Source organism: Kocuria salsicia (genome assembly GCF_007681555.1).
Lineage (GTDB): Bacteria > Actinomycetota > Actinomycetes > Actinomycetales > Micrococcaceae > Kocuria > Kocuria salsicia.
On the sequence record NZ_VELE01000005.1, the window covers coordinates 1 to 57,671 of the forward strand.

Annotated in this window: 48 protein-coding genes and 2 tRNA genes (1 of these 50 running past the window's edge); 24 read left to right on the top strand and 26 right to left on the bottom strand. The window is 66.9% G+C overall.

All coding sequences use genetic code 11. The annotated features are described in order from the left end of the window. Nucleotides 1-38 precede the first annotated feature (38 nt). Both FS770_RS08635 and FS770_RS08640 read right to left on the bottom strand, forming a co-directional pair. Complete coding sequence (locus tag FS770_RS08635; protein WP_145011190.1) at nucleotides 39-4,190, bottom strand: Eco57I restriction-modification methylase domain-containing protein; 4,152 nt, start codon at nucleotides 4,188-4,190, stop codon at nucleotides 39-41. A 2-nt stretch (nucleotides 4,191-4,192) separates the two neighbouring features. Then, a complete protein-coding gene (locus tag FS770_RS08640; RefSeq protein WP_145011194.1) occupies nucleotides 4,193-7,066 on the bottom strand; it encodes a helicase-related protein in 2,874 nt (957 codons plus the stop codon). 171 nt (nucleotides 7,067-7,237) lie between these two features. On the opposite strand from FS770_RS08640, the gene FS770_RS08645 reads away from it, so the two are divergent. Then, nucleotides 7,238-9,037 (top strand): DUF262 domain-containing protein, encoded by a 1,800-nt coding sequence (locus tag FS770_RS08645; protein ID WP_145011197.1) that lies wholly within the window; start codon nucleotides 7,238-7,240, stop codon nucleotides 9,035-9,037. A gap of 150 nt (nucleotides 9,038-9,187) precedes the next feature. Here the strand turns inward: FS770_RS08645 and FS770_RS08650 are convergent, their stop codons facing one another. Next, complete coding sequence (locus tag FS770_RS08650; protein WP_222126504.1) at nucleotides 9,188-10,480, bottom strand: MFS transporter; 1,293 nt, start codon at nucleotides 10,478-10,480, stop codon at nucleotides 9,188-9,190. Between the two features lie 175 nt (nucleotides 10,481-10,655). On the opposite strand from FS770_RS08650, the gene FS770_RS08655 reads away from it, so the two are divergent. Then, nucleotides 10,656-11,129, top strand: a complete 474-nt coding sequence (locus tag FS770_RS08655; RefSeq protein WP_098055728.1) for a MarR family winged helix-turn-helix transcriptional regulator — start codon at nucleotides 10,656-10,658, stop codon at nucleotides 11,127-11,129. A 24-nt stretch (nucleotides 11,130-11,153) separates the two neighbouring features. Here FS770_RS08655 and FS770_RS08660 read toward each other — a convergent pair whose 3' ends face one another. Next, nucleotides 11,154-11,885: a helix-turn-helix domain-containing protein gene (locus tag FS770_RS08660; RefSeq protein WP_244944838.1), complete on the bottom strand. Its 732-nt coding sequence runs from the start codon at nucleotides 11,883-11,885 to the stop codon at nucleotides 11,154-11,156. 86 nt (nucleotides 11,886-11,971) lie between these two features. Here FS770_RS08660 and FS770_RS14095 point away from each other — a divergent pair, with 86 nt between their 5' ends. Both FS770_RS14095 and FS770_RS08665 read left to right on the top strand, forming a co-directional pair. Beyond that, nucleotides 11,972-12,265 (top strand): hypothetical protein, encoded by a 294-nt coding sequence (locus FS770_RS14095; protein WP_244944839.1) that lies wholly within the window; start codon nucleotides 11,972-11,974, stop codon nucleotides 12,263-12,265. A gap of 76 nt (nucleotides 12,266-12,341) precedes the next feature. After that, a complete protein-coding gene (locus FS770_RS08665) occupies nucleotides 12,342-13,190 on the top strand; it encodes an alpha/beta fold hydrolase (RefSeq protein ID WP_145011200.1) in 849 nt (282 codons plus the stop codon). Nucleotides 13,191-13,218: 28 nt separating this feature from the next. Here FS770_RS08665 and recQ read toward each other — a convergent pair whose 3' ends face one another. Further along, nucleotides 13,219-15,069 carry a DNA helicase RecQ gene (gene recQ, locus FS770_RS08670; protein ID WP_145011203.1) on the bottom strand — a complete coding sequence of 617 codons (1,851 nt, stop codon included), beginning with the start codon at nucleotides 15,067-15,069 and terminating at the stop codon, nucleotides 13,219-13,221. 70 nt (nucleotides 15,070-15,139) lie between these two features. Beyond that, a complete protein-coding gene (locus FS770_RS08675) occupies nucleotides 15,140-16,282 on the bottom strand; it encodes a Fic family protein (protein WP_144941559.1) in 1,143 nt (380 codons plus the stop codon). Between the two features lie 526 nt (nucleotides 16,283-16,808). Here FS770_RS08675 and FS770_RS08680 point away from each other — a divergent pair. Then, nucleotides 16,809-17,312 carry an FBP domain-containing protein gene (locus FS770_RS08680; RefSeq protein WP_145011206.1) on the top strand — a complete coding sequence of 168 codons (504 nt, stop codon included), beginning with the start codon at nucleotides 16,809-16,811 and terminating at the stop codon, nucleotides 17,310-17,312. An 88-nt stretch (nucleotides 17,313-17,400) separates the two neighbouring features. Here the strand turns inward: FS770_RS08680 and FS770_RS08685 are convergent, their stop codons facing one another. The 11 genes from FS770_RS08685 to FS770_RS08735 form a co-directional block, all read right to left on the bottom strand. Next, nucleotides 17,401-18,750, bottom strand: a complete 1,350-nt coding sequence (locus FS770_RS08685) for a threonine/serine exporter family protein (RefSeq protein ID WP_186366738.1) — start codon at nucleotides 18,748-18,750, stop codon at nucleotides 17,401-17,403. Nucleotides 18,751-18,875: 125 nt separating this feature from the next. Continuing rightward, the gene (gene dnaB, locus FS770_RS08690; protein ID WP_055085005.1) at nucleotides 18,876-20,183 is read right to left on the bottom strand and encodes a replicative DNA helicase; all 1,308 of its coding nucleotides are present in this window, start codon (nucleotides 20,181-20,183) and stop codon (nucleotides 18,876-18,878) included. Nucleotides 20,184-20,536: 353 nt separating this feature from the next. Beyond that, nucleotides 20,537-20,842: a hypothetical protein gene (locus tag FS770_RS08695; RefSeq protein ID WP_055085003.1), complete on the bottom strand. Its 306-nt coding sequence runs from the start codon at nucleotides 20,840-20,842 to the stop codon at nucleotides 20,537-20,539. A gap of 206 nt (nucleotides 20,843-21,048) precedes the next feature. Next, on the bottom strand, nucleotides 21,049-21,498 hold the full coding sequence (rplI, locus tag FS770_RS08700; RefSeq protein ID WP_055084976.1) for a 50S ribosomal protein L9: 450 nt from the start codon (nucleotides 21,496-21,498) through the stop codon (nucleotides 21,049-21,051). 20 nt (nucleotides 21,499-21,518) lie between these two features. Then, nucleotides 21,519-21,755 carry a 30S ribosomal protein S18 gene (gene rpsR, locus FS770_RS08705; protein WP_055084974.1) on the bottom strand — a complete coding sequence of 79 codons (237 nt, stop codon included), beginning with the start codon at nucleotides 21,753-21,755 and terminating at the stop codon, nucleotides 21,519-21,521. Nucleotides 21,756-21,821: 66 nt separating this feature from the next. Further along, nucleotides 21,822-22,457 (bottom strand): single-stranded DNA-binding protein, encoded by a 636-nt coding sequence (locus tag FS770_RS08710; RefSeq protein ID WP_094393259.1) that lies wholly within the window; start codon nucleotides 22,455-22,457, stop codon nucleotides 21,822-21,824. A gap of 127 nt (nucleotides 22,458-22,584) precedes the next feature. Further along, nucleotides 22,585-22,890, bottom strand: a complete 306-nt coding sequence (gene rpsF / locus FS770_RS08715) for a 30S ribosomal protein S6 (RefSeq protein ID WP_055084970.1) — start codon at nucleotides 22,888-22,890, stop codon at nucleotides 22,585-22,587. 129 nt (nucleotides 22,891-23,019) lie between these two features. After that, nucleotides 23,020-23,439, bottom strand: coding sequence for a TM2 domain-containing protein (locus FS770_RS08720; protein WP_144941554.1), 420 nt, complete (start codon nucleotides 23,437-23,439; stop codon nucleotides 23,020-23,022). Nucleotides 23,440-23,504: 65 nt separating this feature from the next. Further along, the gene (locus FS770_RS08725) at nucleotides 23,505-24,647 is read right to left on the bottom strand and encodes a hypothetical protein (protein ID WP_145011213.1); all 1,143 of its coding nucleotides are present in this window, start codon (nucleotides 24,645-24,647) and stop codon (nucleotides 23,505-23,507) included. An 11-nt stretch (nucleotides 24,648-24,658) separates the two neighbouring features. Then, nucleotides 24,659-25,912, bottom strand: coding sequence for a glycosyltransferase 87 family protein (locus FS770_RS08730; protein WP_094393256.1), 1,254 nt, complete (start codon nucleotides 25,910-25,912; stop codon nucleotides 24,659-24,661). Nucleotides 25,913-26,037: 125 nt separating this feature from the next. Further along, nucleotides 26,038-27,462 (bottom strand): CCA tRNA nucleotidyltransferase, encoded by a 1,425-nt coding sequence (locus tag FS770_RS08735; RefSeq protein WP_244944840.1) that lies wholly within the window; start codon nucleotides 27,460-27,462, stop codon nucleotides 26,038-26,040. Between the two features lie 244 nt (nucleotides 27,463-27,706). On the opposite strand from FS770_RS08735, the gene FS770_RS08740 reads away from it, so the two are divergent. From FS770_RS08740 to FS770_RS08765, 6 genes are all read left to right on the top strand, one after another. Beyond that, nucleotides 27,707-28,207: an NUDIX domain-containing protein gene (locus tag FS770_RS08740; RefSeq protein WP_055086106.1), complete on the top strand. Its 501-nt coding sequence runs from the start codon at nucleotides 27,707-27,709 to the stop codon at nucleotides 28,205-28,207. Between the two features lie 66 nt (nucleotides 28,208-28,273). Further along, on the top strand, nucleotides 28,274-29,929 hold the full coding sequence (gene murJ / locus FS770_RS08745; RefSeq protein ID WP_145011216.1) for a murein biosynthesis integral membrane protein MurJ: 1,656 nt from the start codon (nucleotides 28,274-28,276) through the stop codon (nucleotides 29,927-29,929). Between the two features lie 66 nt (nucleotides 29,930-29,995). Further along, complete coding sequence (locus tag FS770_RS08750) at nucleotides 29,996-31,630, top strand: hypothetical protein (RefSeq protein ID WP_145011219.1); 1,635 nt, start codon at nucleotides 29,996-29,998, stop codon at nucleotides 31,628-31,630. A gap of 252 nt (nucleotides 31,631-31,882) precedes the next feature. Then, on the top strand, nucleotides 31,883-32,896 hold the full coding sequence (trxB, locus tag FS770_RS08755) for a thioredoxin-disulfide reductase (protein ID WP_145011299.1): 1,014 nt from the start codon (nucleotides 31,883-31,885) through the stop codon (nucleotides 32,894-32,896). After that, nucleotides 32,896-33,288, top strand: a complete 393-nt coding sequence (gene trxA / locus FS770_RS08760) for a thioredoxin (protein ID WP_222126506.1) — start codon at nucleotides 32,896-32,898, stop codon at nucleotides 33,286-33,288. The genes trxB and trxA overlap by 1 nt, the downstream gene beginning before the upstream one ends. Nucleotides 33,289-33,441: 153 nt before the next feature. After that, entirely contained in the window at nucleotides 33,442-34,824 is a 1,383-nt protein-coding gene (locus FS770_RS08765) for a peptidoglycan-binding protein (RefSeq protein WP_145011223.1), read from the top strand. Nucleotides 34,825-34,938: 114 nt separating this feature from the next. Here FS770_RS08765 and FS770_RS14100 read toward each other — a convergent pair whose 3' ends face one another. From FS770_RS14100 to rpmH, 8 genes are all read right to left on the bottom strand, one after another. Continuing rightward, nucleotides 34,939-36,237 carry a ParB/RepB/Spo0J family partition protein gene (locus tag FS770_RS14100; RefSeq protein WP_244944842.1) on the bottom strand — a complete coding sequence of 433 codons (1,299 nt, stop codon included), beginning with the start codon at nucleotides 36,235-36,237 and terminating at the stop codon, nucleotides 34,939-34,941. Nucleotides 36,238-37,196: 959 nt separating this feature from the next. Then, nucleotides 37,197-38,051: a ParA family protein gene (locus tag FS770_RS08775; RefSeq protein ID WP_414672753.1), complete on the bottom strand. Its 855-nt coding sequence runs from the start codon at nucleotides 38,049-38,051 to the stop codon at nucleotides 37,197-37,199. A 265-nt stretch (nucleotides 38,052-38,316) separates the two neighbouring features. Continuing rightward, nucleotides 38,317-39,051, bottom strand: a complete 735-nt coding sequence (gene rsmG / locus FS770_RS08780) for a 16S rRNA (guanine(527)-N(7))-methyltransferase RsmG (protein ID WP_145011226.1) — start codon at nucleotides 39,049-39,051, stop codon at nucleotides 38,317-38,319. Further along, a complete protein-coding gene (locus FS770_RS08785; RefSeq protein ID WP_144941542.1) occupies nucleotides 39,048-39,590 on the bottom strand; it encodes a Jag family protein in 543 nt (180 codons plus the stop codon). The genes rsmG and FS770_RS08785 overlap by 4 nt, the downstream gene beginning before the upstream one ends. 14 nt (nucleotides 39,591-39,604) lie before the next feature. Beyond that, the gene (gene yidC, locus FS770_RS08790; protein WP_144941540.1) at nucleotides 39,605-40,588 is read right to left on the bottom strand and encodes a membrane protein insertase YidC; all 984 of its coding nucleotides are present in this window, start codon (nucleotides 40,586-40,588) and stop codon (nucleotides 39,605-39,607) included. Beyond that, nucleotides 40,585-41,019, bottom strand: a complete 435-nt coding sequence (gene yidD, locus FS770_RS08795; RefSeq protein ID WP_244944844.1) for a membrane protein insertion efficiency factor YidD — start codon at nucleotides 41,017-41,019, stop codon at nucleotides 40,585-40,587. The genes yidC and yidD overlap by 4 nt, the downstream gene beginning before the upstream one ends. Nucleotides 41,020-41,086: 67 nt before the next feature. Beyond that, complete coding sequence (rnpA, locus tag FS770_RS08800; RefSeq protein ID WP_144941538.1) at nucleotides 41,087-41,428, bottom strand: ribonuclease P protein component; 342 nt, start codon at nucleotides 41,426-41,428, stop codon at nucleotides 41,087-41,089. 28 nt (nucleotides 41,429-41,456) lie between these two features. Beyond that, a complete protein-coding gene (gene rpmH / locus FS770_RS08805; protein ID WP_012399425.1) occupies nucleotides 41,457-41,594 on the bottom strand; it encodes a 50S ribosomal protein L34 in 138 nt (45 codons plus the stop codon). 467 nt (nucleotides 41,595-42,061) lie between these two features. On the opposite strand from rpmH, the gene dnaA reads away from it, so the two are divergent. The 11 genes from dnaA to FS770_RS08855 all read left to right on the top strand — a co-directional run bounded on the left by dnaA (nucleotide 42,062) and on the right by FS770_RS08855 (nucleotide 55,081). Next, on the top strand, nucleotides 42,062-43,702 hold the full coding sequence (gene dnaA / locus FS770_RS08810; protein ID WP_144941536.1) for a chromosomal replication initiator protein DnaA: 1,641 nt from the start codon (nucleotides 42,062-42,064) through the stop codon (nucleotides 43,700-43,702). Nucleotides 43,703-44,298: 596 nt separating this feature from the next. Then, nucleotides 44,299-45,423, top strand: coding sequence for a DNA polymerase III subunit beta (dnaN, locus tag FS770_RS08815; protein WP_055086126.1), 1,125 nt, complete (start codon nucleotides 44,299-44,301; stop codon nucleotides 45,421-45,423). 4 nt (nucleotides 45,424-45,427) lie between these two features. Next, a complete protein-coding gene (recF, locus tag FS770_RS08820; RefSeq protein WP_144941532.1) occupies nucleotides 45,428-46,741 on the top strand; it encodes a DNA replication/repair protein RecF in 1,314 nt (437 codons plus the stop codon). Further along, nucleotides 46,734-47,327, top strand: a complete 594-nt coding sequence (locus tag FS770_RS08825) for a DciA family protein (protein WP_144941530.1) — start codon at nucleotides 46,734-46,736, stop codon at nucleotides 47,325-47,327. The genes recF and FS770_RS08825 overlap by 8 nt, the downstream gene beginning before the upstream one ends. 361 nt (nucleotides 47,328-47,688) lie before the next feature. After that, a complete protein-coding gene (gene gyrB / locus FS770_RS08830) occupies nucleotides 47,689-49,755 on the top strand; it encodes a DNA topoisomerase (ATP-hydrolyzing) subunit B (RefSeq protein ID WP_145011229.1) in 2,067 nt (688 codons plus the stop codon). Nucleotides 49,756-49,848: 93 nt separating this feature from the next. After that, nucleotides 49,849-52,620 (top strand): DNA gyrase subunit A, encoded by a 2,772-nt coding sequence (gene gyrA / locus FS770_RS08835; protein WP_055086132.1) that lies wholly within the window; start codon nucleotides 49,849-49,851, stop codon nucleotides 52,618-52,620. Further along, nucleotides 52,617-53,129: a DUF3566 domain-containing protein gene (locus FS770_RS08840; protein ID WP_055086134.1), complete on the top strand. Its 513-nt coding sequence runs from the start codon at nucleotides 52,617-52,619 to the stop codon at nucleotides 53,127-53,129. The genes gyrA and FS770_RS08840 overlap by 4 nt, the downstream gene beginning before the upstream one ends. A 102-nt stretch (nucleotides 53,130-53,231) precedes the next feature. Further along, nucleotides 53,232-53,305: transfer RNA gene (locus FS770_RS08845), tRNA-Ile, on the top strand. A gap of 51 nt (nucleotides 53,306-53,356) precedes the next feature. Beyond that, nucleotides 53,357-53,479, top strand: a complete 123-nt coding sequence (locus tag FS770_RS14220; protein WP_256385958.1) for a hypothetical protein — start codon at nucleotides 53,357-53,359, stop codon at nucleotides 53,477-53,479. Nucleotides 53,480-53,531: 52 nt separating this feature from the next. Beyond that, a tRNA-Ala gene (locus tag FS770_RS08850) sits at nucleotides 53,532-53,604 on the top strand. Nucleotides 53,605-53,785: 181 nt separating this feature from the next. Then, nucleotides 53,786-55,081, top strand: coding sequence for an Nramp family divalent metal transporter (locus FS770_RS08855; RefSeq protein ID WP_144941528.1), 1,296 nt, complete (start codon nucleotides 53,786-53,788; stop codon nucleotides 55,079-55,081). Between the two features lie 223 nt (nucleotides 55,082-55,304). On the opposite strand, the gene FS770_RS08860 is transcribed toward FS770_RS08855, so the two are convergent. Then, nucleotides 55,305-56,219, bottom strand: coding sequence for a hypothetical protein (locus tag FS770_RS08860; RefSeq protein ID WP_145011232.1), 915 nt, complete (start codon nucleotides 56,217-56,219; stop codon nucleotides 55,305-55,307). Nucleotides 56,220-56,380: 161 nt separating this feature from the next. Between FS770_RS08860 and FS770_RS08865 the strand changes: the two genes are divergently transcribed. Further along, nucleotides 56,381-56,935, top strand: coding sequence for a peptidylprolyl isomerase (locus FS770_RS08865; protein ID WP_174233399.1), 555 nt, complete (start codon nucleotides 56,381-56,383; stop codon nucleotides 56,933-56,935). Nucleotides 56,936-57,062: 127 nt separating this feature from the next. Then, nucleotides 57,063-57,671, top strand: partial view of a rhomboid family intramembrane serine protease gene (locus FS770_RS14105; protein ID WP_244944845.1) — the 5' portion only. 288 nt of this gene lie beyond the right edge of the window; only the first 609 of its 897 coding nucleotides appear in the window; the start codon lies at nucleotides 57,063-57,065; its stop codon lies off the right edge, out of view.

Sequence of the window (57,671 nt, forward strand, 5' to 3'; positions counted from 1 at the left end):
CCAGATCGCTCCTGGAGACCGGCGGGTTCAGGCCGCGACTACACCCTGGATCCTGAAGAGCCCGCAGAGGTCGATCGCACCCAAAAATCCGAGATGAGCGAACTCATGCTCGCCGCACACAAAGGTAAATTTACTGAACAGCCATCAAACACGCTGGCACCGAAGACAGTATGCACAGAGGCCACCCCGGGCGGGTAGATAGCCGGGATAAGGGTTCGCTCGTTGGGTTTGGCCATAGATCGCCACATTACCCGATAGAAATGCCTTGCTGGCACGGCTTGCGCTGCTTCAGATGAAGAAGGTCTTTCAACGCTCCAGGTGCCGTAAGCGCTATCGTAACGCCGAGGGGACGCCCCTCCTTTCATGTATTCACGATTCGGCTTGAATTCCGTTACAGGCAGGGCGTCCCTGGCCAGTAATTCGAGATCTACACGGCTATAATCACGATTCCCGCGCATGGTCTTATTTCGGGAAGCAGAGAAAGGGTTACCTACATGAAAGTATGGCCCTTGAAGGATTACCTCATCCCACGAATTGACGCGGCCCCAGCGGGATTCGAATAGCCCATCCCGTGCACCATTGGTTTGATTGATTCCATCACTGAACTGAAGGTTCAACTTGCCTAATGTGGGCACCCCGGTAAGTCGGCGCAAGGTTGTTGCTGTTGAACGATTCACCGCGAAGGCCATTCTGGTTTCCTCCACGGCTGTTTCAGATGCCCCACCCTCAAGCAGCGCATGCCAGCCCATTAAGGTATCTCGATCCACTCGTTGAATACGACTTGCGTGAGGTCTAAGATCCCTTCCCGCCTCATTACTCATACCCGGCTCAGGGCCATCTCCATTGTGGAATTCCGAACCAGATGCAGTCAGCGGGTGATACAGACCATAACTATACGCAAAATTGGGCTCCCGTTCATTTCCATAGACGCATACTGAATATTCTTTTTTGGAGTCGATATCGAAAAGTTTTTCTCCATTGATGAATATCCAATTTTTCCGAAGCCGCCTGTATGTCATACGACGCAGGCTCCCACCCTTGGCGTCCAGCAAGTGCGTCGGAGGGTGGATTAACGCGATTGAGCTGCCACTTACACCATGGCGCCATGCCTGTGCCATGAAAGCGCGGTAAAGATCTGGGCGCATTCCCTGCAGTTCGGGATACTCGCTCGAAGCCCCGAAGTACTCCGCCAACGCAGTCATTTCGGTTGAACTGGAAAGCACTATATTTTTTGCGCCAGACAGTTGCAATGTCTGCTCATGACGGGTCCGCTTAGCTTTTTCATCGGCCCCATCTGTGAGCACCCACCAGGGATCACTTTCTCCCAGCAGTGTTGTCATATCTATATCTGGCCGCACCCACGGCGGGTTCCCCACCTGGAAGTCGAACCCACCCCGCGAGAACACCGCCGCGAAGTCCAGCTCCCAGTGGAAGAACCGCTGCTCCTTGGCAATCCGCTGAGCCTCACGTAACCACGGAGTCTCCGAGAGCAGACTGTCTATATTCATGGCCCTGTCGGCGGGGAACATGGTCTCAATGTTTTGGAGCGTTTCCCATTCAGTTTCGCTCCTACCGAAGTACTCCGCTTGCTGGTTGGACTTGACGGTGAATTTTGAGCCCGTGATTTTTCGAATGCTCGTAAGCCATTCCTCGAACGTGGGCGGCTCCGGAGCATCTTCACGCAGCGTGACGGGCCAGAACCACAGGGAGCACCACGCATCCATGATGAGCCGCAGCCGGCGGTACGCGGAGTTCGGATCCTCCAGCCACGCCTCGATCTCCTCGCGCGTGACCGAGCCCCCGGGCTCCACGTCCGCTCCCCACACGTCGATGGACCGGCGGGACTGGTGCTCCGCCTCCACCATGCGGCGTTTGGCGAGCTGCCAGAGTTCGTCAATGCGCTCCGTGAGGGAGGTGAGCTCCTTGATCTCCGTCTTCGTGGGTTTGCGGTGCACCCGCTTGGCCCATTCCCGCAGCGCCTTGGCCTGCTCGGGGGCGAGCTTCTTGATCTCCTTGTTGGAACCCGCCGCCCCCCAGCCCTCGGCGGGCAAGAGGAAGTGGAAGATCCCCGTGGTCGAATCCACGGTGCGATCCAGGGGGACGTGACGCGGCGTCGTCGTCATTCGGACCTTGGGGGTGGCCTTGGTGACCACCGAGGTGTCGTACACCGAGTGCCGCGCGCCCACCAGCGAGTTGCCGGAGCGCAGGCGCAGCCCAAACCACGGTGCCTTCAAGCCCCGGGACATGGTGTCCAACCACAGGGACACCTCCGCGAGCTCCACCGCGGTGGGGTTGAGGTCCACGCCGTAGACGTTGTGCAGCGCAATGTAGGCCTTCACGCGCTGCAGCTCGCGCGGATAGTCCTCGGGGTCGATCTTCTGGTCGAGCTCCGCCTGCCGCCGCTCCAAGTAAGCAGCGGCCAGCTGACCCACCGCCTCGATGGCGAACGCGCCTGAACCCAGCGCCGGCTCGCAGACCGAAAGACCCAGAATGTCCTGGGCGGAGAGGTCCTCCGTGAGCAGCTCCTCCAGGCCCTGCTGCACCGTGAACTCCGTGAGCACCTTGGGCGAGTAGTAGGACGCCGACTGCTGCCGCTGCCGCCCCGAGAGCCGGAACACGAACTCTCCGAAGTGATAGGTGCGGGGGAACTCCCGGCCCAGATCATCCTCCGTCATGACCACGTGCTCGCGCAGCTCCTCGTCCACGCGATCCTCGGGCACCACCCACGAACCATCCGCCGGGTTGCCGCGCTTGGCCACTTCCACCAGGGTCTCGCTGGCAAACGAACCCGTGTAGCTCATGAGGGACTCGTACACCGCGCCCAGCTGGTTGATGCCCAGGGCCACGTAGCTGATGAACCCACGGTCCTTCCCGCGGCGCTCCTTGGTGAGCAGCAGGTTCTGCAGCACCCGCTGCAGGGCCTTGTTGCCCAGCTGCACCTCGTCAATGAGATGGGTGCGGGACGGCCGGAACAGGTCCGAGCGCAGCGCCTCAAAGGTGAGGCCTTCGCGCGCGGCGTGCGCGGCGGCCTCGTGCTCCGGCACTGCATCGGGGCTGTGGCCGTTCTCCACGAGGTCGAACAGCACCTTGAGTGAAGCGTAGAAGTGCGTGCCCTGCTCGGAGCGGGACGTGAGCTGCTTGAGGGTGAGCTCGCGCAACCGGTCGATGGAATAGCCGGCCTCGTACTCGGGATCACCCGTGGGCACCACACCCAATTCCGGGCTGGCCTCCGCGTACAGCAGGAACAGAATCCGGTAGAGGTACCGCAGGGACTGCACAGCGAGCACCTGGGCCTGGTCATCCCGCAGCGGCGCCAGCCCCTGCTCCTTGCGGCGGGACACCACCTCATTGGCGATGATCTCAATGGACTCCCGCACGCCCTCCCGCAGGTCCTTGGACACGCCCACGGCATTGCGCACGGACTCCTCGCGGCGCTCATCCCACCGGATGATCCCGTTCGCATCCGGGGTCACGGAGGCAGCGGACAAGCACGCGAGCATGCGCTGGATCTCGCCGCCGGACTTGGTGTCACCGCGCTCCGCAATCGTCTGGACGTCCACCGCGAGGTACCGGCCCTGCGGCCATCCGTCCTCGCTGGTGAGCACCACGGTGCGCCCGGCCAGCACCAGCATGTACCGCGGCGGCTGATCCTCGGACACCAGCGCGGACAGTAGCTCGCTCACGCCGGAAATCGGGTCCCCGGATTCCTCGTCCAGTGTGGCGTCCTCGGTGAGCAGCCCCTGATGCTTGGATAGCAGCTCCTCGGCGGTCTCCGCGGCGAGCGCATCAATCACCACCACGTTCGGCTCCGTGGTCCCCATGGCCGAATACCACCGCACGGCACCGGCACCGCGGTGGGGAGCGGCGTCGTAATCCAGAACGTCCCGCAGCATGGCCGCCGATGCCGCCGAGGCGCGTCCCAGCGCATCCCGCCGCTGCTGCGCACTGGCGTTCTCGGGCAGCTCCGCGGCCGCCGCATGCAGGGCAATCAGCTCGGACAGTACCCGCTGGCGCGAGGAGGTGAAGCGCTCCAGCGGGCTGCGGAAGGACTCGTTGTCCTCCGCCTCCTGTTTCCACTCCTTGACAAGTTTCTTGGTCTCCGCGAGGAACGTGCGGGAATTCTCATCCGCCGTGAAGTAGAACTCGCTGATCCAATCGTTGACCACCACCAGGGCATCGCTGGACGGCATGATCACTTCCCTCCCTTGGGCACAACCACCAGCAACGGGCGCACATAGGTGCGGTCCGGCAGCATCTCCTGCGCCAGCCGGCGCTCACCCTCCACCGCGGAACGGGTTTGCTTGAACAACTGGGTCTGCGCGGCCACGCCCTCCGCGGTGCGCTCCCACGCGTCCATGCGCTCTACCCACGCATCCACGCGCTCCTTCGCCTGCTGGTGGGCGGCTACGGAGACCCCCTGCTCCATGAAGTCGCGGGCAGCGGTGACCGCCAGCGGGATCAGGGGTTCGTACTGCTCGGGCTCCTGCACCGGCACACCCACCATGTCTGGGGTGAGGCCCAGGTCCGCAAAGAGCTCGGCGGGGGAAGCGCTGGGCTGCACCATCGGGTAATTCCCCAGGAACTGCACCCTCATATACGAGACCGCAATGTTCTGGCCGCGACGGTTGGTCACGATCCCCTGCATCACCACGGTGGGCTGCTGGGCCGCGCCGTGCACCGCGAAGATCTCGTCCCGGCCCAGGTGGGCCAAAGAACGATCTGCGGCCCAGTCCAGGACCGGGTGCAGCGGGGAGAGGTAGTGGGTGTCCGGCCACGAGGTGCCCTTGGCGTCGTTGCGCGCAGCACTCAATCGCTCTTCCGCCGTGGACTTATCCGGGGTCAAGCGAATGCGGTCCAGCACCCCGCGCTCCTCTAAGTAGGACTGCGGCAGGGCCAGCAGGCGTTGGCGGAGGTCCGGGCTCGGCTCGAACGTGAGAGCCTGCAGATGGCCCGCGTTGTTGCGCTCAATGGTGAGGCCCACTCCGCCCTGGTCCCGGGTCCGGTCCGGTTCGGCGTACAGCTCTGCGAGCCCCTCCCGGAGGTAGTCCACGTCCGAGGCGAACAGCCCGGAGCTTTGCGCAGCATCCTGTGTCTTGTTCTCCGCCTCGCCCGTGTCCCCTTCGGTACCCGAGTTCATCATGAGGTCGATCCAGAAACCCTCATCCTGTTCGGCTGCCTGCTCCGGGGCGGGGACCACGGCGTCGAACTCCTTGGCGCCGCGCAGCACCTCGGTGATGGCCTTCTCCTCGGCGTCACCCGAGTACGCGCCCATGAGCGACGCCGCATCCCCCAGCTTCTCGTGGGCCTCCCGCTCCCGCTCCATCAAGCGGGTGAGCACGTGAATGTCACCGGAGAACTCCCCCGCGCCCTCCAGGTCCAACAGCAGCGTGGTGATCTGCGGTGAATGCAGCTGCCCATAGCGGTCAATACGGCCATTGCGCTGCTCAATGCGGATCAGGGACCACGGGATGTCGTAGTGAATCAGCTCGTGGCACTGCAGGTGGAGGTTCACACCCTCCGAAGCCACGTCCCCGGTGACCAACACACGAATGGGGCTCGAGGCCTGCTTGAAGGACTCCACGAGTTCTTGTTGCTCCACGTCCGTGAGACCGCCATGCAGCACGCGCACCTGGTTCGGCTTGAGCTTCAGGTCCCGCGTCAGGTGCTCTCGCAGCCACTCCAGGGTGGGGACCCGCTCTGCAAAGACCACAGCGCGTTCGGTGGACCGCGGGCCCACGTTCTTACTCTTCAGCTGCGCCACAAGTTCGCGGTACTTACCGGAACGGGGTGTGGAGCCGTCCTCAGGCAGGCACGCCGCATTGAGGTCCCGCAATCGCAGCAGCGCTTCCTCTTCCGCGCCGGCAGCGGCATTGCCCTCGATCGAGCGCAGGCGCGCGTCGATCGTGGCCTGCAGAGCCACCGGGGAGGACAGGAACGCCTTGGCCAGGGTCCACGGGAACAACCGTGACCCCTTGCCGGTGACCGGGGCACTTCCCTGCGGGTGAATCCAGGTGGCGGAGAGCTCTTTCCCCACCGCGAACTCTTCCGGGCTGGGCTCCACCGCCAGGTTCTGCGGTTCTTTGCGCTCGGCCCAGCGATCACCCACCTCGTTCTTCACGGCCTCCGAATAGCGGTGGCGGCGAATCATGAGGTTACTCACCGCGGCCTTGCTGATATCTCCTTGGGCGCTCACGCTCGTGGGCTCCAACAGCGTGAGGAGCTGGGCGAAGGACGCGCTATTGCCGTTATGTGGGGTGGCCGAGGCCAGGATCAGGGCATCCGTGTTGGGCGCCAGGATGTTGGCCAGTTGATTGTTCTGGGTGGCCTGGTTGGTCACGTTGTGGGACTCATCGATCACCACGGCATCCCAGTGATGCTTGCGCAGATCGTGGATAAAGCGGTCCTGCTTGAGGGTGTCGATCGAGATGATGACCTTCTCAAAGAACGTGAACGGGTTGCGGGTGGCCGGAAGCTTTTGCTTGACCTTCTGCACGCCCTCCGAATCCAGGCGCACGAACGGGATGGCGAAGCGCGACCACAGCTCGTGCTGCATCTGCTCCAACACGTGGCGAGGCGTCACGATCAGAATCCGCCGGCCGCGGCCCCGGCGAATCAGTTCGGCGAGGATCATGCCGATCTCCAGCGTCTTGCCCAGACCCACGGCATCCGCGATGAGCAACCGGGTGCGCAGCCGCCCCGGTTCCAGGGCCTTCTCCACCGCGTGGCGCTGATAGGTCAGCGCATCCGCGAGCGCATGAGAGGTCAAGGTGGGCTGCGGATCGGAGATGGGCAGGGACGTCTTACGCAGCGTGGACTCCAGCCACAACCGCGTCTTGGCGTAGTGAGAGCTGGTGTCCGCGACTACCCGGGTCTGCGAGGGATCCTGCGTGCGGACGGAATCGATGCTCCGGTAGAACTGCGCGGTGGTCCCCTCTACCAGCTCGCTCACGCCGCGCACCGTGAGCAGTTCCCCGTCTGCCGTCTGCTCCACCGCGGACACCAGCCACTGCTCATCCCGCACCTCCACGATGGCACCGGGAGCAATGTCTAGCGCTTGATCAGTCATCAACGACTCCGTGTGGGGGGACAGTTACCTGGCAGTCTACAAATGCAAACGCATGCTGGGGTGCGCGCCACCACATCCGTAGCCTGGTCCGCCCCCGGCAGGTACTTGTCCCGTGGACAAGTCCGGCTGTGCTCACTGAACGTGTCGGCGGTCACTTGTACTGTGAGTCGCATGATTCAGTCGGCCACGCAGTACCCCGTACGGACTCTCCTGGATGCGACCAGCCGGTTGACCTACGTCATCCCGCCGTACCAGCGCGAGTACTCGTGGCAACGCGCCCAGTGGGAGAACCTCTTTCAGGACCTCCTCGAGGCCGAAGGGCAGCACTTCCTAGGGACGATCATCTCCCTGAATAACTCCTCGGACACGATGGATCCGCGATTGGAGTTGATCGACGGGCAGCAACGCCTCACGACCCTCTCGATCTTGCTGGCGGCGTGCTACAGCGTTCTCTCGGACCACCGGGCTGATCTCGACGAAGAACAGCTCTTCAGCCTCAGCAACCTCGGACGCCAGCTCATCGTGCCCGCCACCAAGTCACCGCGACTGTCTCTGCAGACTCAAGGGGATAACAGGGCGGACTACCTCTACATGCTTCACTGCGCGGGTCTGAAAGTGGACGCTCCAGCACCGTCGTACTACGGGCTTCGAAGGATCGCCCGCTGCTTCGCCTACCTCCGAGAGGCCATCCTGGAGCTTGCCGTGGAACCCGAAACTCCGGGCACCCAGGCCACCAGCCCTCAAGAAGCAGCTCACCGCATGATGGAAGCCGCCAATGAAGCCATCATCGTAAAGATCGAAGTGTCCACCGCCTCAGACGCGTTCACACTCTTCGAGTCGCTCAACAACCGCGGCCTTCCCTTGTCCCCGGTGGATCTCATCAAGAATCAGTTTCTGTCCCTTTCCGACGCTCGCAAGACCATGAGCGTGGACAATGCTTTCGCTCTCTGGGACACAATGCTGCGCAACCTCGGTGATTCGTACAACGTGCACGAGCGCTTCCTCCGCCATTACTACAACGCCTTCAGTTCAGAGCTTCCGGAGGTACCGAACGCCAGTCTGGCCACGAAGAAAAACCTTATTCGCATCTACGAGACCCTCTTCAAGGCCAACCTGACCGACCAAATCACGCGACTGGTCGCGGCCAGCGCCATTTTCGGACGCATCGCCTGCACTCAGAAACCGGCGAATCCCACACAGCTGGACGCCGCCTATCGGGACCTCAACCGAGTCCAGGCGGCCCCGTCCTTCGTGCTCCTGCTGTGGTTGCAGACTCACGCGGACAATAAAGGCCTCAGCGAGAAGGACCTCATCGATGTAACCGGCGAGCTGGTGAACTTCTTCGCCCGCCGCAACGTCACGGGCTATCCAGCCACCTACGCCCTACCCCGCTTGTTCATGGGGATCATTAAAGAATCGCAGGACCGAGATCGAGCAGGCATTCTGCACGTCATCGCGGACGCCCTGCGTCAGAACTCCTCGGATGATGCGACATTCCGCGCACGCCTCGAGCAGGACCTCTACACCGAGAACATCGACGCTGCACGGTTCGTCCTCACGTCGCTCTCGGAACAGGGGATGACGAATGAAACGCGGCGAGACCTGTGGGAGCGCCAATCGGGGCGGTACGTGTGGACCATCGAGCACATCTTGCCCCAGGGAGAAAACCTTCCGGCAGCATGGATCGAGATGCTCGGAGGAGCGAATGCAGCAGCTCAAGCCCAAGCCAACTTCGCGCACAAGCTCGGAAACCTGACGTTCAGCGTGTACAACAGCAACCTCGGCAACCAAGGCTTCCTGGATAAACGGGATCACCGGGACAGCAACGGCAACTACATCGGCTACCGCAACGGCATCCCGCTCAACGCGGACTTGGCCGACAGGGACACATGGGGCCCCACAGAGATCCAGGAACGCACCACGCGGTTGGTGGATCGCGCCCTTACCCGTTTCCCGCTGCCCAGCGCATAGCTCAACAAGATGGGCTGATAGGGCCTCACCAAGCCGATGCAGGGGCGACGACGCGCGCACCCGTGGCCACGCACCGTCGTCGCCCCCGCCCAGCCACACAACCAAAAGGGGCCCGCGGCACACGCCACGAGCCCCCCAAAAGAGCGACCGTCAGTCCACCGCCAGCCGTCCCCGCTTCGCGTGCGGGTGCCGGCCGTGCACCGCGTGGTAGAGCAGCGCCGCCACGACCACCAGCACCGCCAGCACCGTGTACATGGTGCCGAACCCGGTGGCGGAGAGCAGCAGGCCCAGGATCACGGGGCCGATGCCCACGCCCACGTCCATGAGCAGCAGCAGCGTGGAGATGCCAGTGCCCAGCTTGTGGGCGGGCACCGCGCTCACGGCGATGGCTTGCGCGGCCGGCATGAGCGTGCCGTAGCCCAGACCGGTCATGGCGCCGGCCACGACCACCTGCCAGTCCTGGGTGGCCACAGCCAGGATGCCCAGAGCCACGGCGAAGCAGATGAGGCCCAGGTAGACCACCACGTTGTCCCCGCGCTGGTCTTGCACCTTGCCCAGCACCAGGCGCATGATCAGCATGGCCACGGCGTACGCCACGAAGAACAGGGCGGCCCCGGTGGTGACTCCGCGGTCCTCGGCATAGGCGTTGAGGTAGGTGATGACGCCCGCGTAGCAGACGCCCACCACCAGCATGAAGGAGCCGATGGGCAGCACTGCCGGGTGGGCGATGTCGCTGAGCGAGAAGGCCGCGCGTTGCTTGTCCACCTCCTGGTTGGCCTGGGCTTCACGCTTGACCAGGGGCTCCCGCAGGAAGATGCCCAGCACCAGGCCGAGCACGGCGGTGACGAGGGTCGTCCAGAACAGCCACGTGTAGTTCAGCGAGCCCACCAGGAAGAGCCCCAGCGCGGGCCCCACCGCAGTGGCCAGCGTGGTGCCCAGCGCGAAGTACCCGGTGCCCTCGCCGCGGCGGGAGTCGGGGATCACGGACTGCGCGATCGTCATGACGGCGGTGCTCGCGAACGCGTACCCGAAACCGTGCAGCAGACGCACCCCGATCAGCACGGGCAGAGACCCGGCAGGCAGGTACAGCGCGCACGCCACGGCCACGACGACGAGCGCGATCAGCAGCATCTTCCGGCGGCCAAGGATGTCCACGAGGTATCCGGAGACCAGCCGCGCGACGGTCGCCCCCACCACGAACGCGCTGGACGCGAAACCGCCCACGGCGTCCGAGGCCGCAAAACTCTTCACCGCGTACAGCGCCATGGTGGTGACCAGCATGTAGAAGGTCAGGTACTGCAGGAAGTTGACCACCCACGCGACCACGAACGTGGGAGTGACCAGCCGTGCCGGGCCCGCCGAGTGCGCGGGACCGGGCGTGGCCTGCTCCACCACAACCGGCAGTTGACCTGTGGGAACGTCGTCCTTCGCGTCGACCGACACGGGCACCTCCTGGAGTTTTTGGGTTTGTATAGTGCAAGATATTACCCCAGGATTTGTATTATGCAATTTTTGCCGGCGACGCCGCTCCGCCACCTTTCCACCCCACCTACCGTTGAGAGCTGCCACGGCGGCAGCCCCTCGGAAGCCGTCCACCCGGAGATGAAAGGATGGAACCGTGCACAGCGATGACTCAGTGAGCGAACTCGTCTACGAGAACATGCTGCTCTCGAGATACGCCCTCCAGGGAGCACCACCCCAGTCCCGCCGGGAGGCGCTGGACCGCAGCTCCACCGTGCTCCTCGCCCGTTTGCAGGCCGGCGGCCCCATGAGCGTGGCCGAGCTGGCCCAGTCCTTCGGTCTGGACATCTCCACCGTCCACCGGCAGGTCGCAGCCGCCATGAAGAGCGGTCTGATCGAGCGCATCAAGGACCCTGAGGGCGGCGTCGCCAAGAAGCACCAACCCACCGAGGAGGGCGTGCACCGTCTTGCGGAGGAACTGGAGGTCCGCCGCGAGTCCTACCAGCGTTTCATTGCGGACTGGCCGCAGGAGGACGTCACCGCGCTGGCCCGTCTCACCCGCCGCTTCAACGAGAGCGTGGAGGCCACCCTCGGCCACAGCTGGCCGCGCGACTACCCCACCGAGTCCTAGCGCACGACGCCGCCCGGGCCGTCCTCAGCACCCCTCCACCTCCGTGATCAGCAGCGCCACGTGCAGGGACGTCCGCGACCCCGGATCGTCCAGCGACACCCCCAGCCTGCGTTCCAGCCGGGCCAGCCGCCCGTAGAGCGCCGGGCGGGAGAGGTGGATCCGCTGGGCCAGCAGGCTCTTGTTCCCGCCGCACGCCAGGAACTGTGTCAACAGCTCACGGTCCTCGTGGCGCTCCACGTCCAGGACGCTCCCGAGTTCCGCGCGCGCGAACATCTGCACGCGCTCGTCCCCGCGCAACATCGCGAGCAGCCCGCGCAGCCGCGCGTCCTGTGCGCGGAAGCGCCGCCGCCGAGCGGAACCGGAGCGCACAGAACCGGACCGGGCGGCGTCGTGCTGTGCCGCGCGGTCCGCCACGGTCCCGTCCTGCGAGGGGCCACCTTCCGCGCAACCGTCCCGCGCGAGCAGGGACACCGCGGCCTCCGCGATCATTCCGGCCTCGTCCAGGCGGGCGGCCGCGCCGATCATCCCCGACTCTGGCTCGGAGACCCCCGCGAGCACCCGCCACGCTCCCTCCAGGCGCTGCTCCGTCGCCGTAAGCACCCGTTCCACCACGGCGTCCAAAGGTGTGCGCACGGCCAGCGGCACCAGCACGGCCACGGACGCAGCGCCGAGACGGCCAGCAAGCGCCGTCGTGCGCTCCCAGCCCAGCGCCCACGCGAGCGCATCGAGCACGGCGACGCCGCACGCCGCCGCCACACGACCTCGGCACCCAGTAGCCGCCCGGCTTCTGCAACGATCCGCTGGACCGGAGCGGCCTCCAGGGTCAGCTGGGTGAAGACCTCGTGGAGGCGGCGGTCCGTCTCCAGCTGCTCGAGCTGACGCGCGGCGATCCGGCGGTGCACCTCCTGCGTGACGGCCACGAACCGCACTTGGCGGCTCAACAGGTACACGGGCAGCTCCCGGTGAGCGGCCGCCGCGCGCAGCACCCGCACCACGGGCTCCCGCCCGGAGAGCACCTCGACCGCGAGCGCCCCGGTGAGGGCGCCGTGGACAAGGTCGTGCTGATCGGACTGGCCGTGGTCGTGGCACCGTTCACCGTCCTGGTCATCATTGGGCGCGTCATCGGGTTCTTCTAGACCCGCTCCGCCGCAGACCCACCCCAGGTCCGGGGCCACGGCTGACGAGCCCCTCCGTGCGCCATAGGGTGGAGGCATGACTCGGATCACCAGCTTCACACGACAGGGACTCACGTTCGACGTGCTCGACCAGGGCCCGGAGGACGGCCCCGTGGTTCTGCTGCTGCACGGTTTCCCGCAGGACGCCCGCGGCTGGGACGACGTCGCCGCGCGGCTGAACGCGCAGGGGCTGCGCACTCTCGCCATGGACCAGCGTGGGTACTCCCCGGGCGCCCGACCCACCGAGCTGGCCGCGTACCGCCGCGAGGAGCTCTCCGGGGACGCGCTGGCCCTCGCGGACGAGGCCGGAGCGGAGCGGTTCCACCTGGTGGGCCACGACTGGGGCGGGGTGCTCGCCTGGGACATCGCCCTGCGCGCACCGGAGCGGGTGACCTCGCTGACCGTGCTGTCCACCCCGCACCCCACCGCGCTCGGGCACGCGCTCAAGACCCCGGACCAGCTCAAGAAATCCTGGTACATCGGCATGTTCCAGATCCCCGCCGCACCGGAGCGTCTGCTCGCCGGTCGCGTGGGAACCCTCACCCGCCGTGCGGGCATCCCCGAGGAGGCCGCGGAACGCTACGAGCGTCGCTTCGCCACCGCGGACGACCTGCGCGGGCCCATCAACTGGTACCGCGCCATGCTGCGCAAGGACGGCGTGACCGGTAAGAATGCTGGAAACGGCATCATCACGATGCCCACTACGTTTGTGTGGGGCAACCGGGACCCCGCCCTGGGCCGAACGGCCGCGGAGGAGACCGAGGTGTACGTGCACGCGCCGTACAAGTTCGTCGAGCTCGATGCCGGGCACTGGCTGCCCGAGCGCGAGGCCCCCGCCGTGGCCGAGGCCATCGTGGACCGCATATCCTCTACCACCTCCGACTGACGCCGAACGGCCGGGGCAGTTCTCGCCGTCAGGACCCCGAGGAGCCCAGCACCTCCAACACGGCGTCCCCGTACTCGGCGAGCTTCTTGGCGCCCACTCCGCTGATGCCGCTGAGCTGCGCAGTCGAGGCCGGGGTGGCCTCCACGATGCCGACGAGCGTGGCGTCCGAGAACACCATGTAGGGCGGGATCTGCTTCTCCTTGGCCACCGATGTCCGCCACTCCCGCAGCGCCTCGAAGGTCTCCTTCGCGGCCTCGTCCAGGGTGTCTGCGGCCCGTGAGCGCCCGCTGCCCCCGCCGCTGCGGGCGCGTCCGTTCGCGCGCGCCGTCGGCGCCCTGTCCACCGCCAGCTCCAGGGTGCCCTCACCGCGCAGCACGGGTCCGGCCTCCGGGCCGGGAACGAGCACGCCGAAATCACCGACGGCCTCCACGACCCGGCGGGCAAGCAGCTGCCGCAGTACCGAGCGCCACTCCCGCTCGGAGAGGTCCTTCCCGATCCCCCACACGCTCAGCTCCTGGTGGCGCGACGCCTCCGTGCGCTCGTTGCTGCGGCCCAGCAGGATGTCGAAGACCTTGCCGGAACCGAACTGCTCACCGCGTTCGCGTTGCAGCCTGATGAGCGTGGACAGCAGCTTCTGGGCGGGCACGGTGGCGTCCCAGACCTTGGGCGGGTTCAGGCACGTGTCGCAGTTGCCGCACGGCTCGGAGTCCTGGCCGAAGTACCGCAGCAGCTGCACACGACGGCAGTCCGTGGTCTCACACAGGGCGAGCATGGCGTCCAGGTGCGAGCGCGCATTGCGTTTGTACAGGTCAGATCCGTCTCCCTGGTCGATCATGCGCCGCTGGTTGACCACGTCACCCAGGCCGTACGCCATCCATGCCGTTGCGGGCATACCATCGCGGCCGGCGCGGCCTGTCTCCTGGTAGTACCCCTCGATGCTCTTGGGCAGGTCCAGGTGGGCGACGAAGCGGACGTCCGGCTTGTCGATGCCCATGCCGAACGCGATCGTGGCGACGACGACGATTCCCTCCTCCCGCAGGAACCGCATCTGCGTGTCCTGGCGCACTGCGGCGTCGAGACCCGCGTGGTAGGGCATGGCGTCGACCCCGCGGGCGCTGAGCCACGCGGCGGTGGACTCCACGCTCTTGCGGGACATGCAGTAGACGATGCCCGCCTCCCCCGGGTGCTCCGACTGGATGAGCCGCAGCAGCTGGTCCTTCGCGCGGTCCTTGGACTCGATCCGGTACTGGATGTTGGGGCGGTCGAAGTTGGAGACGAAGTGCCGCGCGTTCTCCATGCGCAGCCGCTCGGTGATCTCCTGGTGGGTGGCCCGGGTGGCGGTCGCGGTGAGTGCGATGCGGGGAACATCCGGGAAGGCGTCCGCAAGCACGGACAGCCCCATGTAGTCGGGGCGGAAGTCATGCCCCCACTGGGAGACGCAGTGCGCCTCGTCGATCGCGAACAGGGCGATCGGTGCGCGCTTCAGCAGCTCAACGGTGCGCGGCAGGATGAGCCGTTCGGGGGCCATGTAGAGCAGGTCAATGTCCCCGGCGAGAAGCTGCCGTTCCACCTCCTGCGCCTCGTAGGGCTCCAGGGTGGAGTTGAGGTACGCGGCGCGGATACCCACGGCCTCGAGCGCCGCCACCTGGTCGGACATCAGGGCGATCAGCGGGGAGACCACGATGCCCGTCCCCTGCCGCAGGATCGCGGGGATCTGGTAGCACAGGGACTTGCCGCCGCCGGTGGGCATGAGCACCACGGCGTCCCCGCCGCCGGCCACCTGCTCGATGATCTCCGCCTGCTCACCGCGGAAGGCGTCGTAGCCGAAGACCTCCTGCAGGACGCCCAGGGGTGTGGTGGCAGTGGCGGTGGAAGTCATGCCTCCAGGGTAGGTGCTGAGCACTGGGGTACTGTGCGCTCACCTGCCGTCGGGTGGACAGTCCCGCGCCTCAGTCACGCAGGATAGCCGGGAGCATGTCCAACTGGTTGAGGCGGTGCACCACGTGCTTGGTCAGAACGTTGCGATGCAGACTCACCACGTACCGCCCCGGCCCTGACATCTTCTGTAGCAACCCGGACTCGACCATGCGGCGCAGACGGTGGCTCCTGTTCGACGGAGACCCCTTGATCACGTCCTCGAGATCGCCCGCTTTGGCCTTCCCTTGGCGCGCCACCGCGTAGATCACATCTGCCTCCGTCTCCGTGAGCTCCCCCGCCGCGAGGGCGGCATTGACCGAGGGCACCACGACCTCCTCGGAAATGAAGCGGGGGGCAGCAAGCCGACTGACCCTGTCCATGTCGTCCTTGAGGCCGTGGATCACATACCCGGCCCAGGCCAGCACCCCCTCCGGGCTCAGGGAGTCCGCTCCCGCGAGGTGGTCGTAGTACGACTGCCGGTCGGCACCAAAAACGGCTGTGGGGTTGAGCGGACGCGCGGCGCTCCTGGAGGTGTAGCCCTGGTTGCTCAGCATGGCGTACGTCAGCAGGCGTGAGACCCGCCCGTTACCATTGGCAAACGGATGTATCCAGACGAACCGGTGGTGGACCAGCGCGATCTGGAGGAGTTGGTGCTGTGCGGGCACTTCCTTGTTTGCAAACTCCAGGAGCTGGTCCATGTCCGCCTGGACGGACCCTGGTGCGGGCGGGACGTGGGACGCTCCAGCGATCCCGACGGGGATTGTTCGATAGCTGCCCGGGTGCTCGTCACCCTCACGTTCGAGTCCCTGCACAGCGAGCTGGTGGAGTTCACGGATCAGCCCATGAGTCAGGGACAGCCTTCCATGGGCTGCCAACTCGTCCATGTAGTCAGTTGCCTGCTCCAGCTGCAGAATCTCTCGCACGGCGTCTGCTGCTGGCTTTCCCGTGGCCGCGGCCCGCCGGGCTTCGGCCACGACATCCGCCACCGTGGTCCGGTTCCCTTCGATGCGTGCCGACATGACGCTCGTGAGACCTTGGAACAGCCTGCGCAGCTCCAGGCCAAGAGGGTCATCAAGGTGCTCAGTACGAAAATCCACGCGCACCCGCTCCAGGGCGAACAGATCCGTCACGAGCGCACTCGCGAAATCGACCTCGGGGAAGACCATGGGTTGCATGTATCAAAATTTATCCGGGGATCAGACAGATTTGAACATCGGAGCCTCTGCCCCTTAGAAACACGGGGAAAGGAGGCAATACCCACTTGTAAATTCTTGACTTCTACGAGTATGGGAACTTGACGCTCACCTCCAGCGGGATACCCTTCTGGGCGACCCGATGCGAGGTGGTGGGCAGCCCCACGGTGGAGCTAAACTGTCCCCGTACGTTTTCGAGATCCACAGCCGTGGAGGAACGAGGCTTTCGTGCGTCAGGGGGTTGCCGGCTTCTTCAACGCCGGCACTAGACAGCGCTGACCGGACGCGGCGGGTGAAGACCACCCCGTCGTGCGCTTTCACCCACCCCTTTCCACCTCCCCGCGGCGACCGTGCTCCACGAGCGCGCCGAACGCCGTCGCCCTCCCGCACCACACGGCACGACGACGCCGCCCTCCCCCACCGCGCCCCTTGACACCCGGGCGCCCGCGCGCCGTCCTGACCCGCACGTGGCAGGCAGGGAAAGGCAATCCTCGAAGGACCAAATAACATGAATACGCATACAGAAACCGAGATCCGCAAGAGCTTCGTCAACTGCTCCAAGGGCGCCGCGCAGCGCATCAACATCCCGCAGGACGTGCTCCACGGGGACTGGGAGTCCCAGATCTTCCTGGGCTGGTACGACCCGAAGTCGCCGCGGGCGGGCTACGTCGTCGTCGAGACCGAGGACGGGCTGCGCGGACTGGTGCTCGAGAAGAACGCGCAGAAAACGAGCGGCGGCGCCCGCATGTGCCAGATCTGTCTGACGCTGCACCCGGCCAGCGGCGTCTCACTGGTATCGATCCAGCGCTCCAAGACCGCGAAGGACCGCTACAACTCCGTGGGCACCTACGTGTGCTCGAACCTGGCGTGCAGCGACTACACACTGGGGCGGCGGAAGCCCGAGGGCATCCGGCAGATGGAGGAGACCATGAGCCCGGAGGAGCGCGCAGAGCGCACGCTCGCCAACATGCGAGGGCTCGTGGAGCGCGTGGCCGAGGCCATGGGGAAGTAGCGGCCTCCGCGGCGGGGCGGACGCGGGCAGGACCCACCCCGCCGCCGGGCGCGCAGCGCGGACCGCCCCAGCTTGATCTGCGCCCGCGTCAGCTGGTGAAGGGCTTGGAGAAGATCGGAACCATGATGTCGCTGAAGTTCTCCTCGTTCGCCATCTCGCGGCGGAACTTCTGGCCCGGGTGGTGACGCACGAACTGGCGACGCCGCCCGGCCCAGAGGATCTCGGACGCCACGTACTGCCCGAGCATGCCGCCCATGCACAGGCAGAATGCGGTGATCGCGGCCTCGAGGACGTTCTCCCCGGCGTCTTCGAGGCCGAAGATCACGCCCAGGACACCCTGGTAGACGAGCATTCCCGGGAACAGCGGGAGCAGGACGACCATGAGCGTGGCGTTCGAGGCCAGGTTCAGGGCGCGGGTGAGGGTGACGCTCAGGATGCCCGCGACGATCGAGGCGATCAGGATGGCACCGAAGGAGCTGATGCCCAGAGAGGTGATGGCCAGGACGCCCAGCTGCACCAGACCGCCGAAGAGTCCGAGGGACACCAGCTTCCACCCACGACCACCCGAGGCGAGCGCGAAACCGGCGGAGACCACGGCGGCACCAAGGACGGTGAGGGCCCAGCGGGAGTCGTCCATCTGCAGCGTCTCGATGTAGTCCACGGAGTCCCCCACGAGCGGCCGCATGGCGTGGATCCCGATGGTCACACCGGCCACCAGACCGGCAGTGCTCGTGATGGCCTCGAAGATGCGCCCGGAGGCGGAGACGTACCACCCGGTGATGACGTCGTGCACCGCACCGTACGCGGCGATCCCCGCGAGCCACGCGGCCAGCGCGGCCACGATGCACACGGCCGTCTGGGTGATGTCGAAGAGCACCCCCGCCACGGTCGCCCCCAGCACCGCGGTCAGCCCCCCGGCCGCCAGGCTGAAGACCTCGGGGGCCTTGACGCGCTGGACGAGGGCGTAGACCCCGTAGACGACCGCGGAGACGATCGCGGCCGTGATGGCGGTGGGCCAGCTTCCGCCCAGGATGAGAGCGAACCCGACACCGAACATCGCGAAACCGGTCATCGTCAGACGGTGGCCGATGTGCCGGGACTCCGCGAGGATCTCGTCCATGCGCTGGATCCCCTCCTCTGCAGAGATCCGGCCGAGCACGAAGTCCTCCAGCACCTCGCCCGTGGCCGTGCGCAGCTGGATGTCCAGGGTCCCGGGCTGGGACTCGAACACGCGAGTGCTCGGCGCCTCGTCCGGCGCATCCTGGTGGCTGATGGTCACCTGCCCCAGGCCCACGCTCACCGTGACGTCCCGAAGGTCCGTCTTGCGAAAGATCGACAGCAGGGACTTGGTGGTGTTGGCGGACCCGGCCCCGCTGCGAATCAGGGCGTCCGCAATCTGGAAGGCGAGTTTGTAAGCAGCCTGTTCGGTGGTGAGCACCGACCAAGCGTAGTGGGACGGGGCGGTTACGGGCGAGGTGGGTGCGATCCCAGGGTGTGGGAGGTTGGACGCAAGGCGCAGCTCGGCTCGCCCGCGACGCAGCACAAGACGGGGAGCTGAAGACTTTAGAACCCCTCCAGCGCCATGTTCGCAAACCGTGAGTAGTGGCCCTGGAACGCCACCACGATCGTCTTCGTGGGACCGTTGCGGTGCTTGGCCACGATCACGTCCGCCTCACCGGCGCGCGGGGACTCCTTGTCGTAGACGTCCTCGCGGTGCAGCAGGATGACCATGTCCGCATCCTGCTCAATTGACCCCGATTCACGCAGGTCACTCACCTGCGGCTTCTTGTCCTGGCGCTGCTCGGAGCCACGGTTCAGCTGAGACAGCGCCACCACGGGCACGTCCAGCTCCTTTGCCAGGAGCTTGAGGGCACGGGAGAACTCGGAGACCTCCTGCTGACGGGACTCCACCTTCTTCCCGGAGCTCATGAGCTGCAGGTAGTCCAGGATCACCAGGTTGAGGTCGTGCTTCTGCTTGAGCCGGCGGCACTTGGCGCGGATCTCCATGAGGGACATGTTCGGGGAGTCGTCGATGAACAGCGGCGCCTCGTTCATCTTGCCCATGATCTGCGCGATCTTCGCCCACTGGTCGTCCTGCAGCGTGCCCGCGCGCAGGTCCTGCATGTTCAGCGTGCCCTCCGCGGAGAGCAGACGCATCGCGATCTCGTTGCGGCTCATCTCCAGGGAGAAGATCACCGAGGTCATCCCGTGCTTGATGGACGCGGAGCGCGCCACGTCCAGCGCGAGCGTGGACTTGCCCATGGCCGGTCGCGCCGCGATCACGATCATCTGCCCACCCTGGAACCCGTGGGTGAGCTCGTCCAGCTCCACGAACCCGGTGGGCACGCCCTGCATCCCGGAGCGGCTGCCCGCGGCCTCGATCTCATCCACGGTGGCTTCCATGACGTCCTTCAGCGGGACGTAGTCCTCCGCCGTGCGCCGCTCGGCTACCTGGTAGATCTCGCCCTGGGCCTCGTTGACGATGTCGTCCACTTCACCGTCGTGCGCGTAGCCCAGCTGCACGATCTTGGTCCCGGCCTCCACGAGCCGCCGCAGGACGGCGCGCTCGCGCACGATCTCCGCGTAGAACCCCGCGTTCGCGGCCGTGGGCACCGAGGCGATCAGCGAGTGCAGGTACGCGATCCCGCCGATCCGCTCGATCTCACCGTTCTTGGTGAGCTCGTCCCCCACGGTGATGGCGTCCGCCGGTTCGCCGCGCCCGTAGAGGGAGACCACGGCATCGTAGATGTTCTCGTGCGCCGGCTTGTAGAAGTCGACGCCGCGCAGCACCTCCACCACGTCCGCGATGGCGTCCTTGGAGAGCATCATCCCGCCCAGCACCGACTGCTCGGCCTGGTTGTCGTGCGGCATGGTGCGGCCGTAGTCCTCGCGCGGCCCGGAGGAGTATTCGGACACCCTTACCCACTTTCATCACGTCGGAGGCGCCCACCCGGTGCGGCGCCCGGTACATTCTCGCACCGCCCTCAGACGCGCAGAAGCGCCGTCACGCAGCCGGGACGACGCCGCCGCGCGGCTGGCTTCCAGCTCCCCCAGCCGTCCCCCGGTGGGGGCCACGGGCGACCAGCCGGCGTCGTCGTACCCCGGCGAGGTCAGTCATTCACAACCTGTGGAAAACTCTGTGGAGATCTTGTGGAACACACCGTGCGGAAGTGTGCACAGCATGTGGACTCGGCTGTGGAAAACCCGCCCCCTCTGGAAAGAACTCAGGCGAAGAGCGCGAACAGCAGCAGCCAGAGCAGGGGCGAGAACACCACGGACAGCACCAGCACCAGCACGTAGCGCCCGCGCAGCGCCGGGAACGCCACGGTTCCCGCGACCCCCATGACGAACGTCACCAGGGACGTGACCACGCTCAGCACCATCCCCACCAACAGGATCGTCATGGCTGTATGCGACCCGAAGCCGTTGCCGGTCGTGAAGCCTCCCAGGAAGAGCAGCGGGGTGAGGATCGCGCACGCGAATGCGGCCCAGAACAGTTTTCTGCCGGTTCTCGGACGGGAGGCTCTCATGCTCACCCAGACATGGTGCCATGCCCCGCTCCACGGTGACTGGACGGGCGCGGCGACGCACGTGTCCACGCGGGTGGGATCGTCGAGCACCACGGCTCACCCGCCCTGGACACGAAGGAACCCCGCGGCCGAAGCCACGGGGTTCCTTCGTTGAGCCGTCACACGGAGGGCAGTTCCTCAGCGCGCGGTGCGTGATCGCCTGGTGATCAGGCGGGCACGACCTCGAACTCGATGTTCGCGTTGACGTCCTCGTGCAGGTGGACCACGGCCTGGTAGACACCGGTGGTCTTGATGCGCTGGGTGAGGTCCACGCGACGCTTGTCGATGGAGCCGAGACCGGCGTTCTCCACTGCGGCGGAGATGTCACCGGCGCGGACCGTGCCGAACAAGCGACCCTCGGCACCGGACTTGACCGGAACGGTCAGCGTGGTGGAGGTGAGCTTGGCGGCGAGCGCCTGCGCATCCTCGAGGGAGTGCAGCTCGCGCGTGGCGCGGGCCTGCTTGATGGAGTCGATCTGCTTCTCGGCGCCGCGGGACCACGGGGTCGCGAAGCCGCGGGGGAACAGGAAGTTACGGGCGTAGCCGTTCTTCACGTCCACCACGTCGCCCGCGGAACCGAGCCCGGAGACTTCCTGGGTCAAGATGATCTTTGCCATGAATTCTCAGTCCTCTCTGATCAGCGGCCAGCGCCGGAGTAGGGCAGCAGTGCCACTTCACGAGCGTTCTTGATCGCCTGGGCGATCTTGCGCTGCTCCTGGACGGACACGCCGGTCACACGGCGAGCGCGGATCTTGCCGCGATCGGAGATGAACTTGCGCAGAAGGGCGACATCCTTGTAGTCGATCTCGGTGATGTCGGCCGCCTTGAGCGGGTTCTGCTTTGGTTTCGGCTTGCGGATTTCAGCCTTGGCCATCGTGGTGCTCCTTTTCTGGTGCGGAGCCCGCAGGCGCACCTGCGGGATGGGTGGTTGTGATGAGGTTTAGAAGGGAGGCTCGTCCTCGGAGTCGGCGCCCCAGTCGTAGTTGCCCCCGGAGGACTGGCCCCACGGGTCACCACCCTGTTGACGCTGCTGCTGGCCGCCACGGCTGCCCTGGTTCCCGTTGAACCCGCCGCCCTGACCGCCCTGGTTTCCGCCGAAGCCGCCACCCTGCTGGTCGTTGAAACCACCCTGGTTGCTGCTCTGGCCTCCACCGAAGCCGCCCTGACCGCCGCCGAAGCCCTGGTTCCCACCGTAGGAGTTGCCTCCGCCGCGCGAGTTCCGGTTGACCTTGGCGGTCGCGTACCTCATGGAGGGGCCGATCTCGTCCACTTCCAGCTCGGTGCTGGTGCGGCGCTCCCCTTCTTTGGTCTCGTACGAGCGTGCCTTGAGCCGTCCCTGGACGATCACGCGGGTGCCCTTGGTGAGGGACTCCGCGACGTTCTCCGCGGCCTCACGCCAGACGGAGCAGCGCATGAAAAGAGTTTCCTGGTCTTTCCACTCGTTGCTCTGCCGGTCGAAGGCACGCGGGGTGGACGCAACGGTGAAGTTGGCCACGGCGGCTCCGGACGGCGTGAAGCGCAGTTCGGGGTCGGCAGTCAGATTTCCGATCACTGTAATGACGGTGTCGCCAGCCATGTGAACCTCCGGATTCTGTGGACGCTGGATACGAGACACGGTGAGTTGAAAAGCATGTCACGGTCGGGGTGCGGGACCCCGTTCGTGGGCACGCGGTGTGCAGTCCGGATGGACGTGCACGCTCAACTCACTTGCCGTGGATCTTCTGCTCTTCCGGACGGATGATCTTGGTGCGCATGACGGCCTCGTTGAGGTTCAGGACGCGGTCCAGCTCCTTGGCGGTCTGCGGCTCGGCGGTGAAGTTCACCACGGCGTAGATGCCCTCGGACTTCTTCTGGATCTCGTAGGCCAGGCGACGACGGCCCCAGATGTCGAGCTTGTCGACGGTGCCGTTCTCCTTGGTGACGACCTCGAGGAACTTCTTGAGGGTCGGCTCGACGGCGCGCTCCTCCACCTCGGGGTTGAGGATGACCATCAGTTCGTATTCACGCATGTAAAGAACCCACCTCCTTCGGGCTAAGCGGCTGCGGTCTCTCCACAGCAGGAGGTTCTGTGCGTATGTCGGTGCCGGCAACGTGGAACGCACGGCACACAGACTTGCCTACTTTACTACAGCGGCGCCTCAGTAGCCACCCACCCGGCGGGCCAGCCGGGCGTTGAGGACGGCCACGCGCACGGGGATCACGAAGAGGTCGATGAACATGAGGATCCACAGCGGGACCAGGAAGATCCAGCCGACCAGGATGCCCACGGTGGCCCAGCCGATCAGGCCGAGCAGGAGGTAGAAGATGCCCTGGACGGGCTGCGCGAGGTAGAACTTGTGGATCCCGAGCTGACCCAGGAAGAACCACAGCACGTAGGCGAGCACGGTGGACTTCCCGCCCACCACGTTGACATTCACGGGCTGGCTCACGGGCCAACCCTGGCCCCACTGGCTGGAACCGCCCGAGGGTCCGAACCCTTTGCCCTGGCCATAGCCGCGGGCACTCTGGTCGCGCGGGGGCAGCGGCTCGGCCCTGTAGTACTCGGGTTCATCGGCCATGGCGGACCCCTCTCCTCGTCCCCGGCTGCCGTGGTGCAGCCACCTCCATGGTAAAAGCGTGAAACTCACTTCTCGGCGTCGGTCAGCGCTGAGCGCAACCGCACCTCGGTGGTGAGCTCCTCGCCGGTGCTCCGGGCGCTCACGTCGATCCCGAACCGCACGGTGCCGCTGCGCTGCCGCCCGTTCTCGAGCCACGTCACCTTCGCCTGGGTCGCCCGGAACCGTGCCGCGTGGAACGCGAGGGGCTCCTCGGCGTCCGGCTGCAGCAGGAGCGAGGGCCGGGATGTCACCTCCCAGCGGACGTTGGAGACTCCCCCGGACAGCCCGCCCTCGTCCGGTGAGGCGCTGGCGGTCCCGGACGCGGACGACGTCGCCCGCTCCAGCTCCCGGGGCACGGGACAGGACGCGGCGTCGAACTGCAGATCCCGCTCGCACGCCCCGAGCGTGCGCTGCACCTCGGTCTCCACCGACTGCCACATGCGCGGGGACGGTGCCACCGTGAGCTCCTCGGTCACCGCCGGGCGCGGGTCGGTGAGAGATATTGCTGCAGTGGCATGTTCTTTGGTGAGGAGGTAGGAGTCACCCGGCAGCGCGACGTCGTACCGTCCCGGCAGCGCCTCGAAGCGCCAGGCCCGTGCGTGCGGCCGCGAGGAGTCCGGTGACGTGACGTGCCCGGCGTCCGGGCGGACCTTCTCCCCGTTGACCGCGAGTGCGTCCAGGGGCCCGGGCATGCGCACCTCCACGCTGGTGTCGTCGCGTGTTAGCAGGCGCCAGGCGTCGTTGAACGGGCCCCACGCGCTGACCTGCTCCACGGTGTAGGTGCGCCGGACCGTGGAGCCGCCCCCCAGGTGGACGTCCACCGAGACCACGGCGTGCCGGCCCTGCACCATGGTGCCCACGACATCGTGCCCCACCGGCCGGTCGGCCGCCGCCCGGTAGACCCGGTTGGGGAGCAGCTGTGCGAGGTTCTGGCCGCCGCCCACGAGCAGGGGTGCGAGGACCTGGCGGGAGCTGCCGTTCTCGAGGTGGCCGAGGTAGGCGTCCACCGGTGCCCGGGGATCCCGGGCGACGACCACGTAGTTGGCCACCGCGGCCCACGCCGCCACGGTCACGACCACCACCGCCAGGATGAGCGCGAGGGGACGCCGCAGGGTGTTCCACGCGGGGATGCTCACGGGCGCGGAGGACTCCCGCTCTCCGTCGGTCATCGGTGCGCGCCCTACTGCACGGCCGAGGCGCCCAGCGCCGCCGCCTTGCGCCCGCGGAACATGTCCACCACCACGGCCACCACCAGGTAGATCAGGAACAGGTAGCGCACCACGGCCAGCAGGTCCTGGGCGCTCCAGCCGAACTCTTCGATCCACGGCAAGGTGGGCCACGCGGAGGAGGGCAGCACCACGGTGGCCCAGTAGAGCATCTCCACCACCTGCCACAGGCCGAACTCGATCCAGTTGCGCCGGCACAGGATCACGAGGGGCACGAGCCAGACCACGTAGTTGAGCGAGTACTCCTTGGCCAGCAGGATGTAGAGGGCGAGCAGCAGGAAGGTGACCTGCACCACGGACGGCTCGCGCTTGCTCAGCAGCGCCACGAGCAGGACGAACACGAGGCCCAGGACCATGCTCAGCAGCACGTACTGGCCGCCGTCGCCCAAGCTCGTTCCGGTGCGGGGCTCCACCACGGAGGTCCACACGTTCCACAGGGAGGAGCGCTCCGTGTCCGAGCGAACCATGTCCCCGAACTGGGCGCGCCAACGGTCCCAGGAGGTGATCATGTACGTGCCGTTGATCAGCGCCCACGCGATGACCGCGCACAGCAGCGCGGAGACGATGTCCTTCAGGAAGCGGTGGCGCGCGGCCATGATGAGGATCGCCACCAGCACCACCACCGGGAAGAACGCCACAGAGGCGCCGAAACCCACCATGATCCCGGCGAGCGCCGGGTTTCCGCGCACGTAGCCGAGCAGCGCGAGCATCATGAACAGCACGGCCCACAGGTCCCAGCTCTGGAAGCCCACGAGCACGATCACGGGTGCGAGCGCCATGACCAGCGCGTCCGTGCGGCGGTTGCCGCTGAGCGAGGAGACCACGGCCACGATCGCGAGCCACACGAGGGCGAGAAGCACCAGGGAGAGGTCCAGGTAGAAGCCCTGCCCCACGTCCAAGCCCATGAGGGAGGAGAGGTTGGAGGCGAACCACCCGATGATGGTGGTGATCATGCCCACGAGCACCGGCTGGTCTCCGGTGGGTCCACCGGTGAAGAATCCGTTGGCCACGTCCGTGGAGTGCACGCCCAGGTCCCCCGTGCCGATCACGGTGGCGCACAGCTGGGGAACCTGCTCGGCCATGTGCCAGTCCGGCACACGGCAGGGGATGCGCAGCAGGTAGGCCATCATGACCGTGTAGAGGCCGAGGCCCAGCAGCACCAGACCGGCATTTCCTCCGGACCTGTTGCGCGCACCTTCCAGGCTCATGCGGGTACTCCTCGGCCGTGACGACGTTTGGCCCCAAGTGTTCCACGAGGGCGGGTGATCCACACGCCGCGGCGCGTGAACGCAGTGCCGCCACCTCCTGCGACGACGACGCCGCGCACGCGCCGTCAGGAGGCGACGACACCCTTCTCGCGCGCCCAGGTCAGGAGCCGCTCGCGTGCGACATCCTCCCCCACAGCACCCTCGTCCAGGCGCATCTCCAGCAGGAACTTGTAGGCACGGCCCACCACGGGCCCGGGCGGGACGCCCAGGACCGCCATGATCTGCTGCCCGTCCAGCTCGGGGCGCACGGCCTCGAGCTGCTCCTGCTCGGCGAGCTGGTCGATGCGCCGCTCGAGCTCGTCGTAGTGCGCGGCGAGCCGGGCGGCCTTGCGCCTGTTGCGGGTGGTGACGTCCGAGCGGGTGAGCCGGTGCAGCCGTTCAAGCTCGTCCCCGGCGTCGCGCACGTAGCGGCGCACCGCGGAGTCGGTCCAGCCCGCCTCGCCGTATCCGTAGAAGCGCATGTGCAGCTCCACGAGGCGTGTGACGCGCTTGATGGTCTCGTTGTCGAAGCGCAGGGCCTTCATCCGCCGGCGTGTGATCTTGGCGCCCACCACCTCGTGATGGCGGAAGCTGACCGCCCCGGAGGGCTCGAAGCGCCGGGTGGCCGGCTTGCCGACGTCGTGCATCAGGGCCGCGAAGCGCAGCGCGAAGTCCGGGGCGGGAACGGGGCCGTCCGGGCCCGTCTCCTTCTCCGCGGCCTGTTCCATGACCGTGAGGGAGTGCTGGTAGACATCCTTGTGGTGGTGCGCCGCGTCCGTCTCGAGCTGCAGGGCGGGCACCTCGGGCAGCACGATCTCCGCGAGCCCCGTCTCCACCATCAGCTCGACGCCGCGGCGCGGCTGGGCGCCGCAGATCAGCTTCACGAGCTCCTCGCGCACGCGCTCCGCCGAGACGATCTCCAGCCGCGGCGCCATCGCCGTCATGGCCTCCCGCACGGGCTCCACCACGTCCAGGCCCAGCTGGGACGTGAACCGTGCGGCGCGCATCATGCGCAGGGGGTCGTCCGTGAAGGAGTCCTCCGGGGTGCCGGGCGTCCGCAGCACCCCCGCGGCCAGGTCCTTGACGCCGCCGAACGGGTCCACGAGCTCCATGTCCGGCAGACGCAGGGCCATGGCGTTGACCGTGAAGTCCCGGCGGCGCAGGTCCTCCGTGAGGTCGTCCCCGAAAGCCACCGTGGGCTTGCGCGAGTCCGGGTCGTAGTCCTCCGCGCGGTAGGTGGTGACCTCCAGCTGCATCCCGGCCTTGCGCATGCCGATGGTCCCGAACTCCCGGCCAATCTCCCAGTGGGCGTCCGCCCAGTCTCGGATGATCGCCAGCGTCTGGTCCGGGCTCGCGTCAGTGGTGAAGTCCAGGTCCAGGGCGTCCCTGCCCAGCAGCAGGTCCCGCACGGGACCGCCCACCAGGGAGAGCTCGTGGCCCGCCCGGTCGAAGAGGCGCCCCAGCTCGCGCGAGACGGGGTGGAGTGAGGAGGTGTCCGGCAGCTGCGTCATGATGAGAGCCATTATCGCATCACCGGGCCGCGGACCACCGTGCGACGGAGCGCACGCGGGACGCACACGCAGTGCCGGGCGCGCTGTGAGAAGCGGGGCGGGGCGGCGGACCCTGGGCCCACGGAGGCGAGGGGAGCGCGGAGGCCCCGAGCGGCGTCGTCCCCGGTGAGCGTCCCCACCCCAGCCCCCTGGGCACCCCTGGCCCATCAGGGAGTGCCATGCGAAAGTGGCTAAGGTAGGGGCCATGGCTTTCCCCGTACCCAGCGCGCCCAAGAGGCGACCGAACCAACCGGTCTCTGCGCTGCCCACGGTGGAAGAGGTCTCGGCCGGTGGGATCGTGGTCAACCTGTCCGACCCCACTCACCCCGTGGCCATCATCGCCCGCATCAACCGCGGCGGACGCCTCGAGTGGTGCCTTCCCAAGGGTCATCCCGAGGGTGAGGAGACCAACCAGCAGGCCGCCGTGCGGGAGATCGAGGAGGAGACCGGGATCGAGGGCCGGGTGCTCTCTCCCCTGGGCAGCATCGACTACTGGTTCACGGTCGCAGGGCACCGCGTGCACAAGACCGTCCACCACTTTCTGCTGGAGGCCACCGGCGGCTATCTGACCACCGAGAACGATCCGGACCATGAGGCCGTGGATGTAGCGTGGTCCGGGATCGACGACCTCGGCCGGAAGCTGTCCTTCCCCAACGAACGGCGGATCGCAGACATCGCCAGGGAATACATCATCCACCAGCTGTAGGGCGGTCCCGCTCGAACCGTCGTGCGCCGCACACGGTCCCACCCCTCGCGCAGGAGGCCTTGTTCCATGCAGAAGTCCGGGGCGCGCGCCAGCGCCGTGATGGCCTCGGGGACACTGGTCTCCCGCGTCCTGGGGTTCGTGAAGACCTTCCTCATCACCGTGGCCATCGGCTCCGCCACCACCATGGCGGACGTCTTCCAGCTGGCCAACACCCTGCCCAACCTGATCTACGTGCTGATCGCCGGCGGCGTGTTCAACGCCGTGCTGGTCCCCCAGATCATCAAGGCGTCCAAGGCCGAGGACGAGGGTGCGGACTACATCTCCCGGCTGATCACCCTGGCCGTCATCGCGCTGCTGGTGATCACCACTGCGGTGGTGGTGTGCGTGGGCCCGATCATGCGCCTGATGGGCCCCGGGTGGACGGACGCCCAGCTGGCCATGGGCACCACGTTCGCGCTCATCACGTTTCCGCAGATCTTCTTCTACGGGCTCTACACGGTGGTGGGGCAGGTGCTCAACGCCAAGGGGGCGTTCGGCGCGTACATGTGGGCCCCGGTGCTCAACAACCTGATCGCCATCGCGTCTCTGCTGGTGTTCATCCGCCAGTTCCATCCCTTCCGCCTGGAGCACCACACGGTGGAGAACTGGACCCCCGGGCAGACCTTCTGGCTCGTGGTGATGGCCACGGTCGGCGTGGCAGCGCAGGCCCTGATCCTGTTCTGGCCCCTGGCCCGCCTGGGTCTGAAGATCCGTCCCCGCTTCGGCTGGCGCGGCATCGGCCTGGCCGCGGCCGGGAAGCTGGGCGGGTGGACGCTGGCCACGGGTGTCGTGGCGAACCTCGCGTTCATGGCCCTGTACCGCACCGCCGCCATCCCCACCGGCGCCCGGTCCGACGCCGCTCCCGGCCCGGGTGCCCCCGTTCCGATCGCGGGCACGGCCGTCCTGGACCAGGCCACCATGCTCTACGCGCTGCCCCACGGGGTGATCGGGCTGTCCATCGCCACCGTGCTGTTCAACAGCATGGCCGCCGCGGTGGACAAGGGTGACCGCGCCGCGCTCGTGCGCTCGCTGTCCTCGAGCCTGCGCGTGACCGGTGTGGCCACCGTGTTCTGCATGGTCGCGCTGATCATTTACGCCGGGCCCCTGGGCATGCTGTTCTCTGGCGACGCCCCGGCCGCCGGTGCCGTGATCGGGCAGGTCATCACGCTCATCGCCATCGGTGCGCCGTTCATGTCCACCGCGTTTATGCTCGGGCGGGCATTCTATGCGCAGGAGGACGCCAGGACGCCGTTCGTGGTGCAGCTGGCAGTCTCGGTGTTCACGGTGCTGTGCGCCGTGGTCATCGGGCATGCATTCCGTCCCGAGCACATGGTCTACGCCATTGCCATCTGCTACGCGCTGCAGAACATCCTCGCCACGGTGATCTACCACGTGGCCCTCACCCGGCGGATCGGGGACTACGGCCTCTCGCGGATCGTGGGCAGCCACGCGCGGATCCTCGCTGCGGCACTCGTCGCGGGTGTCGCGGGCGCGGGGATGCTCTGGTGGCTCGGCGGGTACCGCACGGATGGCCTGCCGTGGCACGGCCAGGCGTGGGCGATCATCACCCTCGCGGTGGGCGGCACGGCCATGGCCGTGGTCTACGCGGTGGCCCTGAAGGTGTTCCGCGTCCAGGAGTTCACCACCCTGCTGGCCCCGTTGAAGGCCAAGCTGGGCCGCTAGACTGCCCCCAAGAACCCCCTCGCGTCCGTGGGACCGCCGCGGCGCCCGATTCAGTAGGGAGCCATCGTGTCCCAGCCCATTGCGCTCGGAACCGTCCTGGGGGGCCGTTACAAGGTTGTAGCGTCCCTGACGAGCACCCCCGAGGGGGATCACGTCCTGCAGGGGGAGGACCAGATCCTGCGCCGAAGGGTCTCGATCCTGGTTCCCTCCACCGGGCACGAGTCTTTCGTGGTGGAGCGGGCCCGATCGCTTGCCGGTGGAGCAGGGCACAGCGGGTTCCAGGTCCTGGACATGGGACAGACGGATGACTCCACCTACCTGGTGACTTCCTACTACCCCGCGGACGACCTCCTGGACGCGCTGCTGACCCGGGACGACGATTCCGAGGACGACTCGCTCTCGGACGACATCTTCGGCGGCTCCCGCACCGCGGCGTCCTCCTCCTACATCTACGAGGAGCCGGACCCCACCCAGCCCCAGCAGGTCGTCGCCGCGTCGGACGCAGGCAGCGCCGCGCAGCCGGCCGTGACCCGCTGGGACCCCTCCGACTACGACGACTACGACGACGCCCCCGCAGCCCCCTCCGTGCGCAACCGGCTCGGCGTGCGCCGCAAGGTGCGCCCCGGGGCCGTGCGCTCCACGATGTTCGACCGCGAGGTATCCCGCGCCGGTGCAGCTGGTGCGTCCGCCGCCGCGGGGGAGATCGACCCCACATACGACGGTGACAACCGTTACGAGAGCTACGCCCGCACCGAGGGCAAACCGGGCCGCCTCGACGAACGCTCAGCCACCCCTCGCGGGGCCGATCGCGACGCCGCCGGAGCCGGCCCCGCAGATGACGCCACCGCGGTTGCGGCGGCATCCCGGGCCGGGGCCTCCGCCACGGTCGGTGCACGCACACAGCGTCCCGAGAGATCCCGTCCCGAGAGCTCCCGCCCTGAGAAACCCCGTGCCGGATCCTCTGCGGCGACGGCGGCCGGCGCGACCGGCAGCACCGAGACAGACACCGAGCACGGGGGCGGGGGCGCCAAGCTAGTGGCCACCACCGAGGACCGGCGGAAGGGTCCGTTGCGGTGGCTGATCCTGCTGCTGCTCGTCCTGGCCCTGGTTGCGGTGATTGTCCTGGGCTTCCGCAGCCTGGGATCGCTGACGAGCCAGTTCTCCCAGGAGGGGCCCGCGCAGCAGAACGCGGCCCCGTCGGAGGCAGGCAGCCCCCTAGCGACGTCGTCCCCGTCCTCGAACGCGACCCCCGAGATCACCGGCGTGACACGCGTGACCGCGGACCCGAACTTCATGTCCGACACGGACGCGACACTCAACCAGGCCACGGACGGCAACCCCGCCACCTACTGGCTCAGCTACGGCTTCTCGAGCACCCAGTTCGGAGGCCTGGTGCAGTACGTGGGGCTGGCCGGGCAGCTGAAAGAACCCGCGCCGGTCCAGGAGGTCACGGTGCAACAGGCCAACGGCTCGGGCGGGCAGTTCACGGTGTACGTCTCCGACAGCCCCTCGCTGGACGGTGCCGAGAAGGTGGGCTCAGGATCCTTCACCGGTCCGGAGATCCGCGTGCCCCTCTCGGACGCGGCGCGTAGCAAGCCCCACCAGTACGTGCTGGTCGTGTGGGACCAGCTGCCGCAGCTCAAGAGCCCGATCGGCGGCTACCAGTACGGCCTGCGCATCGGCGAGCTGACGGTGCGGTGAAGTGAAGGTGCGGAGGGTTGACGTGCCGTGGGTCCACGGCGCTGTGGCAGCTCGGTGGTGGTCGTGAGGCTGGCCAGCTGCGTCCGTCGTCCCGGCCCGTGCCCCGTCATCCGGCCGCGGGCGGGGTCCGCGAGCACCCGCCCCGCGTCGCGGAATATCTGAACGGGCTCCCCACGTTCTGACGTGTAGTCCACCTCCGCAGACGCGGTGATCCATGGAAAGGCTGTCATACCAGTGAGCAATCAGTCCGGCATGTTCTCCAGCGCCGTGAACCTCGACCTCGGCGCCTCAGTGCAGACCGCGCCCGCCGCGGTGGCAGGGGCCTCGGACGACGACGCCGTGCACGACGTCGTCATCGTAGGTTCCGGTCCCGCGGGCTACACCGCAGCGATCTACACCGCGCGCGCCAATCTGAACCCTGTGGTGCTGGCCGGGTCGGTGACCGCCGGCGGCGAGCTGATGAACACCACCGAGGTGGAGAACTACCCGGGGTTCATCGACGGCATCATGGGCCCGGACCTCATGGGCAACATGCAGCAGCAGGCCGAGCGCTTCGGCGCGGACATCCGCTACGAAGACGTGGTGTCCGTGGAGCTGGAGGGTGAGGTCAAGACCGTCACGGTGGAGGACGGCACCGTGCTGCGTGCCCGCGCCGTGATCATCTCCACGGGCTCCGAGTACCGCAAGCTCGGTCTGCCCGACGAGGAGCGGCTCTCCGGCCACGGCGTCTCGTGGTGCGCCACGTGCGACGGCTTCTTCTTCAAGGGCCAGAACATCGCTGTGATCGGTGGCGGTGACTCTGCGATCGAGGAGGCCACTTTCCTCACCAAGTTCGCGGACAAGGTCACCCTGATCCACCGACGGGACGAGTTCCGTGCCTCGGAGATCATGCGGCAGCGTGCCCTCGACGACCCGAAGATCGAAATCCTCTGGAACACCAAGGTCACGGGCATCAACGGGGAGAACAAGGTGGAGTCCCTCGACCTCGAAGACACCGTCACCGGAGAGGCCTCCGAACTGGCCGTGACCGGTCTCTTCGTCGCCATCGGCTCGGATCCCCGCGTGGGCCTGGTAAAGGACCAGCTGGAACTCACGGCGGACAGCACCATCGCCGTGGACGGCCGCACCTCCACCACGTCCCTGCCGGGAGTCTTCGCCGCCGGTGACGTGGTGGACCCCACCTACCGCCAGGCCATCACCGCGGCCGCGTCCGGTTGCGTGGCCGCCGTGGACGTGGAGCACTACCTGGCGGCCCTGGACAGCTGATCCGGCCCCACCCTCGCCTCCCGAACCCCCGGGAAGAACCATCGAAAGGAAAAGACATGAGCGCAGCGAAAGACGTTACGGACGCCACCTTCCAGGCGGAGGTGCTCGAGAACTCCAAGCCCACCATCGTGGACTTCTGGGCGGAGTGGTGCGGCCCCTGCCGCCAGCTCGGTCCCGTGCTGGATGCTCTCGCGGCCGAGCACGCAGAGCAGGTGGACGTGGTGAAGGTGAACGTGGACGACAACCCCGCGATCGCCTCCCAGTACGGCATCACGTCCATTCCGGCCGTGTACCTCTTCGCGAACGGAGAGGTCGCCAAGACCTCCATCGGCGCGAAGCCCAAGTCCGCCCTTGAGAAGGAATTCGGGGACTACCTGTCCCCCTCCGCCTAGGACACACCACCCGGGCCCGCCACGGACAAGTGAGCGGGCCCGGGTTTTCTCTGAGACGATGCAGGTCCGAGCTCCGTCCGACCGGGACGGACCGACACCCACGGGGAGATCCACGTGCAGCACCCAACTCCCGGAGCCACCCTCCGCCACGGCATGAGCGACCGACGTGTCGTGGGCCTCAGGGAACGCCTCCTGAGGGCGGGGAACACGGACACGGGCATTGCGCCCGAGAACGTGTCGGATCCAGCGCTCTTCGACGAGCGCGTGGACCGGGCGGTGCGGTGGTTCCAGCAGCACAAGGGACTCATCGTGGACGGTCTCGTGGGGCTCGAGACCGACGCCGCACTCAACGACGCCCAGTACACCCTCGGCGACCGCCCGCTGTACTTCAACGACATGGAGCCGCTGCACGGGGATGACGTCGAGGAGCTGCAGAACAACCTCTCCCTGTTGGGTTTCTACTACGGTCACCTGAACGGCACGTTCACGCAGAAGACCGCCTACGCTGTGCGTGAGCTGCAGTGCAGCCTGGGTGTGGAGTGCGACGGCGTCGTGGACCTTGAGACCCTCACCGGACTCGCACGGGTGAGCAAGAAGATCACCACCTCCAAGGCGTTCTCCCTGCGAGACCACCAGCGCCTGGAGGCGCTGCACGAAGCCCTGCGTGACCGTGTGATCGTGCTCGTCCCCTCCCGTGCCAGCTCCCAGGTAGAGCCCGCGGGTGCGCCCTCGGATTTCGCCGCGCAGCAGGACTCCATCAGCTACGAGGTGGCCCTGCGCAGCTACGACCTGCTCCACAACGTGGGAGCCGCCCCGGTGCTCGTAGATCCCTCCCCCGAGAGCCTTCCGTCTTCCATCGCGGGCACGGAACCCGAGGCGGAGAGTGACGCGACCAGCGCCACGCTCCACGCCGAGGGTGGTGCGGTGACCGTTGCTGCTGCTGGTGATACGGCCGCTGTCAGCACCCCTGAGGCCGACCCGTCTGATGGAGGCACCGCTGATGCTGTGCGGGGGGCCGGACACGGTCATGGTGTGATGATCGCAGGCGTCGAGGGCGAGACGTCCAAGGCCCCCCGACACGTCGTGGCCTCCGTCGACGAGGTGCTGCGAGAGCGGTCCGACGCCCTCATCATCCGTCTGCAGTGCGACTGGAACGCCTCCCCGCAGGCCCAGGGCGTAGCGACCTTCTTCTGGGGGGCACCGGAATCCGGCCAGCCCTACTCCCCCATCGGACAGCTTGCCTCCGACAAGATTTTGCGTGAGCTGGTGTCCCGCACCGGCGCTCAAGACCTGGGAAGCCACGCACGCCAGTGGAGTGCTCTGCGCAGCGCCGGTACCGCCGCGGCGTGGGTCGATCTTGGCTACCTCTCCAACGAGGCTGAGGCGAAAAAACTCAGCCGTGGTTCCTACCGTGCCCGGCTGGCCGAGTCCGTGCTCTGTGGACTCCAGCGTGTTCTCGTACCGGAGCCCTCACCCGCGGCCACCGGCACCATGAGCCTGGCGGACATCCAGAACTACTACCGCAACGAACCCTGATCGTGCCGGTGTCCCCGCTCACCGGTGGGTAGGGCGGCGATCCCATCCCAGGCTCGCGACATACTGAAGGGCCCCGATGTTTCACGTGAAACATCGGGGCCCTTCTCTCAGTTCTCAGTTCTCAGCGTCTAGTTTGGGGTCCAGCACGTCAATAATCCGGTTCAGGTCCTCGACTGAAGCGAACTCGATGGTCATCTTCCCCTTACGAGCTCCGAGCTGAATCTTGACGCTCGTGTCCAGCTTGTCGGAGAACGCGTCCGCGATGTATCCGAGCCGGTCGTCATGCCGGTTCGCTGGCGCCTTGCGCTTCGTGGCACGCCGTTTGAGGCCATCTGCCAAAGCCACGGCTTCCTCCGTCGCGCGGACAGAAAGCCCCTCTGCAACAATTCTCTGGGCTAGCCGTTCCATCTCTGCGGGATCCGAAAGAGCGAGGAGTGCGCGCGCGTGCCCCGAGCTCAGCACGCCCGCCGCTACACGCCTCTGCACGAGAGCTGGCAGACGAAGCAAACGCAACGTATTGGAGATCTGGGGACGAGAGCGGCCAATTCTATCGGAAAGCTGCTCCTGTGTGGCCCCGAACTCCTCCATCAGTTGCTGATATGCCGCTGCCTCCTCGAGCGGATTCAGCTGTGCCCGGTGCAGGTTCTCCAGCAGCGCATCACGCAACAGGTCGTTGTCGGCCGTGTCGCGGATGATAGCCGGGATGACATCCAGGCCAGCCTCCTGCACGGCTCGCCACCGGCGCTCTCCCATGACGAGCTCGTATCTACCTTCCCCCTCCTCGCGACTCGGCCGCACCACGATGGGCTGCAGTACGCCGAGTTCCTTGACGGAGAATGCCAGCTCAGCGAGTTCGTCCTCATCGAAGACCTGACGCGGCTGCCGCCGGTTCGGGTGAATGTCTGCCACCGGGACCTCGGCAAATCGGGCTCCGGGGACCATCTGCAGCTCGTTGTTCGACGCTCTGGCGTCCTCGGTGCCCGGGGCGGTCCTGTCAGGCGTCTCCGACCCCACATGATCAGGGACCGCACCGGGCTCCGGAGACGCCGTCGGTGCGGCCTTCACCGACTCGACTCGTCGGCCGCCCGCCGTGGAACGTGTCGGCTTGTCGTTACCTGGTACTGCGAGTGCATCGATACTGTCGGGAGTGGAGGTTGTTTGAAGTGGAACATCGGTGCCATGGGCACGCGACTCGTCGTTCACAGGCTGGTCACCGTTCGTTTCGGCGCTTGCCGTGACGTCACCCTTACCACCTGAGCCACCCGCGGATTCCGACCCGGCGTTGCTGGTTGGTCGCGGCTCCGGGGTCTTGGGCGATGTTTCACGTGAAACATCGAAGGACTTGGAGACTTCTTCGCTCTCCGCCTCTCCAGCAGAGTGCTCCCCCTGATTCCCTGATGACAAGAAGAACATGTCGACCGGTCGACTCACAGATGTTGTGCTTCGCAACGCCTGAACCATGTCCCGGCGCTTCCGCGCCGGCTTGGCCGGTTCCCTTACTCCCTTCGAAGCCACGGTCCCCGGCGGTGTTTCACGTGAAACATCGTGCCCTTTATCGGAGGTAGGCCGCTCACCCGAGGTCGACGAAGACCCGACACTATTCGGGGCCGCGGAGGCCTTTCGGGTTGTGGAGGACACCGCGCGCTTCCTCACAGGGACGCCCGTTGCCTCACGATTCTCCGCCGTCCCTTCTGCGTTCTTGGTACCCGATGCCGCCGCCCCCGATGGTTCCCGAGGCATCGATGTGGACTGTCTAGAAGCAGCCTTCTCGCTCTTCTCCGCCTTGTTCGCCTTGTCCCCCGTGTCGGTCTTCGAGTCCGACGTCGTGGACGCAATCTTCCCAGCCACACGCTTTGAGGCCTTCGACGGATCTGCCGTGACCCCCTTGCCGGAACCAGCCTCCTTGCCCTGAGGATCTGGTGCGCGCCCCTCAGCGGCCCCACGTTCTCTGGTGCGAGTGTCAGTGGACGACTGCCCCCCAAGCTTCTCGCTCCCTGCCGCTGAGTTCTCCGCACTGCTCGGTTCGCCGCTCGGAATCAGGGCACCGAGGCCCCTGCCAAGTCCACGACGTCGTTCTGCCACGATGATGTCCCTCCACGTAGTAATCGTTGCATCCATCGTAGTCAACGCAAGGGTGGAAGAACCGCCGAAAAGCTGTGTTTGCCGGTCAGCGACCTCCCCTCAGTCGATGTTCGTTCCCCAAGCGGCCCCCAGACAAGGTGCGCATCGCGTACTTCATGGCCGCCTATTGTGCGCCAGGATTTCAAGCACGTGAAGCACTCCCAGAACTCGATAACGACGAAGGGCCGCGATGTTTCACGTGAAACATCGCGGCCCTCGGGCTGGAAAAATCGCTGCTGACTCCCGGTTACCTACGAGGTCGGCGCCCTCGATGCCAGCTCGGCTGCCGCCTCCAGGTAGGACAGCGCGCCCGTGGAACTCGGATCATAGGTGATGACGCTCTGCTGATAACTCGGTGCCTCGGAGATGCGCACGGAGCGCGGAATCATTGTCTCCATGACCTCATCCGGGAAGTGCTGACGCACTTCGTCGGCCACCTGTGACGCGAGGTTCGTGCGCCCGTCGTACATGGTGAGGAGAATGTTGGATACCGTGAGCCCGGGGTTCAAGTGCCTTTGGATCATTTTGATGTTGTTGAGCAACTGGCTGAGCCCCTCGAGTGCGTAGTACTCGCACTGGATGGGGATGAGGACCTCAGTGGCCGCCACGAACGCGTTGATGGTCAGCAGGCCCAGACTCGGCGGGCAGTCGATGAACACGTAGTCCAGACGGGGGAGCCCTGCTTCTTCGCGTGCTGCGGCGTACTCGGCCAGCGCGCGCTGCAGCCGCTGCTCACGAGCAACGACGGAGACGAGCTCGATCTCAGCGCCCGCGAGATCAATGGTTGCGGGCAGCACCCACAAACTCGTGGACTCGGGAGACTGCTTGACCACGTCCACCACGGGCACCTCGTCGATGAGGATGTCGTAGACCGAGTCCGCGTCCGAGCCGTGGGGGATGCCCAGCGCGGTGGAGGCGTTGCCCTGTGGGTCGTTGTCGACCACCAGGACGTTCTGCCCCTGCTCGGCCAGCGCCACCGCCAGGTTCACGGAGGTGCTGGTCTTGCCGACTCCGCCCTTCTGGTTGCTGATGGTGATGTACCGAGTGCTCTCGGGTCGGTCCAGCTGGACGTTTTTGAGCTTGTCGCGGCGCTTGTTCTCTTCCACGAGTTTCCTCCCCAGGGCGGTATCCGCCACCGCGTCTTGTGCCGTCAGCCCCACCGGACCGCCTGTTTCACGTGAAACATGCTTACCGCGGTCGGGGACAACCTTCTTCGTTTGGGATACCGGATCCGGCGGCAGACCGAAGTCGTGCCCGCGCGTGAGTCCCTGATCGGAATGATCCGGAGTGGTCATGTCGACTGTCCCTTTCGTGGCTGCTGCGGTGCTTCCCGTAGCTTATCGACATCCCCGCCTGTCAGGGCGGGGGTCTTCACAGAACCAGCCGGACCACCGTGGTCGGTTCCGCCAGGACGTCCGCGCCCACGGTGACGATCTCCGAGGAGCGCACGCCGAAGCGGTTGAGCTTCTTGGACGCCTTCTGCAGCTCCTCTTCCGCCGTGCGCCCCTTCAGCGCCAGGAGCTCACCCTGGCCCTTCAGCAGGGGCAGGGTGATGTCCACCAGCCCCACGAGGGCAGAGACCGCCCGGGCCGTCACAACGTCCACGGGCCCCAGCTCGGCCTTGGCCTGCTCGGCCCGGGCGCGCAGGACGCGCACGTTCTCCAGCCCGAGATCCGCGACGACCTCCTCCAGCCACGTCACCCGGCGCTCCAGCGGCTCCACGAGCGTGATCGACAGGTCAGGCCGTGCGATCGCCAGGCAGAGGCCGGGCAGACCGGCTCCTGACCCCACGTCCACCACGCGCGCGTCCGGGGCGATGAGCTCCTGCACCACGGCGCAGTTGAGCACGTGCCGTTCCCACAGCCGGGGTGCCTCACGGGGGCCGATCAGACCACGGACGATCCCCGACGACGCGAGGTGCTCCGTGTAGCGCTGCGCGAGCTCCAGGCGGTCCCCGAAGATCTCGCGGGCAGCTCCCTCGAGTGGCCCGAGCTCAGGTGCCGGCTGGGGGTCCGGTGCGGCACGCGGACGCTGCACCGCCACGGCGTCGCCCTCCGCATGGGACCCACCGGGGGTGGCTTGCGAGGCAGAACCGGAGCCGCTCATTCGCCCGCCGAGACCACGATGTGCCGCCCGGCGCCGTCACCCTCGGACTCCGAGACGAGCCCGGCCTCCGCCACGGCGTCGTGCACGAGCTTGCGCTCGTACGGGGACAGCGGGGGCAGATGGACGCTCGACTCCCCGCCCTGGACGCGGGAGACGGCGTCCTCGGCCACCTCGCGCAGCTTGGTGGCGCGCTCATCACGGTGGCCCGCGATGTCCAGGATCAGCCGGCTGCGTCGCTGCGTGGAGCTGAGCACGGACAGCCGCGCGAGCTCCTGCAGGGCCTCCAGCGTCTCTCCGTCCTCACCCACGAGCGCGCGCAGCTCAGAGTCGTCGCCGTCCTCTGAGACCACGGAGACGTACGTGCGGCCGTCGCGCACCTCGATGTCGATGTCACCGTCGATGTCCGCGGTGTCGAGCAGCTCCTCGATGTAGTCCGCGGCGATCTCGCCCTCCTCCTCGAGGGGGGACAGCGTCGAGTCCTGCGCATCCTCGGAGGGCGTCTGCTCCTCGGAGTGCAGAGGATTGTCCATCTCGTTCATGGGATGCGGGCCTCTCAACCGTTGTTCTTCTTGGTCTGCTGCCTCTGCCGCTTCTTGGAGACCGGCTGCTGGCGCTGGCCCGCCGCCGCGCGCTCACGCTGCTCCGCGAGCTTCTCCTCGTGCTGCTGCTTGGTCATGCCCACGGGCGGCAGGCCCTTCGCGGCACGGCGCTCGTTGAGCTCGCGCTCCGCCTGCGACCCCTTGGTGGGGTTGTTGCGGATGACCCACCACTGCTGGCCCATGGACCACAGGTTGGAGACCGTCCAGTAGATCAGCACGCCCAGCGGGAAGTTGATGCCACCGATCGCGAAGATCAGGGGGAACAGGTAGAGCATCATCTGCTGCTGGCGGTACATGGGGGACTCCTTCGCGGAGTCGCTCATGTTGCGCGCGGTCAGCTGGCGCTGGGTGATGAACTGGGTGGCGCTCATGGCAACGATCATGATGAGCGCCAGGGTGATGGTCGCCGCGTGGTTGCCGGAGCCCGGCTCCATCAGCGTGGAGAACAGGGGCGCACCGAAGATGGTCGAGTCGTTGAACTGATGCACCAGGTTCGGTGCCAGCACGTGGATCGACTCGTTGTTCTCCGCGGCCTTCGGCACGGAGCGCAGCACCTGGAACAGCGCGAAGAAGATGGGCATCTGCACGATGATCGGCAGGCAGGCCGCGAACGGGTTGGACCCGTGCTCCTTGTAGAGCGCCATCTGCTCCTCCGCCATGGCCTGGCGGGAGAGCTGGTCCTTCTTGCCCTTGTACTTGGCCTGCAGCTTCGCCATCTCCGGCTGCAGCTCCTGCATGCCACGCATGGACTTGATCTGCTTGAGGAACAGCGGAATCGTCAGCGTTCGCATGACCAGGGTCAAGCCCACGATGGACAGCACCCAGGTGAAGCCCCAAGCCGGGTCCAGGCCGATAGCCGTGAACAGTTCGTGGAAGACCCACAGGACCGCGGAGACGATCCATCTGAAGGGGAAGAGGATGATGTCGAAGAAGTTCATCGAGCGTTAGCTCCTTGAGCCGCGTGGTGGCGGGCCGGGCAGTCGTGCGCATGGTCCCGCACGAGGTTCGGGTGGTTGAGCAGAACGATTTTCGGGGTGTCGGCCAGGGAGACGAACTCCCGGCCGCCCGACGGCACCCTGTCGATCCCACCGGCCGCCCATGGGTGGCAGCGCAGCAGCCGGGAGACGGTCAGCCCCAGTCCTCGCACGGCCCCGTGGCGCGTGAACGCCTCCAGTGCGTAGGCCGAGCAGGATGGAAAGTAGCGGCACACGTCCCCGTAGAGCGGGGAGACGATGGTGCGGTAGAGCTTGAGCAACGCGATGCACAGGTTCTGGGGCGCACGGAGGACCGCCTGCACCACGCCGCGGGGCACGTTGTACTCATGGGGCGCGCGTGCCAGGATCTGCTCAGGAGTCAGCGGTGACGTCACGCGCGTGCCTCCTTCTCCACAGTCTTCTGCCAACGGTACGGCATGGCTGCCGGGGCCGACGGCGCGCTCACCGCTGCCGGCGCACTGCGCCGTCGAACGCCGCGGCGTAATCCTGCCCCAGTTCCTGCCAGCTCGCCCCCGCTGCGGCCGGAAGAGCCCGCACGACGACGGAGAGGTTCCGCGGGTGCTCCCGGACCGTCTGTGCCGTGAGCTCACGCAGGCGCCGCTTAACCTTGTTGCGGGTCACGGCGTTGCCGACCGCCTTGGAGACGACGAACCCGACACGGGTGTCTTCCCCGGTATTCAGCCGCACGGATACGACGACGTTCCGGCGGCCGCTGCGGGCGCCGGAACGTACGGTGGCTGAAAACTGCGCCGAGGTCCGCATCCGGTGCCGAGTGGGCAGCATGATGCGAACCTCGCGGGTCGAATGGGTCTCAGGCCGACAGGCTGGCGCGGCCCTTGCTGCGGCGAGCACCGATGATGGCGCGGCCGGCACGGGTACGCATGCGAGCACGGAAGCCGTGCTTGCGGGCGCGGCGGCGGTTGTTCGGCTGGAAAGTCCGCTTGGGCATTAGTCACTCCACGAGGTTGGACAACGGTGTGCCACCGCGACGGATCGCAGGGGCGCACGCGGTACGTACATGAGGGCGTGCGGGCACGCAGAAATCGCGATACTACACGCACAAGACTGACCCACAGTAGTCAATGGCGACACACCGGTCAAATGGCACCGATGCCCCTGGGACGCGGTCCGGTGCCGCTGGACAGCTGATCCCCGGTGGCGGCGGCTCTCCACAGCTGTGCACACCACCCCTCCCAGGCATGTGGAAAACCACGTCCGGACGGGCATTCGACGGGAGTTATCCCCATAGTAGAACTACACGATTGTAGTTACGCACACCCCCGTGCTCGGGCTAGGTGCAGGCAGGAACGATGCTCTAGGCTGAGGTTCGCGGCCGCCCCCACGAGGTTTATCCACCGCTGTGTACAACTCTGTGGAAAACTGGAGCGTTCCGGTCCCTCACGTCAGGAGTCGTTCATGCAGCAGGACAACCAGACCTTGCTCGAGCAGTGGGCAGAGTGCGTCCGCATCATGAACGAGAACCCCCACGTCACCGGCCGCGGCCGCGGCAACATCGCCGTGTGCGAGCCGCGCGGGCTTATGGGGACCACCCTGCTGATGGCGGTGCCAAGCGAGGTCACCCGCGAGTTCTTGCAGCACCGACCCATGTCCGAGGTCCTGGATGCCACCGTCAGCCAGGTCTTCGGGGAGGACACCCTCATGGCCTTCGTGGTGGACCCGGAGCTCGAGGTGCAACCGCGCCCCGCCCGCCCCGCAACCGATGCGCGCGTCTCGGACGCCCGCACCTCCGACACCGCCATGCCCTCGCTGAACGAGGTGGAGGCCGAGCGCGCGCCGGGCGCCTTCCACCCCGGGCACACGGACAACTCCTCCAGCCTCGACGCAGCACCCTTCCTCTCCGGTGCATCGGCCGATGCCTTTGCCGACGCCGTGGCGGACGCCGGGAACCTCCCACCGCGTCGCGATCCCCAGGCGGCACCGCCCGCCCGTCAACCGGCGGAGGTCCTGAGCACGGGCAGCGGCTCGGACACGAGTCCCGCGGACTCCGAGTGGGACAGTTCGGCCCGACTGAACCCCAAATACGTGTTCGACTCGTTCGTGATCGGGCAGTCCAACCGCTTCGCCCACGCCGCCGCCTTCGCTGTGGCCGAGACCCCGGCCAAGGCATATAACCCGCTGTTCATATATGGGGAGTCGGGACTCGGGAAGACCCACCTCCTCCACGCGATCGGCCACTATGCCAAGCGGCTCTATCCGAAACTGCGGGTGCGGTACGTGAACTCCGAGGAGTTCACCAACGACTTCATCAACTCCATCCGGGACGACGAGGGCTCCTCCTTCAAAGGCATCTACCGCAACGTGGACCTGCTGCTGATCGACGACATCCAGTTCCTCGCGGGCAAGGAGCACACGCAGGAGGAGTTCTTCCACACGTTCAACGCGCTGCACAACCACGAGAAGCAGATCGTGATCACGAGCGACATGCCCCCGAAGCAGCTCACGGGATTCGCAGAGCGCATGCGCTCACGCTTCGAGTGGGGTCTGATCACGGACGTTCAGCCCCCCGAGCTCGAGACGCGCATCGCGATCCTGCGCAAGAAGGCCATCAGCGAGGGGATGGACGCCCCTGACGACGTGATGGAGTACATCGCTTCGCACATCTCCACCAACATCCGTGAGCTCGAGGGCGCGCTGATCCGCGTCACGGCGTTCGCATCGCTGAACAAGCAGCCGGTGGACCTGCCGCTGGCGGAGCTCGTGCTCAAGGACCTCATCACGGACGACGGCGGCCAGGAGATCACGGCGGCCTCGATCCTCGGGCAGACCGCGGCATTCTTCAACATCACGCTGGATGAGCTGAAGTCCAAGTCTCGCACCCGCACGCTCGTGACCGCCCGGCAGATCGCCATGTATCTGTTGCGGGAGCTCACGGACATGTCGCTGCCGAAGATCGGCCAGGAGCTGGGCGGGCGGGACCACACCACGGTCATGCACGCGGACCGCAAGATTCGCACGCTGATGGCGGAGCGGCGCCAGATCTTCGACCAGGTGACCGAGCTGACCAACCGCATCAAGCAGCAGTCGCGCGAAGGCTGACACTGCCGCCGCACCCACTCGGCAGGAGGGGATCCCTGGACTTGGTCCCGGGGATCCCCTTTTTCCTGTCGTTCATCCACAGGCTGCGCCCGCACCGGCACTGGACCGGGGTGCCCTCATCCACATGATTCGACGGGTGTGTGGACGCGCTGTGAACAGCCGCCCGAGGGGCGGTGTGGAAAAATCTGTGGACAACCGGGGTCCGACCGTGGACAACTCGCCGGAATCGGTGGGTGGAGTTGTGGAATCCCCGGAATCACGCGGAAGTTCTGCACGCCACGGCCACAGCCCGACCTCGATCCATCCACAACCGATCAACACCCAGAACCCACGGATCCGCTGCGATGAAGGCGGTTATCCACAGAGTCCACAGGGGTTGTTAACACTTCTACCCCTTAAGAAAAGATCCACCGAATAACAAAAATCCTGACCTCCGCACGCCCGAACGAGCCCTGAGACCTCTGTAATTACACGAATCCTCAGACCCTGCCGTACAGAGTGGACTCCAGAGACTCACTACAGGTCGATGCCTGTCCGCCCCGCCGGATACCATGCAGGCACGACACTTCTGTTCTCCGGCAAAAGAGGGGCCCTCCGTGAAGTTCTCCGTCGAGCGCGACGTACTGGCCGAAGCAGTCACCTGGACTGCTCGTTCACTGTCCCCTCGCCCGCCCGTCCCCGTGCTCTCTGGGCTGCTGATCAAGGCCGAGAACGGGTCCCTGTCCATCGCGAGCTTCGACTACGAGATCTCCGCACGCCTGACCATCAGCGCTGACGTGATCGAGGAGGGGACCACCCTGGTCTCCGGCCGACTGCTCGCGGACATCTGCCGTTCCCTTCCCTCAGCACCTGTGCAGCTGGAGGCAGAGGGGGGAAAGGTCACACTCACGTGCCGGTCCTCCAAGTTCAACCTCGCGGCCATGCCAGTGGAGGACTACCCCCAGCTGCCGGGGCTGCCGGAACTCTCCGGCGTCGTCGCCGGGGACGAGTTCGCCCACGCGGTTGCCCAGGTGAACATCGCGGCCTCCAAGGACGACACCCTGCCGATCCTCACCGGAATCCGGGTGGAAATTGAGGGTGAGAAGATGACGCTGCTCGCCACGGACCGCTACCGCCTGGCCATGCGGGAGCTCACCTGGCGCCCCTCCGACCCCACCATCTCCACGGCCGCCCTCATCAAGGCCAAGACGCTCAACGACATCGCCAAGACGCTCGGGTCCTCCGGTGACGTGAACATCGCGCTGGCGGAGAACACCGAGCTCGTCGGTTTCGAGTCCGGCGGCCGACGCACCACGAGCCTGCTGATCGACGGCGAGTACCCGAAGATCCGCTCCCTCTTCCCGGAGAACACACCCATCACGGCGGTTGTGCGCACCTCCGAGCTCGTGGAGGCGGTGCGTCGCGTGTCTCTGGTGGCTGAGCGCAACACGCCCGTGCGTCTGGCCTTCAGCGAGGGGCAGGTGGCGCTGGACGCCGGTACCGGGGAGGACGCCCAGGCCTCCGAGGTACTCGACGCGCAGCTCAACGGGGACGACATCACCGTGGCGTTCAACCCCACGTACCTCTCCGAGGGCCTGCACGCCTTCGACTCCGCATACGTCAGGTTCTCCTTCACCGCCCCGCCCAAGCCCGCGGTGCTCTCGGCACAGGGAGACTCCGAGGGTGAGGACGACGTCACGTACAAGTACCTGCTCATGCCGGTTCGACTGCCCAACCAGTGATCGTGTGTTCGTAGACCACCTCTCGCTCCTGGACTTCCGCACCTACCACACCCTCGACCTCCCGCTGGCCCCGGGTCTCACGGTGTTCGTGGGACCCAACGGCGTGGGGAAGACCAACATCGTGGAGGCCTTGGACTGGGCCGCCACGCTCGGATCGCACCGGGTCTCGGGCAACGGCCCGCTGATCGCCACAGGTTCGGAGCGGGCGGTGATCCGCACCCGCGTGGACAGGGCCGGTCAGCGCACGGTCCTGGAGTACGAGCTCAACGCGGCACAGGCCAACCGGGTTCGGATCAACCGAGCGGCACCCGTCCGGGCCCGGGAAGCCCTCGGCACGCTGCACACGGTGCTCTTCTCCCCGGAGGACCTCACCCTCGTCAAGGGGGACCCCTCGCACCGGCGACGTTTCCTGGACGACCTCGCCACGGCCATGCGGCCTGTGCTCTCCGCGGCCCGCTCCGACTACGAGCGAGCACTCAAGCAGCGCAACGCCCTGCTGAAGTCCACCCGCGGCCGGCGCGGCTTCGACGAGTCGGACCGGGCCACTCTTTCGGTGTGGAACGACCAGCTCGCGCGCGCCGGTGCGGCCGTCATGGGTGCCCGCCTGCAGCTGCTGGAGGCACTGGAACCCGAGGTGGACCGCGCCTACCAGCAGCTCACCGACGGCCCCAAGCACGTCTCGCTCGGCTACGAGAGCTCCTCCGTGGCCCCTGGCACGGACCAGCGGGCGCTCGCGCACTTCTCCGTGGCGGACCTCTACGACCTGATGATGCAGGCGTTCGAGCGGATGGAGCGCCAGGAGCGCGAGCGCGGTCTGACCCTGGTGGGCCCGCACCGTGACGACCTCCTGATCCGACTGGGCGAGACCCCCGCCAAGGGCTACGCGTCCCACGGGGAGACCTGGTCCACTGCCCTCGCCCTGCGTCTCGGCTCGTGGTACGTCCACCTCGCGGACGATCCCGGCCGGGGCTCGGCGCCCGTCCTGATCCTGGACGACGTCTTCGCGGAGCTCGACGCCCGACGCCGCCGCCGCCTGGCTGAGCTCGTGGGGCAGGCCGAACAGGTGCTTGTCACCGCGGCCGTGGACGAGGACCTGCCGCTCGCGCTGCTCGAGCACACCCACACCGTGGTGGATGTGGAACCGGGCTCGGTCGCCGTGCGCGGCGACGCGTCGTCGTCGTCCGAGATCGTCCGGCATACCCAGGGCGAAGAAGGCGGGAACGGCGAGGACCACGGGGACCGCCACGACGGCGGCGACCGCAGCGGGCCCGGACCTGAAGGTGTGGAAAGCGCGACGAGGGGAGCCGAGGGTGGCTGAACCCGCACACCGGGACGTGGTGGACGCCGCCGCCGTGGCGTTGCAGCGCGTCCGCAAGGCTGCCCAGGGCCGCGGGGACATGCCGCTGTCCAAGGCCGCCGCGGCCAAGAACATGCGGGCCTTCGGCACCGCGATGGAGGAAGGCACGGGGTCCCCGGCTCTGCGCAGGTCCACCCGGTTCGGCACGGATCCGCGCCAGCTGGGAGGATTCTCCGGCCCCGGAAAATCTGCGCGGGACCCCAGACCACTGTCCTCCGTCGTGGACACCCTGATGACCCACAGGGGGTGGAAGACGCCCGTGAACGTGAGCACGGTGCTCGCGGACTGGCCGTCCCTGGTGGGTGTGCGAAACGCCGAGCATTCGTGGCCGGAGCACTTCGAGGACACCGTGGTGCGGGTGCGCTGCGACTCCACCGCGTACGCCACGCAGCTGCGCCTGATGCAGTCCGCGATCCTCGCGAACTTCGCGGACAAGCTCGGGGAGGGCATCGTGACCCGGCTGGAGATCCACGGGCCCGTGGGACCTAGCTGGAAGCGCGGACGGTGGCGTGTGCAGGGGCGCGGGCCACGGGACACCTACGGTTAGTCAGCGGTCCGGGGACCCGCCGACTCGACCCAGTGGCCCAGGAGGCACCACCCAGCACCCGGGGACCACCGCCAGCGCCCCGTCAGCGGCGGACACGAGTACGTCCGATCCGCGAGACGCGGCTCACCGGTCGGCCCAAAAACTGGCCAGAATCCTGCGAGCCGGTCCGCACCCCGAAAATGGCTCCACCCTGCGGCGAGGGGTTCCGGAGCGTCTGCGGGCCGTTCAGCGCGTCATCCGGTAGAATGTGGAGTCACAGATCTTCGTCCCGCCAGCCGATGAGCCGCGAGCCGTCTCATCGGCTGCACTCATGTGGGCGGGCGGTGATCGACATCCAATACGCAGGAGGACCGGAAACCCCGTGGCTACAGAGGATCCCCTAGAGCACGAGTACGGCGCGAGCGACATCACCGTTCTGGAAGGCCTCGAGGCGGTCAGGAAACGCCCCGGGATGTACATCGGCTCCACTGGTCCCAGGGGCCTGCACCACCTGGTCTACGAGGTGGTCGACAACTCCGTGGACGAGGCGCTCGCCGGGTACTGCGACAACATCGAGATCACGCTGCAGTCGGACGGCGGGGTGCGCGTCTCCGACAACGGCCGCGGCATCCCGGTGGACATGCACCCCACCGAGGGCAGACCCACGGTGGAGGTCGTGATGACCATCCTGCACGCCGGCGGCAAGTTCGGCGGCGGCGGGTACGCGGTCTCGGGCGGCCTGCACGGCGTCGGCATCTCCGTGGTCAACGCCCTGTCCCGTCTCGTGGAGACAGAGGTGCGCCGCCAGGGTTACGTGTGGCGCATGAGTTTTGCCAACGGCGGGCACCCCCAGGGCGAGCTGGCGCGCGGGGAACAGACGCAGGAGACTGGCACCACACAGGTCTTCTACCCGGATCCCGAGATCTTCGAGACCGTCGACTTCGACTTCGAGACCCTGCGCGCCCGCTTCCAGCAGATGGCGTTCCTGAACAAGGGCCTGCGGATCAGCCTCACGGACGAGCGGGCCACGGAGGAGACCGGCGACGAGATCGCCGGTGACGCCCCCGCGGACGTCACCGGCCCCCTCGAGGGCCAGGACGGCGGCACGATCGGTGCGGACGAGGCGGCTGCTGCCATCTCGGGCGCCCGCCAGGTGGTCTACTGCTACGAGGACGGCCTGCTGGACTACGTGACGTTCCTGAACTCGTCGAAGAAGGCGGAGCTGATCCACGAGGACGTCATCTCGCTCGAGGTGGACGACCCCGAGAAGAAGATGTCGCTCGAGCTGGCGATGCAGTGGACCACGGCGTTCAACGAGTCCGTGCACACCTACGCCAACACCATCAACACCCACGAAGGCGGCACCCACGAAGAGGGGTTCCGCACTGCGCTGACCACCCTGATCAACCGCTACGCGCGGGAGAACAAGATGCTGCGCGACAAGGACGACAACCTCACGGGTGAGGACGTCCGCGAGGGGCTCACCGCGGTGATCTCCATCAAGCTTGCCGAGCCGCAGTTCGAGGGCCAGACCAAGACCAAACTGGGCAACTCGGAGGCCAAGACCTTCGTGCAGCGTGAGATGTTCGACCTGTTCGGGACATGGTTGGAGCGCAACCCCAATCCGGCCAAGGACATCATCCGCAAGGCCATCTACGCCTCCCAGGCGCGGCTCGCGGCCCGCAAGGCCCGCGAGACCACCCGGCGCAAGGGCCTGCTGGAATCGGGCGGCATGCCCGGCAAGCTCAAGGACTGCTCGTCCAAGGACCCCACGCTCTCGGAGATCTACATCGTGGAGGGCGACTCCGCCGGCGGTTCCGCGGTGCAGGGCCGCGACCCGGCCCACCAGGCGATCCTGCCGCTGCGCGGGAAGATCCTGAACGTGGAGCGCGCGCGCCTGGACCGGGCGCTGTCCAACGCGGAGGTGCAGTCCATGATCACCGCGTTCGGCGCGGGGATCGGGGACGACTTCGACATTGAGAAGGCCCGGTACCACAAGATCGTGCTCATGGCCGACGCGGACGTGGACGGCCAGCACATCACCACGCTGCTGCTCACTCTGCTGTTCCGCTTCATGCGTCCGCTGATCGAGCACGGCTACGTGTACCTCGCGCAGCCGCCCCTCTACCGGATCAAGTGGTCCAACGCCGCGCACGACTACGTGTTCTCGGACGCGGAGCGGGACGCCGCTCTGGCCAAGGGCCTGGCGGAGAACCGCCGTCTGCCCAAGGACAACGGCATCCAGCGCTACAAGGGCCTCGGCGAGATGGACTACACGGAGCTGTGGGAGACCACCATGGACCCGGCGCACCGCACCCTGCGCCAGGTCACCATGGACGACGCCGCGGCTGCGGACCAGGTGTTCTCCGTGCTGATGGGCGAGGACGTGGAGTCCCGCCGAGAGTTCATCCAGCGCAATGCCAAGGACATCCGGTTCCTGGACATCTAGTCCGTCCCCGCACACGGTGATAGCCGGACATTCCCCCTCCGGCATGTACAGCAGTGGGCCGTGAAGGCCAAGACGAAACGGATACAGCAACGCATGAGTGACGAGACGCAGGACGGCAACGGTCCCGTGGAGCCGGAGAACACCCCCGAGGTCATCACGGAGGTCGGGACCGGGGAGGTAGAGACCGCTGGAGACCGAGTGGAGCAGATCGACCTGCAGACGGAGATGCAGCGCTCCTACCTGGACTACGCGATGGCCGTGATCGTGGGCCGGGCGCTGCCGGACGTGCGGGACGGCCTCAAGCCGGTGCACCGCCGCGTGATCTACACGATGTACGACGGCGGCTACCGCCCGGAGCGCTCGTTCAACAAGTGCGCGCGCGTCGTCGGCGACGTCATGGGCAACTACCACCCCCACGGTGACTCCGCGATCTACGACGCCCTGGTGCGCCTGATCCAGGGCTGGATCATGCGCTACCCGCTCGCGCTGGGGCAGGGCAACTTCGGCTCCCCGGGCAACGACGGCGCCGCGGCACCGCGGTACACCGAGACCAAGATGGCGCCGCTGGCCATGGAGATGGTCCGGGACATCCACGAGGACACCGTGGACTTCCAGGACAACTACGACGGCAAGCAGCAGGAGCCCACCGTGCTGCCGGCGCGCTTCCCCAACCTGCTGGTCAACGGCTCCTCGGGTATCGCGGTGGGCATGGCCACCAACATCCCCCCGCACAACCTGCGGGAGGTCGCGGACGGCGTCCAGTGGTACCTGCAGAACCCGGACGTGGACCGCGAGACCCTGCTGGAGGAGCTCATCAGGCGCGTCAAGGGCCCGGACTTCCCGTCCGGCGCCCAGATCCTCGGGCACAAGGGCATCGAGCAGGCGTACCGCACCGGCCGCGGCTCGATCACCCAGCGCGCGGTGGTCAGCGTGGAGGAGCTCAACAACCGCACCTGCCTGGTGGTCACGGAGCTGCCGTACCAGGTCAACCCGGACAACCTGGCGATCAAGATCGCCGACCTCGTCAAGGACGGCAAGGTCCAGGGCATCGCGGACATGCGGGACGAGACTTCGGGGCGCACCGGTCAGCGCCTGGTGATCGTGCTCAAGCGGGACGCCGTGCCCAAGGTGGTGCTCAACAACCTCTACAAGCACACGCAGCTGCAGGAGAACTTCTCCGCGAACATGCTCGCGCTCGTGGACGGGGTGCCACGCACGCTGTCCCTGGACGCCTTCGTGTTCCACTGGGTGGCCCATCAGATGGAAGTCATCGTGCGGCGCACCCGGTTCCGCCTCAAGCAGGCGCAGGAGGAGGCGCACATCCTGCTGGGCCTGCTCAAGGCCCTGGACGCCCTGGACGAGGTGATCGCCCTGATCCGCCGCTCGCCCACCGTGGAGGAGGCGCGCTCCGGGCTGATGGAGCTGCTCGGCATCGACGAGGCTCAGGCCCAGGCGATCCTGAACATGCAGTTGCGCCGACTGGCCGCCCTGGAGCGTCAGAAGATCCAGGACCGCCACGCGGAGCTGCAGCGGCTGATTGACGAGTACGAGGCGATCATTGCGTCCGAGGATCGTCAGCGCGAGATCATCTCCGAGGAGCTCGGGGAGATCGTGGAGCGCTACGGGGACGACCGCCGCACGGAGGTGCTCTACGGCTTCGACGGGGACGTCTCCATGGAGGACCTCATTCCGCAGCAGCAGGTGGTGGTCACCATCACCCGCGACGGCTACGTCAAGCGCACCCGCGCGGACGAGTACCGCGCGCAGCACCGCGGCGGCCGGGGCATCAAGGGCGCCCAGCTGCGCGGCGACGACGTCGTGGAGCACTTCTTCGTGACGAACACCCACAACTGGATCCTGTTCTTCACCACCCTGGGGCGGGTATACCGGGTCAAGGCGTACGAGTTCGTGGAGGCCGGGCGTGACGCCAAGGGCCAGCACGTGGCGAACCTCATGGAGTTCCAGCCGGACGAGCGCATTGCCAAGGTCATGGAGCTGCACTCCTACCAGGACGCCCCGTACCTGGTGCTCGCCACCCGCAGCGGGCTGGTCAAGAAGTCCCGTCTCACGGACTACGACACCAACCGTTCCGCCGGCGTGATCGCCATCAACCTGCGCGAGGGCGACGAGCTGGTCTCGGCCATGCTCGTGAACACGGACGACGACATCATGCTGATCTCGCGCCACGGCCAGTCCTTGCGCTTCACGGCCGACGACGACGCCCTGCGCCCCATGGGCCGCGCGACGTCCGGTGTGACGGGCATGAAGTTCCGTTCCGGCGACGAGCTGCTCTCGGCCAACGTGGTCACGGACGACTCGCACGTGTTCGTGGTGACCGAGGGCGGCTACGCCAAGCGCACCGAGGTGCAGGAGTACCGCGTCCAGGGCCGCGGCGGCCTGGGCATCAAGGTGGCCAAGCTCGCCGAGGTCCGTGGTGGCCTGGTGGGCGGTCTGATCGTGGGCGAGAACGACGAGGTGCTCGTGGTCATGGAGAGCGGCAAGGTGGTGCGCTCCAACGTCAGCGAGGTGCCGTCCCGGGGCCGCGACACCATGGGGGTGATCTTCGCGAAGCCCGGTGCCAACGACACCATCGTGGGTGTGGCCCGCAACGCGGAGCGCGAGATCGAGAAGGAAGTGGCCGAGGAGGGCGTCGAGGAGGCCGGGCACGAGGACGTCGCGGCCGCCACAGCGGTCGATCCGTTCGCGCGCACCGAGTCCACGGTCGAGAAGGATGCGATCCGGGGCGGCGAGGGAGAGGCCGTCTCCGAGGAGGTCGACGTCGTGATCGTCGAGGACGCTGGTGACCCGGCGGACGATGCGGATGCAGTAGCGTTGGAGGACAACGACAACGGAGGTGACGCATGAGCGCGAGCTCGGCCTCGAAGGCGGGTCAGACCGTGAAGGCTTCTTCCCCCAAGAAGCCCGCCGCCCAGCAGAGCGGCAGCAGGAAGACCCCGGCCCAGCAGGGTGGCAAGGGCGGCAAGGGTCTCGTGCGGCCGGCACCACGGGCAAAGGTGCGCCGCGCCCGCCTGGTGGTCTCCAAGGTGGACACGTGGTCCGTGCTCAAACTGGCGTTCCTGCTCTCCGTGGCCCTGGGCATCATCACGGTCGTGGCGTCCCTGGTGCTGTGGATCGTGCTGAACCTGACCGGCCTCTTCGACGGGATCAACGAGATGCTCTCCATGCTCGGCGGCAACGCTGGCGGCACAGACATCAAGAAGTTCCTCTCGCTCGGCAACGTGGCCCTGTTCGCCACGGTGATCTCGGTGGCCAATGTGATCCTGCTGTCCGTGCTCTCGGTGCTCGCCGCGCTGCTCTACAACATCGCGGCGTCGCTGATCGGCGGCATCGGGGTCACGCTCACGGACGACTGAGCCCCGGTCGGACCCCTGCACCGAGGGATTTGGTGCGGGGGAGCAACCTCCGGTAAAGTCTTGGCGTGGCCAGGCAGACAGTGTTCTGCTGGCACACGCTGAGGGCGTATAGCTCAGACGGTTAGAGCGCTTCGCTGATAACGAAGAGGTCCCAGGTTCAATTCCTGGTACGCCCACCCCTCGAATTCCCCACCAACCGCGAGATGTTCTCGTTCGGAAGGTTCCCCATGAAGGCTCGTATCGCAGCACTGATCGCCGTTGCCGGACTCTCGGTGGCAGCGGTGAAGTCCTGGCGGGACGCAGAAGCCAGGCGTGAGGCGTGGAATTCGGCCGTGGATCCCGTGGACTGAGTCCCACGGTCGCAGGTGTTCCGCGCGGCGGCGGCGCACCACAATCGAATACGGGGCCTTAGCTCAGTTGGTAGAGCGCTGCCTTTGCAAGGCAGATGTCAGGAGTTCGAATCTCCTAGGCTCCACGGCACACAGACCAGAGGCCGCATCCCGTCGGGGATGCGGCCTCTGGTCGTTCTCACGTGTGGGCAGAGGCGAGGCGCGTGTGTGTCACGCGGAGCCTCGTGCAGGGCAGGGAGGAGTCGCCGTGACAGACTTGGTGTGATGTTGTGACACCCCTCATACCCCGACGTGTGGAGTAGCCGTATGCGCGAGACGACCCCCCTGCAGCCCCTGCCGTCGGTGGACCCCCACGAACGCCTGGAGACGATCCAGCGGTGGCGTCTGATCGGCCCGGGCCTCGTCGTGGCTGCCACGGGTGTGGGGGCTGCCGACATGGTGGCCACCCTGACCGCCGGCTCGCGCTACGGCTACACCCTGCTGTGGGCCGTGGTGGTGGGCACCATCATGAAGATCGTGCTCGTGGAGGGCGCGGGGCGCTACTCGCTGGCCAGCGGTCGCACGATCTTCGAGGGCTGGCGGTCGCTCGGACGCTGGACCACGTGGTACTTCGGCCCGTACATCCTCATTTGGGGCTTCGTGTACGGGGCCACCGCCATGTCCTCCTCCGCGCTGCCGCTCGCCGCGCTCTTCCCCGTGCTGCCACTGTGGGCGTGGGCGATCCTCATGGGTCTGCTCGGCTTCGGCATCGTGTGGGCAGGGCGCTACGCGTTCGTGGAGAAGATCACCGCGGCCATGGTGGGGATCATGTTCCTGGTCATGGTGGGCTTGGCGATCATCACACTGCCCAACATCCCCCAGATGATCACGGGTCTGATCCCCGTGATCCCGCAGGGGGGCGTGGTCTACACGCTGGCCCTGGCAGGCGGCGTGGGCGGAACCATCACCCTGGCGGCATACGGCTACTGGCTGCGGGAGAAGGGCTGGCACCAGCCGCGCTGGATGCGCGTCATGCAACTGGACAACACCGTGGCGTACGTGGTCACGGGCATCTTCGTGCTCGCCATGCTGGTCGTGGGAGCGGAGGTACTCTACTCCGCCGGCTACGCGATCGGCGCCGGTGACAAGGGGCTGCTGGACCTCGACAAGGTGCTGCGGGCGCGCTACGGGGACGTGATCGGAGTGACGTTCCTCGTGGGCTTCTGGGCGGCGTCCTTCTCCTCCGTGGTGGGGGTGTGGTCCGGTGTGTCCCTGATGTTCGCGGACTACTGGGGCAACATCCGCCACAAGCCCAGCGGCCACCCGGACACCCGCAACGGTGGAAAGTACTTCAAGTTCTACCTGCTGTGGCTCACGTTCCCGCCCATGCTGCTGCTGATCCTCGACCGCCCCGTGTTCCTGATCCTGCTCTACGGGGTGCTGGGCGCGCTGTTCATGCCGTTCCTGGCAATCACGTTGCTGGGACTGCTCAACACCTCGCGCACGCCCAAGCGCTGGCGCAACGGGATGTGGACCAACGCCGTGCTCGTGGTGTGCGCCATCCTGTTCATCATCCTGGGCGTCTACCAGACCTACGAGACGGTGTCGGACATCTTCTCCTGACCCTGACTCCGCGCCTGGTTCCGAGCACGGTCTGCCGCCGCGGTGGTGCGGCCACCGGCCCCACCACCGTGCGCGGTGGCCCCGCCGTGGCTCGACCGCACTGGCGGGGCCACCTCTTCCGCGCCGGTGCCGTGCACTCCCACCCCCAGACGACGACGCCGCGCCCCTCGAACGAGGGGCGCGGCGTCGTGGTCAGAGGCACCGGAAGCGGTGTCTCAGGGCCTCAGTGCTTGGGGCCCTGCTTCGGATCGTGCTTGGAGTTGTTGTCGGGAGAGCCCAGCTTGGTGTCGTCGCTGCCGGAGCCCTTGATCTGCTCCTTGACCTCGTTGACGGTCTGCTTGGCGTCCTCCGCCACGGACTTCACGCTGTCCGTGGCGCGGTGGGCCGCCTGCGACGCAGTGCCCTCCTTGTGGACGGGGGAGGACGGATCCTTGACGTCGTCCACCTTCACACCGGCGCCGGCGGCCACGGTGGAGTTGGTGTTGACGGGCGAGGCCGAGACGCGCGGGGACGCGGTCGCGGGGGTCTTCCAGGGGTCCTGGACCGGACGGGAGGCGCGCCACGCTGCCGCACCGGCCACGCCGCCGGCCACGAGCAGGCCGAGGAACAGGAGGCCCTTGTGGCCGCCCTGCGCCTTCTTCTGCTGCTTGGCGTACTCCTTGGCGGAGTTCTTCGCGGCCTTCTGGATGCGCTTGACGGTCTTCTTGTCGCCGGTCAGCTTCGCCACGAGGGCGTCGAACTGGTCCGAGGTGTCCGCGTCCGCGACCTTGGAGGCCAGGGCGGCGACGGCGCCAGAGTACTTCTCCTGGGCGGCGGCACGGCCGCGCGCGGTCTTCTTGGCGGCCTTGGCGGCCAGGGGGGCGGCAGCAGCTGCACCCGCGGCCTTCGCCTTGTCGCTGCGGTGCTTGACGTCCTCACCGAGCTCCTGGGCGCGGCCGAGTCCGTCCTGGACGTACGGGCCGGTGGCCTCGACGCCGCTCGCGAGAGCGGACGCGCCGGCCTGCACACCGTGCTGCAGCTTCTCGCCGAGCTCGCCGATCTCACTGGAGAGCCAGTCCCCGGCGTTGACGACCTTGGACTCCGCGGCCTTGTTGGCGGCCTTGGCCTGCTTCTGGGCCTTGCTCTTGAACAAGCTCATGTCTGTGTCCCTCCTAGAGGTGATGATTCTGCACATCTCCTCTCTCAGCATACGTTCTGCGAACCCTGGAATTCCCGGGGAAAACAGGGGTTCAGGCCGCTTTTCACTGTGCGCTGAACAACGTCGGCCCGCTCTGCCACCGTCCCGGGCCCCGTGCCACAATGACAGGCATGACTTCCGCTATCGCCACGCACAAGGCCACCATCCACACCAACCACGGGGACATCGTGGTGGAGCTCTTCGGCAACCATGCGCCCAAGACGGTCAAGAACTTCGTCGGTCTCTCGGACGGAACCCAGGAGTGGGCCGATCCCCGCACCGGTGAGAAGCAGAACGGCCCCCTCTACAAGGACGTCGTCTTCCACCGCATCATCAAGGACTTCATGATCCAGGGCGGCGATCCGCTGGGTCAGGGCATCGGCGGCCCGGGCTACAACTTCGACGACGAGATCAGCCCGGAACTGAACTTCAACGCCCCCTACATGCTGGCCATGGCCAACGCGGGCACCCGCAACGGCCGCGGCACCAACGGGTCGCAGTTCTTCATCACCACCGCGCCCACCACGTGGCTGCAGGGCAAGCACACCATCTTCGGCGAGGTCGCGGACGACGCCTCCAAGAAGGTCGTGGACGAGCTCAACAACGTGCGCACCGGCGGCCAGGACCGTCCCGTGGAGGACTGCGTGATCACCTCCATCGACGTGGAAGAGGTCTGAGACCCGCACGCCCCCTCTCATGAAGCCCACCCGGTTCTCCGGGTGGGCTTCACGCGTACCCGGGCCCCTGCGCAGCCTGCAGGATCACCGCAGCCCCGCTCCCACCAGTGAACATGCCGGAGAAAACATGAATCCACACTCACCCGACGAACCCCGCGACGAGACGCCCCAGGAGCCCACGCCCGCTGACCGTACCCCCTGGGGTGGCGCCTCCTCCGGTGGGGTCCCGCACGAGACGCCGGCGTCCGGTTCCGCTCCCGACGGCGAGCTGCCGGGCGGCGGGCCCGTCCCCGCCCCGCAGTACGGCCAGTACCTCCCGGGCCACGGTGCTGCCGGTCCCCGCGCCGACGGCGAGCCGTACGGAGCGCAGGACCCGTATGGCGTGCAGCGTCCGCAGGGCGTGGCGGCACCGGGACCCCACGATCCGCGCCGCCCCGTGGGGGCCCCGGCGCGGCGTCGTCGTACCGGGATGCCCGTGACCTGGTGGCTCATCGGGATCTGCGTGGGGGTCTGGGGTGCGCAGTGGCTCGTGGCGCTGCTGACGCCCTACAGCCTGGTCAGGGTGCTCGGCTACGTTCCAGCCCTGACCTGGGACGAGCCGTGGCGGATGCTGACGAGCGGTTTCCTCCACTCGATGCCCTCGCCGCTGCACCTGCTGCTGAACATGTACACGCTGTACCTCTTCGGGCGGATGCTCGAGCCGCTGCTCGGCACGTGGCGCATGCTCGTGCTCTTC

Bases quoted from the DNA above. Each gene is read 5' to 3' on its own strand.
- FS770_RS08635 (WP_145011190.1), bottom strand. From the start codon at position 4,190: ATGCCGTCCAGCGATGCCCTGGTGGTGGTCAACGATTGGATCAGCGAG.
- FS770_RS08640 (WP_145011194.1), bottom strand. From the start codon at position 7,066: ATGACTGATCAAGCGCTAGACATTGCTCCCGGTGCCATCGTGGAGGTG.
- FS770_RS08645 (WP_145011197.1), top strand. From the start codon at position 7,238: ATGATTCAGTCGGCCACGCAGTACCCCGTACGGACTCTCCTGGATGCG.
- FS770_RS08665 (WP_145011200.1), top strand. From the start codon at position 12,342: ATGACTCGGATCACCAGCTTCACACGACAGGGACTCACGTTCGACGTG.
- recQ (WP_145011203.1), bottom strand. From the start codon at position 15,069: ATGACTTCCACCGCCACTGCCACCACACCCCTGGGCGTCCTGCAGGAG.
- FS770_RS08675 (WP_144941559.1), bottom strand. From the start codon at position 16,282: ATGCAACCCATGGTCTTCCCCGAGGTCGATTTCGCGAGTGCGCTCGTG.
- FS770_RS08680 (WP_145011206.1), top strand. From the start codon at position 16,809: ATGAATACGCATACAGAAACCGAGATCCGCAAGAGCTTCGTCAACTGC.
- dnaB (WP_055085005.1), bottom strand. From the start codon at position 20,183: ATGCCGCACGACAACCAGGCCGAGCAGTCGGTGCTGGGCGGGATGATG.
- FS770_RS08695 (WP_055085003.1), bottom strand. From the start codon at position 20,842: ATGAGAGCCTCCCGTCCGAGAACCGGCAGAAAACTGTTCTGGGCCGCA.
- rplI (WP_055084976.1), bottom strand. From the start codon at position 21,498: ATGGCAAAGATCATCTTGACCCAGGAAGTCTCCGGGCTCGGTTCCGCG.
- rpsR (WP_055084974.1), bottom strand. From the start codon at position 21,755: ATGGCCAAGGCTGAAATCCGCAAGCCGAAACCAAAGCAGAACCCGCTC.
- FS770_RS08710 (WP_094393259.1), bottom strand. From the start codon at position 22,457: ATGGCTGGCGACACCGTCATTACAGTGATCGGAAATCTGACTGCCGAC.
- rpsF (WP_055084970.1), bottom strand. From the start codon at position 22,890: ATGCGTGAATACGAACTGATGGTCATCCTCAACCCCGAGGTGGAGGAG.
- FS770_RS08720 (WP_144941554.1), bottom strand. From the start codon at position 23,439: ATGGCCGATGAACCCGAGTACTACAGGGCCGAGCCGCTGCCCCCGCGC.
- FS770_RS08725 (WP_145011213.1), bottom strand. From the start codon at position 24,647: ATGACCGACGGAGAGCGGGAGTCCTCCGCGCCCGTGAGCATCCCCGCG.
- FS770_RS08730 (WP_094393256.1), bottom strand. From the start codon at position 25,912: ATGAGCCTGGAAGGTGCGCGCAACAGGTCCGGAGGAAATGCCGGTCTG.
- FS770_RS08735 (WP_244944840.1), bottom strand. From the start codon at position 27,462: ATGACGCAGCTGCCGGACACCTCCTCACTCCACCCCGTCTCGCGCGAG.
- FS770_RS08740 (WP_055086106.1), top strand. From the start codon at position 27,707: ATGGCTTTCCCCGTACCCAGCGCGCCCAAGAGGCGACCGAACCAACCG.
- murJ (WP_145011216.1), top strand. From the start codon at position 28,274: ATGCAGAAGTCCGGGGCGCGCGCCAGCGCCGTGATGGCCTCGGGGACA.
- trxB (WP_145011299.1), top strand. From the start codon at position 31,883: ATGTTCTCCAGCGCCGTGAACCTCGACCTCGGCGCCTCAGTGCAGACC.
- FS770_RS08765 (WP_145011223.1), top strand. From the start codon at position 33,442: ATGAGCGACCGACGTGTCGTGGGCCTCAGGGAACGCCTCCTGAGGGCG.
- FS770_RS14100 (WP_244944842.1), bottom strand. From the start codon at position 36,237: ATGTTCTTCTTGTCATCAGGGAATCAGGGGGAGCACTCTGCTGGAGAG.
- rsmG (WP_145011226.1), bottom strand. From the start codon at position 39,051: ATGAGCGGCTCCGGTTCTGCCTCGCAAGCCACCCCCGGTGGGTCCCAT.
- FS770_RS08785 (WP_144941542.1), bottom strand. From the start codon at position 39,590: ATGAACGAGATGGACAATCCTCTGCACTCCGAGGAGCAGACGCCCTCC.
- yidC (WP_144941540.1), bottom strand. From the start codon at position 40,588: ATGAACTTCTTCGACATCATCCTCTTCCCCTTCAGATGGATCGTCTCC.
- rnpA (WP_144941538.1), bottom strand. From the start codon at position 41,428: ATGCTGCCCACTCGGCACCGGATGCGGACCTCGGCGCAGTTTTCAGCC.
- rpmH (WP_012399425.1), bottom strand. From the start codon at position 41,594: ATGCCCAAGCGGACTTTCCAGCCGAACAACCGCCGCCGCGCCCGCAAG.
- dnaA (WP_144941536.1), top strand. From the start codon at position 42,062: ATGCAGCAGGACAACCAGACCTTGCTCGAGCAGTGGGCAGAGTGCGTC.
- gyrA (WP_055086132.1), top strand. From the start codon at position 49,849: ATGAGTGACGAGACGCAGGACGGCAACGGTCCCGTGGAGCCGGAGAAC.
- FS770_RS08840 (WP_055086134.1), top strand. From the start codon at position 52,617: ATGAGCGCGAGCTCGGCCTCGAAGGCGGGTCAGACCGTGAAGGCTTCT.
- FS770_RS14220 (WP_256385958.1), top strand. From the start codon at position 53,357: ATGAAGGCTCGTATCGCAGCACTGATCGCCGTTGCCGGACTCTCGGTG.
- FS770_RS08855 (WP_144941528.1), top strand. From the start codon at position 53,786: ATGCGCGAGACGACCCCCCTGCAGCCCCTGCCGTCGGTGGACCCCCAC.
- FS770_RS08860 (WP_145011232.1), bottom strand. From the start codon at position 56,219: ATGAGCTTGTTCAAGAGCAAGGCCCAGAAGCAGGCCAAGGCCGCCAAC.
- FS770_RS08865 (WP_174233399.1), top strand. From the start codon at position 56,381: ATGACAGGCATGACTTCCGCTATCGCCACGCACAAGGCCACCATCCAC.